The sequence below is a fragment of the Sphingomicrobium sp. genome (genome assembly GCA_036563485.1).
In the GTDB taxonomy this organism is placed as follows: domain Bacteria; phylum Pseudomonadota; class Alphaproteobacteria; order Sphingomonadales; family Sphingomonadaceae; genus Sphingomicrobium.
Genome location: DATCMI010000001.1, coordinates 443,921 through 500,258 on the forward strand (window position 1 = coordinate 443,921; position 56,338 = coordinate 500,258).

Genomic DNA, 56,338 nt, shown 5'->3' on the forward strand with positions numbered 1-56,338 from the left:
GGCGATCAAGGCCGCCTGCTCCGCCGCGTGCCGCTTCGCAAGGCCAGTCGCCGGCGAGGCGCTGGCGCCGCGGCCCGCATATTGCGGGCGCATTCCGGCAAATCCGGCGTCGGCGAGGCATTGTTCGAGATAGGACTGGATGAACATCCAGGCGCCCTTGTTCTTTGGTTCTTCCTGCGCCCAAACGAGACCTTCGAGATTGGGCATCGCCTTGAGGCGCTTGACCAGAGGCTCGGACGGGAACGGATAAAGCTGCTCGATGCGAATAACCTCGACCCCAAGATCGCCGCCCGCATCGCGCGCTTCCATCAGCTCATAGCCCAGCTTGCCCGAGCACAGCACGAGCCTGCGGGTGTCGCCCTGGGCCGGCGGGTTGAGGTCCGAGACGATCCGCCGGAAATGACTTTCGCCGGTGAAGTCGGCCGCGCTGGATACGGCAAGCTTGTGGCGAAGCAGCGATTTGGGCGTCATCAGCACCAAGGGCTTGCGGAAGTCGCGGCGCATCTGCCGGCGCAGGATGTGGAAATAGTTCGCCGGCGTGGTGCAGTTGGCGACCTGGATATTGTCCTCGGCGCAATGGGCCAGATAGCGCTCCAGCCAGGCGTGGCTGTGCTCGGGCCCCTGCCCTTCATAGCCGTGCGGCAACAGCATCACGAGGCCGCTTGCGCGCAGCCACTTCGACTCCCCGCTGACGACGAACTGGTCGATGATGGTCTGCGCGCCGTTGGCAAAGTCCCCGAACTGCGCTTCCCACAGAACCAAGGTCTTCGGGTCTGCGAGCGAATAGCCATATTCAAACCCGAGCACGCCGAACTCGGATAGCGGGCTATCGCGGACTTCGAAGCGGCCGCCCTCGACGTGGCACAAGGGAATATATTTGCCGCCGGTCTGCTGATCGACCCAGACGGCGTGGCGCTGGCTGAAGGTGCCGCGGCCACTATCCTGGCCGGACAGGCGAACCGACTGACCCTCCGCAATCAGGCTGCCGAAGGCGAGCGCTTCGGCCGTCGCCCAGTCGAAGCCCTCGCCCGTTTCAAACATCTGCTTTTTCGCGTCGAGCACGCGCTGCAGCGTCCGGTGGATGTTGAAGCCTTCCGGCACGGTCGTGAGCAGGCCGCCGAGCTTCTTGAGCTCATCATCGCCGATCGCAGTCTCGACGTTCCGCCGCCCAAGTTCCGGCTCGCCCGGTCGGCCGAGACCCGCCCAGCGGCCCTCGAACCAGTCTGCCTTGTTCGGCAGGTACGAGGTGCCCGCCGCGAACTCCTCTTCGAGGTGCGCGACATATTCCTTGGTGTGATTGTCGATCCATGCCTGGTCGACGATGCCTTCGTCGATCAGCCGCTGGCCGTAGAGCGTGCTGATCGGCGGGTGCTTCTTGATCGCCGCATACATTTGCGGCTGCGTGAAGCTCGGCTCGTCGCCCTCGTTGTGACCGAAGCGGCGGTAGCACCACATGTCGATGACGATGTCGCGGCCGAACTTCTGGCGGAACTCGGTCGCGACCTTGCAGCAGAAGGTGACCGCTTCCGGATCGTCGCCGTTGACGTGGAAGATCGGCGCCTGGACGCCCTTGGCGACATCGGACGGATAGGGCGACGAGCGCGCGAACTGCGGGCTGGTCGTGAAGCCGACCTGGTTGTTGATGATGAAGTGGATCGTGCCGCCGGTGCCGTAGCCCGGGAGGCCTGAGAAGCTGAGGCATTCCCATACCACGCCCTGCCCCGCGAAGGCGGCGTCGCCGTGAAGGATCATCGGCAGCACGGTCTTGCCCTCGGCATCACCGTTGATCGTCTGCACCGCGCGCGCCTTGCCGAGTACGACCGGATCGACCGCTTCGAGGTGCGACGGGTTGGGGAGCAGCGTCAGGTGGACCTTGGTGCCGTCGAATTCGCGATCGGACGAGGTGCCGAGGTGATATTTCACGTCGCCCGAACCGCCGACATCAGCCGGGTTCGTCGCGCCGCCTGCGAACTCGTGGAAGATCGCCCGGTACGGCTTGCCCATGACGTTGGACAGGATGTTCAGCCGGCCGCGGTGGGCCATGCCGATGTCGATCTCCTTGACGCCCATCAGGCCGCCATATTTGATCACCGCTTCGAGCGCCGGGACCGCGCCTTCGCCGCCGTCGAGACCGAAGCGCTTCGTCCCGACATATTTGCGGGCGAGGAACTTCTCCCACTGCTCCGCCTGAATGACCTTGGCGAGGATCGACTGCTTCCCTTCGGGCGTGAAGCTGACCTCGGCGTCCTTGCCCTCCATCCGCTCCTGGAGGAAGCGACGCTCATCCAGGTCGTTGATGTGCATATATTCGAGGCCGATGTGGCCGCAGTAGTTGGCCTGCAGCACGGCGACGATTTCGCGAACCGTCGCGGTCTCAAAGCCGAGCACGCCACAGATGAAGATCGGCCGATCCAGGTCGTTGGGACCGAAGCCATGATATTCCGGGGTCAGGTCGGCCGGGATGTCGCGCCGGGACATGCCGAGCGGATCCAGGCTCGCCGCGAGATGCCCGCGCACGCGGTAGGTGCGGATCAGCATCATCGCCCGGATGCTGTCCTCCGCGGCGCGGCGGATGTCGTCGCCGGAAGCTCCGGCTGCAGCGGCGCGCTCCGAGACGGCTTTCTTCACCTTCTCGATCGTCGCCTGCGTCGGGTCGAGGCCGACATTCAGGTCGTCGAGTTCCTCGAGCGGCCAGTTCGGCCGTTCCCAGCTGGGTCCCGGCTCCTGTTCGAACATCAGGGCTTGGTCGTCGGACATTTTACGCTGTTGCCAGCAACTCCTTGAGCGTGGTGCCGAGCTCAGATGGGCTCGGGGACACTGTGATTCCAGCCGCTTCCATCGCCGCGATCTTGCTTTCGGCGTCACCCTTGCCGCCCGAGACGATGGCGCCGGCATGGCCCATGCGGCGCCCAGGAGGCGCGGTTCGGCCGGCGATGAAGCCGACGGTCGGCTTCCTGCGGCCGCGCTTCGCCTCGTCGGCGAGGAACTGCGCGGCTTCCTCTTCGGCGCTGCCGCCGATCTCGCCGATCATGATGATCGACCTTGTCTCGTCGTCCGCCAGGAACATCTCGAGGATGTCGATGAACTCGGTGCCCTTCACCGGATCGCCGCCAATACCGACGGCGGTGGTCTGTCCAAGGCCCTCGTTCGACGTCTGGAAGACCGCTTCATAGGTCAGTGTACCGGAGCGGCTGACGACGCCGACGCTGCCCTTCTTGAAGATGTTGCCGGGCATGATGCCGATCTTGCACTCCTCAGGCGTCAGAACGCCGGGGCAGTTCGGCCCGATCAGCCGCGACTTGGAGCCCGAGAGAGCGCGCTTGACCTTCACCATGTCGAGCACCGGAATGCCTTCGGTGATGGCGACGATCAGCGGCACTTCGGCGTCGATTGCCTCAAGGATCGAATCCGCGGCGAACGGCGGCGGAACGTAGATGACCGAAGCGTCGGCCCCGGTCTTCTCCACCGCCTCGTGGACCGTGTTGAACACCGGCAGGCCCAGGTGCGTCGTTCCGCCCTTTCCGGGTGTCACGCCGCCGACCATCTGCGTGCCATAGGCGAGCGCCTGCTCGGTATGGAAGGTGCCTGTCTCGCCGGTCATCCCTTGCGTGATGACCTTGGTGTTGCGGTTGACGAGAATGCTCATGCGAGGCTGCCGTCGATCTGCTTGCAGGCTTCAAGCAGTTCCTTGACCGCGTCGACGCTGACCTGGAAGTTCTGCTTGGCTTCGTCGTCGAGCGCGATCTCGACTACTTCCTCGACACCGTTGGCGCCGATGACGGTCGGCACGCCGACGTAGAGGCCGTCGAGGCCATATTTGCCCTCGACATAGACGGCGCAGGGCAGGATGCGCTTCTGGTCACGAAGATAGGCTTCGGCCATCGCAATCGCGCTGGTCGCCGGTGCGTAAAAGGCCGAGCCGGTCTTGAGCAGGCCGACGATCTCGCCGCCGCCGCCGCGGGTACGCTTGACGATCTCGTCGATCTTTTCCTTCGACGACTTGCCCATCTTCACCAGGTCGTCGACCGGGATGCCGCTGACAGTGGTGTAGCTGGTAACCGGGACCATCGTGTCCCCGTGGCCGCCGAGCACGAACGCGTTGACGTCGCGAACGCTGACGTCGAACTCTTCGGCGAGGAAGGTCGCGAAGCGAGCGCTGTCGAGGACGCCGGCCATGCCCACGACCTTGTTGTGCGGAAGGCCGGAGAATTCGCGGAGCGCCCACACCATCGCGTCGAGCGGGTTGGTGATGCAGATGACGAAGGCGTCGGGGGCGTGCTGCTTGATGCCTTCGCCGACCGTCTTCATCACCTTCAGGTTGATGCCGAGCAGGTCGTCGCGGCTCATGCCCGGCTTGCGCGGCACACCGGCGGTGACGATGATCACGTCGGCACCGGCGATATCGGCATAGTCGTTAGTGCCAGTGAGCTTGGCGTCGAAGCCGTCGACCGGGCCGCACTGGCTGATATCGAGCGCCTTGCCCTGCGGAATGCCCTCGGCAATGTCGAACAGGACGATGTCGCCGAGCTCCCGCATCGCGGCGAGGTGAGCAAGGGTTCCGCCGATCATTCCGGCGCCAATCAACGCAATCTTCCGACGAGCCATTTGCGGTCAGCTTCCTTGTGCAAATTTCTGAGGCCGCGCCGAGGACCGGCGCTGGATTGGCGGCGCTCTAGACCCCTCAGCCGTGGGGTTCAACCGCCCGCCCCGCCGCGGCGTTCCGCAACTGCGGCGCGGCTGAACCGTTACAGCGCCGACGCGCCCCTGAGCGCACACACAGGAGAGACGACATGAAGAAGCTGGTGTTGATGGCCGGCGCCGCGCTGATGGTCTCGGCAGCTCCGGCACTCGCCAAGCCTCCGCACACGGGCGGCAACGGCAAGCATGCGCAGATGAAGCATGGCAGCTACAAGGCGATGAAAAGCGGCAAGAGCAGCCGCGGCCTTATCACGACCGATCGCTACGGCCGCCTCTACGCGCTCGACGCGCGCGGCAGCTGCCCGCCGGGCCTTGCGAAGAAGAACAACGGCTGCATGCCGCCGGGCCAGGCCAAGAAGATGTACAACGTCGGGCAGCGGTACAACCGCAACTTCGGGACAATGTGGAACTACGACCAGATCCCCGATTACCTGCGCAACCAGTACACCTTCGATCCGTATGACCGTTATTATTACGGCAACGGCTACCTATATCAGGTGGACCCGAAGACCCTGCTGGTCCAGCAGGTCATCAGCGCGCTGCTTCGCTAAGCCGCTCCTGGTGATCGAAAAAAGGCCGTTCGGCAGGTGCCGGGCGGCCTTTTCTTCTGCGCTTGCCGCGTGCTAGCGGCGCTGCAGTCCAAGGAGTTTCTCGTGGCGGAATTCACGCTTCCCAAGAACAGCAAGATCACCAAGGGCCGCGACTATAAGGCGGAAAGCGGCAAGCGCCTGAAGACGTTCAAGATCTACCGCTACGATCCCGACAGCGGCGCCAATCCGCGCTACGACAAATATACGATCGACCTCGACAAGACTGGGCCGATGGTCCTCGACGCGCTGATCCGCATCAAGAACGAGATCGACCCGACCCTGACCTTTCGCCGCTCCTGCCGCGAAGGGATTTGCGGGTCCTGTTCGATGAACATGGACGGCCGCAACGGCCTGGCCTGCACGACGGCGATCGAGGACCTGAAGGGCGAGGTGCGGATCACGCCGCTGCCGCACATGGAAGTCGTCAAGGACCTCGTGCCCGACCTGACCCACATGTACGCTCAATATGCGTCCATCCAGCCGTGGCTGAAGACGGCGTCGCCGGCGCCGTCGCGCGAGCGGCTTCAGTCGCCCGACGACCGCGCGCAGCTCGACGGGCTTTACGAGTGCATCCTGTGCTTCTGCTGCTCGACCAGCTGCCCAAGCTATTGGTGGAATGCCGACCGTTTCCTCGGTCCGGCGATCCTCCTCCAGGCCTATCGCTTCCTGGCCGACAGCCGCGACGAAGCCACAGGCGAGCGGCTCGACCAGCTCGAGGATCCGTATCGCCTGTACCGCTGCCACACGATCATGAACTGCGCGAACGTGTGCCCCAAGGGCTTGAACCCGGCAAAGGCGATCGCGGAGACTAAAAAGCTCATCGCCGAACGGGTCGGGTGAGCGACGCTCCAGCCGGCAACCCGGGCTCGGCCGATGCAGCGGGGGTTCCGGTCGGCGCGAAGCCGGACGCGGACAACCCCGGCTGGTTCAGTTGGGGCGACTTCCCGCGCGGAAGCTTTGCCGCGGCGACCGGGCGGCTGCTGTTCAAGCCCGACGGGCCGAGCCGCGCGATCTGCCGCATGTTCCCGACCGAGCAGCACATGAACATGGGCGGCTCGCTGCATGGCGGGTCGGTGATGAGCTTCATCGACATGTCGATGTTCGCCGGCGGGCTGTGCGCCGGCATGTCGCCCGGGCACTTCGTCACGCTCGACCTGACGACGCATTTCCTTGCCCGTGGGAAGCCCGGCACCCCGCTTGATGCTCATGTCGAGTTGGTGCGCGAAACGCGCGGCCACTCCTTCCTGCAAGGCGTCGTCAGGCAGGATGGCGAAGCCTGCTACAGCTTCAGCGGCACATTGAAGCGCGTCAGCCCGCGGCCGACCCGTACGGACGCATGACGGGCCCGGTCCGGGCTGCCTATGATCAGCTCGTCGCTGCGCGCGAACTGAAGCGCGATCCGGCCCAGGAGCGCGCGGTTGTGGCGCTCGACCAACTAGCCGCGAGCTTCGAGCAAAAGCGTGGGTTGCTCGCGCGGCTGCGCGGCAAGCCCAGCAAGGGTCCCGCTGGCGCGTACCTGTGGGGCGGCGTTGGGCGCGGCAAATCCATGCTGATGGACCTTGCGTTCGAGCATATCGCCGCCGAGCCGAAGCGCCGCGTCCACTTTCATGCATTCATGCTGGAAACGCATGCGCGGCTAAGGGTGGCGCGCGAACGGCACGAAGGCGACCCGATCGAACCGGTCGCCGAGGAGATAGCAGCCGGCGCGAGGCTGCTGTGCTTCGACGAGATGCAGGTCACCAATCCGGCCGATGCGATGATCCTGTCGCGGCTGTTCGGGAAGTTGCTCGACCATGGGGTGAAGGTCGTCACGACGTCGAACCGGCCGCCGCAGGACCTGTACAAGGGCGGCCTCAACCGCGAGCTGTTCCTGCCCTTCATCGGCCTCATCGAGCAACGCATGCTGCTCGTCGCGGTGGACGGGCCGACAGATTACCGGCTCGAGCGCCTCAGCGGGGTACACGTATGGCATGTGCCGAACGGGCCTCAGGCCACCGCGGCTTTGAGCCAGGCGTTCTTCCAGCTGACCGACTATCCGGTCGAGGACCGCGCCAAGGTGCCGGCTGAAGATATCGATCTCGGCGGCGGCCGCACGCTTCACGTGCCGAAGAGCCTGAAGGGCGTCGCCGTCTTCTCATTCAAGCGGCTGTGCGGCGAAGCCCGCGGCGCGGCTGATTATCTGGCGGTCGCCCGACGTTACCACACGGTCATTCTGGTAGGGATCCCGGTGATGGGAGCCGACATGCGCAACGAAGCCGCGCGCTTCGTGACACTGATCGACGCGCTGTACGAACATAAGGTCAAGCTGCTCGCGTCGGCGGATGCGGAGCCGTCCGGGCTCTACCCTTCAGGGGACGGCAGCTTCGAATTCCAGCGCACCGTCAGCCGCCTCGAGGAAATGCGAAGCGCCGATTACCTCGCGGAAGGGCACGGCGCCCCCGGCTAAGCGGACGCGCTTTCCCTTGCGACTTCGAGCACCTCTTGTGCGTGCTTCGGGACCTTCACCTTGCGCCATGCCTTGAGCACTCGGCCGTCGGCGCCGATCAGGAAGGTCGCGCGCTCCATGCCCATATATTTGCGGCCGTACATGGATTTTTGGACCCAGGTGCCGAACGCATCGGAGATGGTGCCGTCCTCGTCCGAGGCGAGCGGAACGGTAAGATCGTATTTGGCGATGAACTTATCATGCTTCGTCATGGCGTCGCGGGAGACCCCGACCACCTTGACGCCGGCCTTCGCATAATCGGCGGCAAGCGCAGTGAAGTCCTGCGCTTCGCGCGTGCAGCCGGAGGTGTCGTCCTTGGGATAGAAATAGAGCACGAGCGGCTGGCCCGGCGACGCGAGATCGATGCTGCTGCCGTCGCTTGTCGTCACCGTCAGTGCCGGCGCGCGGTCGCCTTCGTTCACCATCTCAGCCGTTCCTCCTGATGCCGTCCCAGAGTTCCCGGATGCTTTGCCGGGCCGCATCATGCTCGGCAAGCAGCTCATCCCAGCTTGCGACCCCGCAAGCGTCCGCAACGAGCTGCCAAGTGTCGGGAGTCGGCTTCACGTCGCGCGGTGCGACGAGCCGCATCATCACCAGCATTCGCGACAACAACTTTAGCGCATTGACAATATTTGCCTTGACCAAACCTTCAGCGGCAAGCGCCTCGAGCGCGACTTCGAGGCGGGGTGACAGACCGACGTGTTTGGTGAGCTGGAGCACGTGCGTCGCGAACTCGAGGTCGACAAGTCCGCCCGGCCCGAGCTTCACGTCCAGCGGTCCCTGCGCAGGCTTGTGACGCTCCATGTCGGCCCGCATCTTCGCCGCGTCGGCCGCCACCTTTGAATAGTCGCGGGGCATGCAAAGTATCTGTTGGATGACGTCGGATGCCTGCGAGCGCGCCTCAGCGGAGCCGAACACAGGCCGGGCGCGGCAGAGCGCCATATGCTCCCACGTCCAGGCTTCCTCACGCTGGTAGCGTTCGAACGCATCGAGCGACACGCTGAGCATCCCTTGCGAGCCTTGCGGGCGGAGGCGGGTGTCGACCTCGTACAGCGGGCCAGCCGACGTCGCGACGCTCATTGCTGCGGTCACGCGGGTCGCCAGGCGATTGAAGTAATCGTTCGGTCCGAGCGGCTTGCGTCCGTCCGACGACCCGCCCTCCGCCGTATGAAGGTAGATGAGGTCGAGGTCGGAAGCATGCGTCAGCGCGTGCCCGCCAAGCCGGCCGAGCCCGAGCACGACGAGCTCGGCATCCGGGAATGTGCCATGCGCCTGCCGGAATTCGTCGCATGCCAGCTCACCCAATGCGACGAGCGTTCCTTCCGCGACACGGGCATAGCCTTCCGTCACTTCGAGCGGATCGCGGCGGCGGTCGACCAATTGGACACCGAGCGCGAACCTACGTTCGTTGACCAGCCGCCGCGCGCGATCGAGCGCAGCGTCGTAGGGATGGCCGCGCATCGCTTCAGTGATGGCCCCTGCGAACGCCTCCGCGCTGTCTGGCATCGAGAAGCTCGACGCGTCGAACAGGCCCTCGAACAGCTCCGGACGCCGGCCGAGCTGCTCCGCCAGAGCGGGGGCGTGGGCAAGCAGCTTTGCGAGCAGCTGCGCGAGGTCCGGCCGCGCCTGCAGCAGGCGGAAGAGATTGACGCCGCTCGATAGCCTCTCGACGATGTCGCTCAACCGGTTGAGCGCATGATCGGGCTGGGAGCCCGAGGCGACTGCCGACAGCAGTGCCGGGAGCATTGCCTCGAAGGCATCGCGTGCGGCTGGGGAGCGTAGCGAGCGCGCCCTGCCCGATCGCCAGATGGCGACATGGCGGGCGGCGGCCTCCGCATCGGTGAAGCCGATGTCCGACAGCTCGGATTTCAGGATTTCCGGATCGTTGGACAGGAGACCGCGATCGTCCGGCGCGAGGCTGTCGAAGATGCGCCCTGCCCGGTCCACGTGCGGGCGGACGAGGTCGAGCAGCTGGTCGCCGCTATGAAGGCCGTGCAGTTGCGCGACATGATCGAGCGCTGCGTTGTCGGCAGGAAGAAGATGCGTCTGCGCGTCCTCGACCATCTGCACGCGGTGCTCGATGGTGCGCAGGAGCCGGTAGGCGCCGGCAAGCTGCGCTGCCATATCCTCGCCGATGTGTCCGTCGCGGTGCAGCGCCTGGATAGCGTCGAGGGTCGCCGGCTGGCGCAGGCCTGGGTCCCGTCCGCCGTGGATCATCTGCTGGATCTGGATGAAGAACTCGACTTCGCGGATGCCGCCGCGGCCGCGCTTCAAATCATAGCCCGGGCCGATTTGTGCCCCTTGAGCGAAATGGTCGCGAATACGGGCGGAGATCTGCCGGACCTCGTCGATGACTCCAAAGTCGAGCGAGCGGCGCCAGACGAACGGGCGGATCGACTCAAGAAAGCGGTTCCCAAGCGCGATGTCTCCCGCCGCGGCGCGGGCCCGGATGAAAGCGGCGCGCTCCCAGGGCAAAGCGCTCGATTCATAATGCGATATGGCGGCGTCGACGGGCAGCGCAATTGGCGTGACTTCTGGCGAGGGCCGGAGGCGCAAGTCGACCCGCTCGACATAGCCGTCCGCGGTACGTTTCTGCAGGAGCTCAATGATCCGGCGAGCAATGCGCACGGCTGATTCCGCCGGCTCCTCGCGGGGACGGTGCGGCAGGCGCTGGGGATCGAACAGCAGCAGCAGGTCGACGTCCGACGAATAGTTCAGCTCGTGACTGCCGAGCTTGCCCATTGCGATCACCGCGAAGCCCTGCGGCTCGGCGTCGGGCACCCGCTCCGCGATCGCGGCGGCCACGGCCTGGTCGATGGCGTCATCGGCAAAGCACGACAGCAATTCGGTTACTTGCTCCAGCGACAGCTCGCCGCCGAGGTCACCAAGCGCAACTGCCAGGGCGAGCGCCCGACGGCGCTGGCGGAGACGCCGGTCGATCGGCTCTTCTTCGAAACCGCCGAGCGCCAGCCGGGCCGCGGCCATCGCCCCTTCATTCGCGAAGGCCGCTTCGATGTCGGGTCGAGCCGCGAGCGCTTCCCTCAGGAACGGGGAATGATCACGTGCGCGGCGGACCGCATCGGCGCGATCCATGGCGGGAGTGTTGCTCACGTGCGACTCACTGTCGGAATTCGATGTGGGTTGATCGCATCGGCACGCAACTTCCCGCGCTTGTCGCTCGTTGCAACCGCAATGAACCCTCAGCACGCAAATACGAAACTGCCTGAGCTCGATGCGCTCGATCGCAAGATCATCCGCGTCGACGTTCCGCCGTCGCACGCGGGCATCACCGCGGCGCTGCGCCGCGCATTCGAAGCGGCCGCCGCGGAACCCTCAGATGTCGATTTCAACGAACTTCTGCGCAAGCTGAACTAGCCCGCAAGCCGCCGCGCCTATTCGTGCTCGCGGCTGAGGTCGTCCACTTCGCCCATGATCGTCTGAAGCGCCGACTTGTCAGGGTCGGTCTTGTGCTGCCGCCGTGACGGCAGTTTGCCGCTGGACAGCAATTGTTCGAGCGCGACTCGGCCGCGCGCGACGCGGCTCTTGATCGTGCCGACCGCGCAGCCGCAGATTTCCGCCGCTTCTTCATAGGCGAAGCCACCTGCGCCGACGAGGATCAGCGCTTCTCGCTGCGGTTGCGGCAAGTGCATCAGCGCGCGCTGCATGTCGCCGAGTTCGACGTGTCGGTCCTGGCTCGCCGGAGCTGCCAGGATCTTCGCGGCGGTGATGTCGTCCCACTCGCCCTTGAACCGCGCGCGGCGCATCTGGCTGAGGAACAGGTTGCGCAGGATGATGAAGGTCCATGCGCGCATGTTGGTCCCGGCCTGAAAGCGCTTGCGCGCGGCCCACGCCTTGAGCAGCGTTTCTTGCACCAGATCGTCCGCGAGGTCGCGGCTGCCCGACAGCGAGCGCCCGAACGCGCGCAAGTGCGGGATTACCGAAGCGAGCTGATCCTTGAATTCCGGATCTGACAGCGGAACGGGTTCAGCCGAAGCGTCCGGCAACCGTTCCTGATCCTCATCCTCTGCCAAACTGGACCCCACCCTCAACATGCCCCGCGGCTGTGGCCGCGAGCGCTTTGATCACACATGAACCCGATTTGTGACAGGATCAGCTAAGGCCGACGAGCACGATGATCGTGAAGGCGATCACCACCAACGCGACGCCGAAGCCAAGCACATAACGAGTCATGCCCGGAGTCGACCCGGCACGGGCCTCGGTCGTGGTCTCCACCACAGAAGGTTCTACATGCCTTGGGTCTACCATTATGCTCTCGTCACGAAATCACAGTTCCATCGGCCAACGCGCCGACATGAACCGTGTTCCCGAAGGGGACGTCAGGCCGCCGGAACCGTCGCCGCGTCGAAGAACAAGGCCTGGGCGATCGCCGCCTTGACCGTCGAACGCTGGAACGGCTTCGTGATCAGGAAGGTCGGCTCGGGCCGGGTTCCGGTGAGCAGCCGCTCCGGGAAAGCGGTGATGAAGATCACCGGCACCGAGAATTCGGCGAGGATGTCCTTGACGGCATCGATACCGCTTGAATCATCGGCGAGCTGAATGTCGGCGAGAACGAGGCCCGGCGGGTGGCTCCGCGCCTGCGCGACCGCTTCATCACGAGTAACGGCGACGCCGGTAACATTGTGGCCGAGGTCGCGAACGATGGTCTCAATATCCATCGCGATGATCGGCTCGTCCTCGATGATCAGCACGTCGGCGAGCGTCTGCCGCTCGATTTCCTCGAGTGCTTCAGCAACCAGCGAGTCCACGTTCGACGGGCTGACGTCGATCAGATAGCCGGTCTCTTCGGACGAGAAGCCCTCAAGCGAGGTCAGCAATAGCGCCTGGCGCGACAGCGGAGTGATCCGTGAAAGCCGCGCCTGCGCGATTCCTTCGGCGCCGACCGGGCCGCTGGACGGCTCCTCGCCCTCCTCGACATTGGCGGTGGACCAGATTGCGTGGAAAGTACGGTAGAGGCCGAGCCGCGGATCGACATCGCGCGGAAATTCATCCGGCTGTGCGACAATGGCTTCGAGCGTCGCACGGACGAAAGCGTCGCCGTGCGCCTGGCTGCCGGTAAGCGCGCGGGCATAACGGCGCAGGAAGGGCAGGTGCGGGGCGAGTTCCTGACCAAGGGACATAATGTTGAAGTCTCCCTCGAAATGAATTTGCGGCGTCTTTGGCGAGACGCCCGGATTGTTGCAACCCTGGAAGAACTGACTGTGGCGTCGCCGCACCAACCCCCAAGATGTTGCGCATGAAGATTGCGCGGGTGTGGAACCAAGCACGGGCGATTTGGTTTCCGATGCGGTGCCGGTACGTTTCCGTGCTGATTTCAGCGCGGCGACCGGCGCCTTGCGTATCGTAACGGTGCATGTCGGTGGGAAGTCGTTGCACCGCTGAACAAGCTGAGTATGAGCGCGCCGAGAGAACCCGCGCTAGGGGGGACGAGGAGTTGAGTGCCAAAAAGGGAAGCGACACGGAGGGGACCGGCGATTCGAAGCGTCCCAAGAGGTCGAATGCTTCCGGCAATGTTGGTGGACGTGGCGGCGGTAAGCGCGGCGGCGATCTCGGCCGCGCGCTGCGCAGCGTCTATGACGATACGCTGCGCGAGCCGGTTCCTGACGATTTTCTCAGCCTCATCGGAAAGCTCGACTAGCTTCATCCGGGTGCCGGCGTGACGCTGGCCGAACGCTTCAGCCGCTTGCCGACGGCGGGCAAGCTGCTGGTCATGCTGACCGCCGTGCTGCTGCCCATCGGCATTGCGCTCATGTGGATGGGCGAGTCCGGCATCCGCCAAGCGAATGCCGCGCTTAAAGGCCGCGCCGACGACCAGGCGCGGTCCGCCGCCGAAAGCATGCAGGGCCTCATCGCACGCAACGCGCTGTCGCTGCGAATCGCCGCCAATGGGGCACTTGCCGCCGGGACCGCCGGCGCCTGCGAGCGAGCGGCCAACGCGCTGAGCACCGCACCCGGCGTCGCCCATACCTTCGAAATCGAAGACCGGGCCGGCAAGCCGATCTGCTCGGCTGGAACCGTCGGCGAAACCGGCAGCCTGCCCATCGCCGCTTCGGGGTCGATAGGGGTCCGCATTGCTCCGACGTTGGAGGCAGTCGCAGTTCGCGTCGGTGTCCCCGGCGGCATGGCGACCGCGCTGGTCCCGGTGGCGGAGCTGCGCCGATCGGCCCTGGATGCGCCCGGAGCGATCGAGGCGATCGTCCTTCACGACGGCGGGCGCGAGCTGCGCGTCCTTGGTGCTCCAAGCGAGCCGACACCGGCATTGAGGATGTCGGAGTGGAAAATTGGAGGCGACGACTTGTTCGCGCGGATCGGCACTGCCGATACGCAGCTCAGCGCTTATGACCGGTTGATCCTTCTCCTCCCGCTGCTGATGTGGATCGCGGCGGCGGCGGTGACGTGGATGGTAGTCAGCCGCGCCCTCGTGCGGCCGTTAAAGCGGCTGCAACGAGCGGTCCTTAGCTACCAGCCGGGGGAGCCGCTCGACCTGCCGCGCAAGGTTGGGCCTTCGACGGAGATCCAGGAGCTGCGCGACGCGTTCGGCCGTGCCGTCGCGCGCGTCGAAGAATCCGATGCGGAGATGGCCGGTGCTTTGGAAGGCCAGCGGCGCCTGGTCCGCGAAGTCCACCACCGCGTGAAGAACAACCTTCAGGTCGTGGCTTCACTGCTCAACATCCACGGCCGAAGCGCGACCACGCCCGAGGCGCGTTCCGCTTATGCCGGGATCAGCCGCCGCGTGGGTGCGCTCTCGATCGTCCACCGCAACCATTTTGCGGAGATGGAGGAAAGCCGCGGGATCGCGCTTCGGCCGCTGATCACTGAGCTGGCAGCCGAACTGCGCGCTAGCGCGCCGGAGCAGGCGCGGAGCATCACCATCGACCTTGAAGTGGAAAGCGCCAACACGACGCAGGACGTGGCGGTGGCGGTCGCTTTCCTGGTCACGGAAATCGTCGAATATTCCATGCTCAACTGCCCGACCGATCCGATCGAGGTGGCGGTGCGACGCACCAGCGAGCTGACGGCGCGGCTGACGATTGCAAGCGCGGTGCTGGTACCGGACGAGGAAGGCAGCGCAGACAAGGTGCAGTTCGAACGAATCGTCGGTGGCCTTGCCCGCCAGCTGCGCTCCCCCCTTGAGCGAAAGCTTGGGCGCTACAGCGTCGATCTGCCGGTCTTCCCGCGCGAATAGGTGCGAGCGCCAGCATCGTTACGGCAGCACCGAAAAAAGATTCGAAAAAGCGCGTTTTTGGTCGGAACTGATTTCGAAGAGAGCGCGTTATGCTGTTCGGATAGTGACCTTTTGCCCCCCCGCTCTCGCTATCCGCTTAAATGGGCCCAGAACCGCCAACCCTCCCCCCCCCCGGTGGCGCTTCTGGGCCCTCTTCTTTTTCAGGCACATCGACGTTCACTGAGGCGCGGCCCGCTTTGCGCGATGCGCGCCAGTGGGTGAGGCGAATGGCGAGGATCGCAAACTCGTACAGGCCGTAGAGCGGCACCATCATCATCAGCATCGAGACGGCGTCTGGCGGCGTCAGCACCGCCGCCACCGCCGCTGAGCCGACGATCGCGTAGCGCCGAGACTTTGCGAGCTGCTGGCGAGTTACGACTCCTGCACGCTCCAAAATCATGAGCAGGACCGGAAGCAGGAAGGCGGCGCCGAAGCCGAACAGGAAGCGGGTGACGAAGGTCAGGTAGTTGCCGACGCCGGGCAGCGCCTCCTGCGTGACCCCGCCGACTTCCCCCTGATAACCGAGCAGGAAGTGCAAGGCCCAAGGCATGGCTACGAAATAAGCGAAGCTCGCACCCGCCCCGAAGAACAACGGGGTCATCAACAGGAACGGCAGGAAGGCCTTTTTCTCACGGGCGTAGAGGCCTGGAGCGATGAACCGCCACATCTGCGTAGCGATCACCGGGAAAGCGATCATCAGCGCGGCGAACAGCGCGACCTTCACCTCGACGAAGAAGGCTTCGAAGATGTCGGTGTAGATGAGGCGGCCCTGCCCTGCCGCCAGCAGCGGCTGCACCAGCACGGAAAAGATGTCGCGCGCGAAATAGAGACAGACGAAGAAAGCGAGCGCGACCGCCGAGACCGACCAAAGCAAGCGCCGCCGCAGCTCGATCAGATGCTCGAGCAGCGGCTGTTTGGTGTCGTCTATATCCCTCACGGCAGCGGCCGCTGCTCGGGGGGCAGCTCGTCGCCTGGCTGGCTCTCGTCGAGCGGTAGCATCGGCTCGTTCACTTGCGGCGGCATCTCGTCGGGCGTGCCGGGTTCCGGATAATGCGCGTTCTGCGGGTGAAGGCGCATGATGCGCTCATTCTCCTCGCGCCACTTCTTCTCCATTTCCTCGAGTTCCGCCTCGCGGATCATATTCTCGATCCCGGCCGTGAAATGGCGCGCGGTGCCGCGGATCCGGCCGACCCAATAGCCGATCGTGCGCATGACCTTCGGCAGGTCCTTGGGGCCGATGAAGATCAGCGCCAGGACGGCGACAATGACGAACTCGGTGGAATCAACGCCGAACATGGCGCTGCCTTAGACGGATCAGCGGCGCTCGTCGTCCCGTCGCGGCGCGACACCTTCCTCCCGCCGCGCGCTGACGTCGATCGGGTCCTGGTCGCGGGCGAGGCGCGGTGGATCGTTGCGGCGCTCGTCCTCGTAGCGGCGGCGCTTTTCTTCTTCCTCGTCGCCCATGCCTTCCTTGAAGCTTTTCAGCCCCTTGCCGAGCTCGCCCATGACGCCGGAGATGCGTCCGGCGCCGAAGAGCAGCAGGACGATGACAAGGATGATGATCCAGTGACTGATACCGCCGAGACCCATGTGAAGCTCCTTCGCCGGGCTATCTAGGGCTCAGGCTCCTGACCGGCAATGGTCGGGATCGGCCGGAGAAGCCCGCTGACGAGGAGCGTAGCGCAGCCGCGTAGCTGACGCTACGCGCAAGCAAGCGACGCTGTTCAGCGGGCTTCTCCGGCCGACCGCGAAGCGGCGGGCGGACTAAGCCGCAGGCGGGCGTTAGCGGTCAGGAGCCTGAGCCCTCACCCTCCTCGTCGTCGCTTTCCAGTTGGAGCTGAAGGACCGCGTCGTCGAATGGGTCGAGAAGCCCCGCAGCCTTCAAGTCGTCGATGCCGGGCAGGTCACGGCGCGAGCCGAGGCCGAAGTGGGTCAGGAATTCCTTGGTGGTGGCATAAAGCAGCGGCCGTCCCGGCCCCTCGCGCCGACCGGCCGGGCGAACCCAGCCGGCGTCCATCAGCACGTCGAGCGTGCCCTTCGAGATCTGGACGCCACGGATCGCCTCGATTTCGGCGCGGCTGACCGGCTCATGATAAGCAACGATCGCCAGCGTCTCCGTCGCTGCCCGGGATAGCCGCCGCGGCTCCTCCCGAGTCCGACGCAGCAGGTGCGCGAGATCAGGCGCAGTCTGGAAGTGCCAGCGCCCGCCGCGCTCGACGAGCTCGACGCCGCGGCCTTCGTACAGGCCCGCGAGCTGGCCAAGCGCGGTCTTCACATCCCCCTCGCCGACATGCTCGGCGATCTCGTCGACGGTCAGCGGCTCGGCTGAAGCGAAGAGCGTCGCTTCGATCGCACGCACCAGATCGTCCATCAGGCCGCCACCTTGAGCTTGATCGGCGCGAACGCCTCCTCCTGCGCGATCTCGAGCCGGCCGCGCTTGGCGAGCTCGAGCGCTGCGAGGAAGCTCGAGGCCAGCGCGGAGCGGCGGAACTGCGGGTCGGCGCTCGGCGGAAGGAAGCTTTCAAGGAACGTCCATTCGACTGCCATGCCGATCATGCGCCCGACCCGCTCAATGGCTTCGTCGAGCGTCATCACGGCGCGGGCATGGACGATGTGCATCGCCGGAGCGGTGCGGGCGCGCACGGCGCCGTACGCCGCAAAGAGGTCGAAGTCGCGGACCTGCCAGGCGGCCTTGCGAACGAGCCTCAACCCCTCCGGCGCGCCGCGGACGAACACGTCGCGGCCGACGCGGTCGCGGCCGAGCAGCCGCGCGCCGGCTTCCCGCATGGCGTCGAGCCGCTGCAGCCGCATCTGCAGGCGCGCGGCGATTTCCTCGGGGCTTGGGTCCTGTTCCGGATCCTTCGGCAGCAGCAGGCAGGATTTGAGATAAGCGAGCCACGCCGCCATCACGAGATAATCGGCGGCAATCTCCAGCTTCAGGGCGCGCGCTTGGGCGAGATATTCGAGATATTGCTCGACCAGCTGCAGGATCGAAATCTGCGCGAGATCGACCTTCTGCGCACGAGCGAGGTTGAGCAAAAGGTCGAGCGGCCCTTCCCAGCCGTCGAGGGCCAGCGTCAACTCGTCCGACTGGCGGATCGGGCGCTCGTCGAAGTCCTCTTCCACAACGAGGAGACTACCATGTTTAGTGGCGTTGCGAAGCGCGCCACACACTCTGTTGTGGATAATTAGGCTTGGGCGAGCAAAGTGTCGCGCGTCGCGACCGCCTCCGCGAACTCGGCACCGTCCACCAGCACGCCGCCGACGCTTTCCATGGCCCGCGCAAGCCGAGCCATTCCGGCTTCACTTAGCTCCGGCAGGACCTCGGCAATGGCCATATTGTCCTCCAGCACGCCATTGCACGGAAGCGCGGCGTCGCACCCAGCGGCGACGCAAGCGGCGGCGCGCTCTGCCGGCGTTCCGCTGAGCGCATTCATGTTGCTGTCGTCGCTCATGAGGAAGCCGTCGAAACCGATCCGGTCGCGGATGATACTCTCGATGACGGTCGGCGACTGGCTCGCCGGCAGCTCGGCGTCCCATTCGGTGTAAACGACGTGCGCGACCATCGCCATGGGCGCGGATGCGAGCCGCTCGAAAGGCTCGAGGTCGATGGCGAGCTCCTCGGCGCTGGCCGTGACGATCGGCAGTTCGTGGTGGCTGTCGACCAAAGCGCGGCCATGACCCGGAATATGCTTGATGATCCCGACGACGCCCGCCGAGGCGAGGCCGTCGAGCGTAGCCCGGCCAAGCGCCGCCACCTGCATGGGATCGGAGCCGAGGGCGCGGTCGCCGATGATGTCGCTTGCGCCAGGCTGCCGCACGTCGAGCAGCGGAAGCGCATCGACGTTGACGCCGGCCGAACGCAGCATCAGCCCGATTGCGCGCGCATTCGCCCGCACCGCCTCGATCGCCGACGACGGTGCCGCCTGGTAGAGGTCCGCGAAGCGCTCCCCAGGGGGAAATTCGGGCCAGGCGGGCGGGCGCATCCGGGCGACGCGGCCGCCTTCCTGGTCGATCAGGATCGGCACATCATCCCGCCCCGACAGCTCGCGCAGCGAATCGGTGAGGCGGAGCATCTGCTCCTGGCTTTCGCAATTGCGGCGAAACAGGATGAAGCCAGCGGGATCGCAGTCGCGGAAGAAGGCGCGTTCGTCGTCGGTCAGCGCCGTTCCGGCAAAGCCATAGATCGCCGCCTGCATTATTGGGCGACGAAGCAGTTTTCGCCGGCAGCCTTGAGCGTGGCGCAGACCTGCCTGGCGTCGCCCGGCGAACCCGCGCCCGCGCGCAAGCGGATGCCGCCGGGGAACGGCACGATCATCTTGTTGAGCGCAGCGACGGTCGGGAAGCGCGAGGACAATGCCGTCCAGGCGCGCTCCGCCTGCGCCCGATTTGCGAAGGCGCCGAGCTGGACCACGCTTCCGGTGCCGCCGGTGGCCGTTAGGGCTGGCTTTTCCTCGACGCCAGGCTTCTTCGTCTCGTTGGCGGGAAGCGTTTTCGGCTCTTCCTTCGGCTGAACCTGGGTGCCGGCCGGAAGCTTGCTGGTATCCAGCTGGGCGTCGGGATCATGGCCGGCGCTTGTTTCGAACGCCGTCTGGCTGTCGCCGCTGATGTCGAGCCCGCCGGGGTTCGGGGGTTTGACCTTGTAAGGTGTCGCCGGTGCCCGGATCAGTTCCGGGGCGCCGCTGACCGGTGCGTCGCGGCGCCCGATCCAGAAGAAAGCCGCGGCGATGATCGCGACGGCGAGCAGGACGACTGCCAGTGCGGCGAGCATCTTGCGCGCCGAGAGGCCGCGCTGCTCGTCCTCGTCGTCGACCGGCTGCAGCCATGGCAGCTGTTCGTCATAGGCACGGGCGTCGCTCATCCTCAGCGCATCTCCTCGGCGGCCGCCACCCCCATCAGCGCGAGCCCGCTCCTCACGATTTGCCCGACGCCTTCGGCCAATTCCAGCCGCGCCCGCGAAAGTTGTGGATTGTTCTCAAGGAGGAAGCGGCGTTCCGGATCGTCGTTGCCGCGGTTCCACAGCGCGTGGAATTCGGCCGCGAGGTCGTACAGGTAGAAGGCGATGCGGTGCGGCTCGTGAGCCATGGCCGCGCCTTCGAGAACGCGCGGATATTGGGCGGCGCGCTTGACCAGCGCCAGCTCTTCCTCGCCCAGCAGCGACAGGTCGGCGGCTTCGGCCAGGCTCACCCCAGCGTCCGCGGCCTTGCGCTTCAGCGAGCTGATCCGCGCATGGGCGTACTGGACATAGAATACGGGATTGTCCTTCGACGCCTCGACGACCTTGGCGAAGTCGAAGTCGAGCGGCGTGTCGGCGCGCTTGGTCAGCATCATGAAGCGAACAACGTCCTTGCCGACCTCGTTCACGACATCGGCGAGCGTGACGAAATCGCCCGCGCGCTTGCTCATCTTGAACGGTTCGCCGTTGCGGAACAGGCGGACCATGTTGACCAGCTTGACGTCGAGATCGACCTTGCCGTCCGTCAGCGCCTTCACGGCCGACTGGACGCGCTTGACCGTCCCGGCATGGTCGGCGCCCCAGATGTTGACGAGGTGGTCGGCGTTCTGGGCCTTCTGCAGGTGGTAGGCAGCGTCGGCACCGAAATAGGTCCAGCTTCCGTCCGACTTCTTCATCGGCCGGTCCTGGTCGTCGCCGAACTGGGTCGAGCGGAACAGGGTCAGCTCAACCGGCTCCCACTCCTCGTGCGGGTCGATGCTTTTCGGGCGCTCCAGCGTGCCCTGGTAGACGAGCCCTTTTTCGCGCAGCAGCTCCATCGCGCGGTCGACGGCGCCCGACCGCTGCACTTCGGCTTCCGACGCGAAGATGTCGTGGTGGATGCCGAGAAGCGCGAGATCGTGGCGGATGAGGTCGAGCATCGCCTTGATCGCGGCGTCGCGGAACACCGGCAGCCACGTCTCCTCGGACGCCCCTACATGTTCGCTGCCATGTTCCGCTGCGAGCAGCACCGCGACGGGCTTCAAATAATCGCCGGGGTAGAGCCCTTCCGGGATGTCGCCAATGTCTTCGCCAAGAGCTTCGCGATAGCGAAGGTGCAGCGAGCGGGCGAGGATATCGACCTGGCCGCCCGCGTCGTTGACATAATATTCCTTAGTGACGCGGAACCCCGCCGCCTCGAGGATCCGGGCAAGGCTGTCGCCCACGACGGCCCCGCGGCAGTGGCCCATGTGCAGCGGGCCGGTCGGATTGGCCGAGACATATTCGACGTTCACCCGCTCGTTCGCCCCGGCCTTGGAGAGACCATATGCCTCCCCTTGGCTCAGGATCGTGCGAAGTTCGTCGCGCCAGGCATCGGGGTTCAGGCGAATATTGATGAAGCCTGGACCGGCGACTTCGACCGACGTCACCGGCGGGAGCGCCTCGAGCTTCGGCTTGATCGCTTCGGCAAGCGCGCGCGGATTGGTCTTCGCCGCCTTGGCGAGCACCATCGCCGCATTGGTCGCGAGATCGCCATGAGCAGCGTCGCGCGGCGGCTCAACCGTTACGTTCTTGCGGTCGAGATCGGCCGGCAGCGTGCCATCCGTCACGAGGTCATTCAGCACGCCGTCAAGGAGCGCGGCATATTGGGCATAGAGGCTCATAGGAGGGCGCGGCTCTAGCGCAGCCGTTTCCGCTCGTCACGCCTGCTTGCCGCCCGAGCGGCGTTCAGCCTAAAGGCGCACCGATTCCAAGGAGATAGTGTACATGCTCAACGTCATCATCGCGATTGCCGCCGCTGCGACCATGCAGGCAGCACCTTCGGCGACACCGCGAACCCTCGAAACGATCGCTGGCGTAGAGATCCACCGCTTCGACGTGGCGGGCCAGACTGCCAAGGCCGTCGAGGCTGAACTCAAGAAGGTGAAAAAGGGGCAGCCGGAGACGCTCGGCCGCTTGTTCACGTGGAATGCGAAGATCGGCCTGCGCAATGCGACCGAGGGGACGGTATGCACCGTCGATACCGCTACGGCGACGCTCGACGCTGACGTCTATCTGCCGCGCCTGACCGAAGAAGCGAAACTGCCGAAGGCGGACCTCGACGAATGGAAGGCCTATGAAGCGAAGATCACTCGCGATGCCACCGACAACCTGACGTTCGTCGCCGATCGTCTGCCTGCGATCGAACGGTCGCTGGTCGGAAAGCCGTGCGACCAGGCGGCCACGATCTGGAACGCCGGGGTCAAGGCGCTGATCGCCGAGCAGCAGGCGTTCGCGAAGACCCGCCGCTAAGCGCCGCTTGCTGAGCCGCCGCTGGCAAGGCGGCGGAGATCGCGGTTGTGATGGATGAAGGTGCCGGCCGCCGGTGCGCCGACCAAGGCGCGCATGGCGGCTGCCACCACACTCGCATCGATCGCCGCGAAACGATCGTAGCGACCGCGCAGGAACAGGTTGGCCACCGGGCTGATCAGGATTCCCAGCCGCTCGCCAGGCCTCCGGTCGTTGCCTCGCGGCCCGCGAAGCAGGCCTGGGCGGACGATGTCCAGCCTTTCGAAGCCTAGCTGCGTTAGGTCCGCTTCGACCCGCCCCTTGAGCGCGAGATATTCATTTGAAGACCCGGCGTCGGCACCGACCGACGACACGACGATCATCTGCCGTGCACCCGCGCTTTTCGCGGCCTTTGCGAAGTCCAGGACGGCCACGCGGTCGACCTGTTCGAAGGCCGACCACGATCCCGCTTTCCGCCAGGTCGTCCCGAGCGCGGATATTGCGACATGTAGCCGTTCGTCCGCGAGCAAGCCGGGCCACTGCGGCGCCGGTGCAATCTTCTCCGCAACAGCAAAGCCGGAAGGGCGGCGCGAGAGCAACAGGAGCTGCTTAGGCTCCAGCAGCGGGACTAGCCGCGATCCGATCAGGCCGGTGGCGCCGATCATCGCGACCCGCACGGCCATCAGAAACGGTCCGCTGGCAAATTCACCGGGCCGACGATCTGCTCATGCCGGGCGATTGCGAACCTGTCGGTCATACCGGCGATGAAATCCCCGATCGTCCGCAGCCGCTGGACCTCGTCCCGGCCCCGCTGCCAATCGGGGGGGAGCAGCGAGGGGTCGTCGATGTACGCGCGCGCCAAGGCGGCAACGACGCGTTCGGCCTCCCGCCGCACCGGGGCAAGCTGCGCCAGCCCGTAAAGGCGCTCGTAGAGAAAGCGCTTCAGCTCGCGCTCCTCGGCTGCGAGCGGCTCGGAAAAGCCGACGAGCTGGCGCCCGGCGGCTCGAACCTCTTCGATGGTCTCGACGCCGGAATCCCGGACGCGCCGTTCCGTCTCGGCAAGCACGTCGCCGACCATGATCCCGATCATATCGCGCACCAGCGCTCGCTGATGCTTGTCGACCGGGATGCCGGGGTGCCGCTGCGCAATCGCATCCCACAACCGGCGGATGATCGGCAGCTCGATCAATTCGTCGAGCTGCAGCAGCCCGGCGCGCAAGCCGTCGTCGATGTCGTGATTGTCGTAGGCGATGTCGTCGGCGATGGCCGCGACCTGTGCCTCGAGCGACGGCCAGCTGCCGAGTTCCAAGTCCCAAGCGGCATCCGCTTCAGCCACGGCCCAGGTGGGGGCGAGGACGGGGCCATTATGCTTGGCGAGACCTTCGAGCGCTTCCCAGCTGAGGTTCAGCCCGTCGAAGTCCGGATATGGGTTCTCGAGGCGCGTCACGATGCGGATCGTATGGGCATTATGGTCGAACCCGCCCGCCAGGACGAGAGCCGCATCCAACGCATCCTCCCCGGCATGGCCGAACGGCGGATGGCCGAGGTCGTGCGCAAGGCACAGAGCCTCAGTCAGGTCTTCGTTGAGGCCGAGAGCGCGCGCAATTGTGCGACCAATCTGGGCGACTTCGATGCTGTGCGTCAGCCGGACGCGATAGTGATCGCCGTCCGGCGCGACGAAGACCTGCGTCTTATGTCGGAGGCGGCGGAACGCTACCGAATGGATGATCCGGTCCCGGTCTCGCTGGAACGCATCGCGCGGCCCACGCGGGCCGGAGCCGTCTTCTGGATGGAGGCGGCCGCGCGACCTTTGCGGGTCGGCCGCCAGCGCTGACGCAAGTTTCATTGCGTAGCGAGTGGCACAAACCTGTCGGAAGCGGAATTGGTCCAGTTGGATGCGCTGACGCCGAGCGAGCGAAGATCCTCGGCGAGGATCCGGGCGTCGGATGGGCCGCGGAAGGGCCCAATGACGAGCCTGGCGCCGTCAGCGCCTTGCGCCAGATAGCCCGGGATGCCCTCCAGCACTTCGCCGTTGCGCGACTTCAGCTGCGCAAAGCGGCGCGACAGCGCGGTCGGGTCGCCGCCGCTGGCGAGCTGGAGCCAGATCTTGGGCGACGGATAGGTCGTGCCGGCACTCGCCGACGTCGAAACAGGCCGGGCAGGCAGCGAGTAGGAAACCTGCATGGGTGCTGCGTGCGCCTGGTACTGCGGCTGGACCTGCGCTTGCTGCGGCTGAGGCTGATATTGCGGCTGCACTTCAGCGCGCTGCGGCGCCGGAGCGCGGAGCAGCGCGTCAATACCGGCGAGGCGGTCGCTGGTGACGCTCTCGCTTACTGCCATGGTCGACGGCAGCGACGGCGCCGACGCGAACGCCGCACTCCCGGCATCGGGAAAAATGCCGAGGTTAACGGCGGCGGCCTTCTGGCCTGCCGCGAGTGCCGGCAACCGCTGCAAAAATGGCGCGACTTGCGACCAGCTGCCGGGCATGGCGGAGTCGATGGCGCGCATCGCCGCCTGCGTATCGCCGCTCAGTGCGAGCACAAAGGCGCGGACGCGCGCGGAGCTTGCATCGCCCTTGGTCGCCAGCGGCGCGATCGCGTCTAGCGCGCCGGCCTTGTCCCCGCTGATCGCGAGGCTGAGCGCCAGACGGCGGCGGCATTCATCAGCGTCGGCGCCCTTGAGACCAGCGCGATAGTCGGCTTGCGCCTGCGCCTGCTGGCCCAACATGTCGAACGCCAGGCCGCGGGCGCAGCCGAACATGGCCTGCGTGGCGCCAAGCTGCTGGGCGCGACCGAAATAAGGCATGGCGCCGACAGCATTGCCATTGGCAACCGACACCGCGCCCATTCCCACGTGCGGGAGCGGGCTGCGCGGATTGACCTCGTCGGCACGCGCGAAAAAGCCGGCAGCCGCCTGTGTGTCGCCAAGCTCGAGCGCGGCGCGCCCCGCGCCAACGAGTGACTGGAAGTCCCTGGAATCGTGAGTCAGCGCCCGCACGTAGCGCGCAAGCGCCGCGGCCGCAGTTTCATCATAGGGTGAGTAGCTGGCCGCAGCCGCGGGCACGGCCACGACAGCCGCGAGCCCGCCGGCGCACAGCGCCAGCGCTCCAATAGAACGAATGTGCAGCAATCCCCGCATCTGCTCTCCCCTTGGCGCAGAGAATCTTGCGCGAACCTTTCTGGCTAGAGCACTTACGGTGAACCGTGCGGCGGAGGCGGTGAGACGCTCCCCGCCGGGAGAAAGCTGTCCCATCTCAATAGCTAAACGAAAAAGGGCAGCCCCAACGGGGCTGCCCTTTCGTCGTGCGCTTGGTGCGCTTGTTACTGGTTGTTCTGGCGGTTGAGGAACCGAGGAATGTCGAACGGATCCGAGCGGCTGTTCGCCTCCTCGTCCTCGATCTGCGCCTTGGGCGCGCCGCGAGCGATGTTGGACATGCGCTCGAACAACGTGCCGCCACCCGTCGCGGTCGGCTGCGGCGCTTCATCCTCGTCTTCCGGCGGAGCGATCGGCGGCGCGCCGACCGGGCTGGTCAGGATGTCGTCGGAGCCGAGCAGGAGTTCGTCGTCGCCATCGTCGGCGTCGCTCACCATCTCCGGGGCTTCCGGAGCCGCTTCGGCCGCCGGAGCGGCTGCGGGCGCCGGCTGCTGGCGGGTCGGGAAGGTGAACACCTTGGCCGGGGCGGGCTGAGCGCCGGCTTCGGCCTCGATCCCGGTCGCGACGACCGACACGCGGATCTTGCCGCCGAGGTCGTTGTTGAACGCCGAGCCCCAGATGATGTTGGCATCGGGGTCGACCAGTTCCTTGATGTGGCTGGCGGCCTCGTCGACTTCCATGAGGCGCATGTCCTCGCCGCCGGTGATCGAGATGATGACGCCCTTGGCGCCCTTCATGCTGACGCCGTCGAGCAGCGGGTTCGAAATAGCCTTTTCGGCGGCTTCGATGGCGCGATTGTCGCCGTCGGCTTCGCCAGTGCCCATCATCGCCTTGCCCATCTCGCTCATCACCGAGCGGACGTCGGCGAAGTCGAGGTTGATGAGGCCCGGCATGACCATCAGGTCGGTAATGCCGCGGACACCCTGCTGAAGCACCTCGTCCGCCATTTCGAACGCCTGCTTGAAGGTCGTTTCCGAATTGGCGAGCCGGAACAGGTTTTGGTTCGGGATGACGATCAACGTGTCGACATGCTGCTGAAGCTCGGAAATGCCGGCTTCGGCGGAACGGGTGCGGCGTGCGCCTTCGAAAGCGAACGGCTTGGTGACAACACCGACCGTCAGGATACCCTTGTCGCGGGCAGCCTTGGCGATGACGGCTGCAGCGCCAGTGCCGGTGCCGCCGCCCATGCCGGCGGCGATGAAGCACATGTGCGATCCATCCAGCGCGGCGACGATCTCGTCGATCGATTCTTCGGCCGCCGCACGCCCGATCTCGGGCCGAGAGCCGGCGCCGAGGCCCTGCGTAATCTTCAGCCCGAGCTGGATGCGTCGGTCGGCCATCGAGTTGTTGAGGGCCTGCGCATCGGTGTTCGCAACGACGAAGTCGACGCCCTGGACGTCAGCGTTCATCATGTTTGCGATGGCGTTGCCGCCGGCCCCGCCGACGCCAATGACGCTGATCCGCGGACGAAGCTCGTCAACTTCCGGACGAATGAAATCGATGCTCATGATCTAAAATCCCCCCAAAGCGCCAACGCGTTGAGCCTCCACGAGGAATCTTTGAATCATTGCGAGTCGCAAGCCAAGCGAAAAAGTTAACGCGGACCAAAAAAGTGGGGATGAGTGTCGCCCGAAAGACTCACTTCTCCGGTAGCGGCTGATCGTCGGCAACTCGCGTCAGTAGCCGCCCTTCATCGCTGCGACGAAGCGGCCGAAGAAGCCGGTCGGCGCCCTGGAGCGCGCGATCGGGCCGATGTCGCGGATGTCGCCGCGGCCGGAGGCAGCGAGGAGCGCGAGGCCGACCAGGGTCGAGAAGGCGGGGCCGCTATGCGCGTCCGGCAAGCCGGTGATCTGCTTCGGACGCCCGACCCGCACTGCGCGGCCGAGCACGCCCTGCATGTAGTCGGCGACATTCTTGAGCTCCGCGCCGCCGCCGGTCAGCACCACCTGGCGGCCGACCGGACCGGTGAAGCCGAGGTCCTTCAGCGACTTTTCGATCTCGTTGGTCAGTTCCTCGACCCGCTGTCGGATCACCATCATCAGCTGGGCGCGGGTGATCTTCGCCGGCTCGACGCCGGGTTCGGCGCCGATCTGCGTCGCTTCGATCATCTCGTGATTGTCGCGCGGGCTCGTCATCGCCGAGCCGTAGAAGCACTTCAGCCGCTCGGCGTCGCGGCGCTGGACGGCGAACGCGCCGGCGATGTCGTTGGTGATGTCGCGCGCGCCGAGCTGGATCGAGCGCAACCCCACAAGCATGCCGCCATAGTGGACGGAGACGTTGGTCACTTCCGCACCCATTTCGACGAGCGCGACGCCGAGCTCCCGCTCCTCATCGCTGAGGCAGGCAAGCGCCGCGGCGATGGGCGAGGCGACGATGGCTTTGACGCCGAGATGCGCCTGGCGAATCACCGTATCGATGTTGCGCAGCGGCGACGGGTCGGCGGCGATGACGTGGATGTCGACGCCGAGCCGGTTGGCATGAAGCCCGATCGGCTGCTGGACGCCCTGAGCGCGGTCGATCGTGTAAAGCGCCGGATGGGCATGAAGCACGACCTGCCCGTTGCGGTCGATCGCGCGCTTGCCGGCGTCAAGCAGTTCGTCGACATCGCCTTGTTCGACCGCATGGCCGCCAAGCTCCACCTCGACATTGGCGACGTCGCTGACGAGGCCCGGCGCGCCGTAGCTTGCCCAAACATCGTCGACGGTCAGGCCGGACATCCGCTCCGCAAGCTCGACCGCTTCGCGGACCGCGAACTCGCTCGCCGCCATGTCGGTGATGTAGCCGCGCTTGACGCCACGGCTCTCGCGTTGGCCGGTGCCGAGCACGGTCGGGCGGCCGTCGTCACCGATCCGCGCGATCATCGCGCTGACCTTCGACGAGCCGATGTCGAGCGCGGCGATCAGTTCCTGGTCGTTGGGCTGCGCCATCAGCCTTCCTGCGGCGGTTTGGCCGAGGGCGCCGGCACGGCGCGCGGCAAGCGGACGATCATCTTGCCGGGCACGCGCAAATCGAAGCGGACCACGCCGCGGCCGAGGAGACCGCTCTGCTTGTCGTTGCGGGCGAATTTCTGGAGAGCGGTGCGCGCGTCGCCATAGCCTTCCGGCAAAGCGACGGTCTCACCGGACTGGAAATTCAGGTCCCAGCGGCGTCCGCCAACCCAGGTGGCCGAGGCGAGCTGCGGCTTGAGGGTGGGAACATCGGCCATGAGCGTCGCCAGTTCCTGCTCCTGGCGGTTGGCGCCTGGGCCGATCAGCAGCGGCAGGTCCGGCATCTCATTGACCGGCACGCGGTCGAGCACGATCCCTTCGGCATCGATCAGCGCGAGCTGTCCCTGGTTCTGCCACAGCGCGGCGGGAGTGCGTTCGACGATGTCGATCACCAAAGTATCGGGAAGACGGCGGAGCACGCGCGCATCCTTGACCCAGCCGAACTGGAGCAGGCGCGCGCGGATCGCATCGGCATCGACAAGCGCCTGCGACGCCTTTGCATCGCCGGCCTCTTCGGACGCGCGGCGAAGCTCCTCACTGACGACCTGGTCGACCGCGGCGCGGTCCATGTGCCTGATCCCGACGATCTGATAGCCGCTGACGGTGAACCCGGCGCGGCCGACGGCGGTGCCCGCCGCGCGCTCCGCCTTGGCCGGGATGTCGAGCGCGACCAGCACCACGAGAGTGATCACGAGCATGAAGGCGCCGAACGCGAAGCCGGCGAGCTTGTTTGCGCGGGCCTGGTCGACCGGCAGTCGCTTGGCGATCTTCTTGGGCACCGCGACCTTGGTCGACTTGCCCGCCTTGGCGCGGCCACCACCGCCGCGGCGCACGTGCGCGGCGCTCACTGAATGGCCTCTTCGATCAGGCGCTCGACCAGCTCCCCGTAGCTGATGCCCGTCGCCTTCGCCTGTTCGGGCACCAGGCTGAGCGGGGTCATCCCGGGCTGGGTGTTGACCTCGAGCAGATAGACGCCAGCCTCGCCCTGTTCCTCGTCCCACCGGAAGTCCGAGCGCGATGCGCCTTTGCAGCCGAGCAACTGATGGGCCTTCAGCGCCATGTCCATCATTGATCGCGCGATGTCGTCCGGCACCTCAGCGGGGCAGACATGGACGGTGCGGCCGTCCGTATATTTGTGCTCGTAGTCGTAGAAGCCGCTGTCGATCTTGAGCTCGGTGACGGCCAGCGGCTCGTCACCGAGCACCGCCACGGTGAGTTCGCGGCCCTTGATGAACGGCTCCGCGAGCAGCTCGTCGAACTCGTCCCACGGGCCGGGCACGTCGCGGCCGATCGGACTGCCATAATTTCCGTCCTCGGTGACGATGGCGACGCCGACCGACGACCCTTCGTTCACCGGCTTGAGCACATAGGGCCTGGGCAGCGGATCGCGTTCATGGATGCTTTCGCTGCGCACCATGGTCCCGGCGGGCATGCGCACGCCATTCGGCACAAGGAGCATCTTGGTCAGCTCCTTGTCGATGGCGATCACCGAGGTCGTGAGGCCGCTATGGGTGTAAGTGATGCCCATCAGGTCCATTAGCCCTTGGACGGTCCCGTCCTCGCCCGGTGTCCCGTGAAGTGCATTGAAGACGACGTCCGGCTTCAGCTCCGCGAGCCGGCTTGCGACATCGCGGTCCATGTCGAGCTCGGTCACACGCGACCAGCCGCGTTCGCGCAGCGCAGCGGCAATCCCCGCGCCGCTGCTGAGCGAGACTTCGCGCTCTTTCGACCAGCCGCCCATCAGGACGACGACATGAAGATCCCTGTTCATTCGCGTCCGACCCGCTGAATTTCCCATTCGAGGCTGATGTGGGTTTTCGCCTCGACCCGGCGGCGGACTTCCTCGCCCAGCGCCTCGATCTCGGCGCTTGTCGCGCTACCGAGGTTGAGCAGGAAGTTGCAATGCTTTTCCGAGACTTGGGCATCGCCCATGGTCAGGCCGCGGCAACCGGCCGCGTCGATCAGCGCCCAGGCCTTGTGGCCGTCGGGGTTTTTGAAGGTCGAGCCGCCGGTGCGGCTGCGCAGCGGTTGGGATTCCTCGCGAGCACGAGCGATCGCGTCCATCTCGGCGCCGATGGCTTCGGGGTCGCCCGGCGTTCCGCGGAAGGTGGCTTCGACGACGATCGCGCCTTCGGGCACATCGCTGTGGCGGTAGGTGTAGCCGAACTGCTCGAGCGGCCATTCGACCAGCTCGCCCGATCGCAGCACGAGCTTGGCGGAAGCGAGGATGTCCTTGACCTCGCGGCCATAGGCCCCGCCATTCATGCGTACGAAGCCGCCGACGGTCCCGGGAATGCCGCGAAGGAATTCGAGACCTGCGATGCCCGCGTCGCGCGCGGTGGAGCTGACCAGGATCCCGCTGGCGCCGCCGCCGCAGCGGAGCCTGTGATCGTCGAGTTGCTCGATACGCGCGAACGGCTTGCCGAGGCGAACGACAACGCCTGGCACGCCGCCGTCGCGAACAATGAGGTTCGAGCCGAGACCGAGCCCCATCACCGGCACTTCAGGGTCAAGCTCGCGGATGAAGGCGACGAGATCATCGACGTCCTTGGGCGCGAACAGCCATTCGGCATTGCCGCCGCTCTTGAACCATACCAGGGGCGCGAGGGGAGCGTTCGGCGTAAGCTTCCCGCGCACCGCCGGAATCGTGGCAACGGCGCTCATTTTTTCGCCCGCGCGGCGCAGATGCCGTCGGCGATCGCGCTGGCCCATTTGGTGATGTCGCCCGCGCCCATGCAGATGATCATGTCCCCATCAGCCGCGAGGTCGCGGAGAGCGCCGCACAGGTCCTCGAGATCGTGCACCGCCCGAACCATCCGATGCCCGTGCGCGCGCAGCCCGTCGGCAAGCGCCTGGGCGTCGACTCCTTCGATCGGCTCTTCGCCGGCCGCGTAAACGGGCGTCACGAAGACGACGTCGGCGTCGTTGAAGGCACTCTGGAACTCATCGATCAGCGACTGCAGCCGGGTGTAGCGGTGCGGCTGGACGACGGCGATGACCCTGCCCTCCGCGCCCTCCCGCGCCGCGGAAAGCACGGCGCGGATCTCGGTCGGATGGTGCGCATAATCGTCGATCACGACCGCGCCGTCGACTTCGCCGACCCGCGTGAAGCGGCGCTTCACCCCGTCGAACCGCTCGAACCCGCTGCGGATCTGGTCGTCGGAAATGCCAAGTTCGAGTGCGACGGCGATTGCCGCCAGGGCATTCTGGACATTGTGCCTGCCGGGGATCGGGACGAACACGTCTTCGATCGCCCGCCGCTCGCCATTGCGGTCGAGGACCAAGGCATCGAAGCGGCTGCCGCCCGGCACCGGATGAACATTGTCGGCGCGGACGTCGGCCAACGCGGAGAAGCCGTAGGTAACGATCCGCCGGTCGCGCACGCGGCCAATGATGTTCTGCACTTCGGGATGATCGACGCACAGGACGGCGAGGCCGTAGAAGGGCACATTCTCGACGAACTCGACGAATGCGTCCTTCACCGCGTCGAAGCTGCCGTAATGTTCAAGATGTTCGGGATCGATGTTGGTGACGACAGCGATCGTCCCGTCGAGACGAAGGAAGCTGCCGTCGCTCTCGTCGGCTTCGATCACCCACCAATCGCTTTTGCCGAGCCGCGCGTTGGACCCGTAGCGGTTGATGATGCCGCCGTTGATGACAGTCGGATCGAGCCCGCCCCCGTCGAGCAGCGCGGCAACCATTGAGGTCGTGGTCGTCTTCCCGTGCGTGCCGGCGACGGCTACCGTCTTCTGCATCCGCATCAGCTCAGCGAGCATTTCGGCGCGCTTCACGCGGGGGATGCGGCGCTCGGCAGCCGCCTGCACCTCGGGATTGCTGTCCTTGATCGCCGTCGAGCAGACGAGCACCGCGGCATCGCCCAAATTCTCGGCCGATTGGCCGATGCTGACGGGTATGCCGCTCTTGCGGAGCTTCTCGACGACGTAGGATTCGGACGCGTCGGACCCCTGCACTGTGTAGCCCAGCTGGTGCATCACTTCGGCGATGCCGGACATGCCAATGCCGCCGATGCCGACGAAATGGATCGTTCCGATGTCGGTGCCCAAAGCCTTCATCATGCCGGCACGCCTCCGGCCGGCGCGAGGGCGGGCTGTCGCGGCTCGAGAACGGCGCCGACCGGCAGGGGCGACAAGCCGTTGCCGACCCGCTCGACGAGATCGGCGAGGTCGCGCGCAGCGTGCGGACGGCCGACCGACAAGGCGCGCGCCGCGGCATTGTTCATCGCTACGGCCTCGGTCGCCAGCGCCTGGATCTGGCGGGCAAGCACGAAGGGCGTGAAATCCGCTTCCTTGATCGCGCGCGCGCCGCCGGATTTCACCAGCTCGCGCGCGTTGGCGGTCTGGTGATCGTCGGTGGCTGCGGCGAACGGTATGAGAATCGCGGGCCGCCCCGCCGCGCTCAACTCCGCGACCGTCGATGCGCCGGCGCGGCCGATCACGAGATGGGCGTCGCCGATCTTTTCGGCCATGTCTTCGATATAGGTCAGCAGCTCGGCCGGGATCGCAAGCTCCGCATAAGCGGCACGAACCGTCTCGATGTCTTCAGGACGGCACTGCTGCACGACTTGCAAGCGACGGCGGAGCGCGGGTTCGAGCAGCCCGAGCCCGGCAGGCACGACGCGGCCGAGGATCGTCGCGCCCTGGCTTCCGCCGGTGACCAGGATCTTCAGCGGCCCGATGTCGTCGAACTGCGGATAAGGCATTTCGCCGAGCCGGATGATTTCCTCGCGCACCGGATTGCCGACCAGCACGACCTTCTCCTCGTGGCGGCGCTTCAGGCGGTCGATCTCGTCATAGGCGGTGGCGATTGCCACTGCTTCGCCGGCGAGCAGCCGGTTCACGCGGCCGAGCACGGCATTCTGCTCGTGAAGGACGGTTGGAATGCCCATCGAGCTGGCGGCAAGCAGCGCCGGAAAGGCCGGATAGCCGCCGAAGCCCACGACCACGTCCGGGCGATGCTCGCGGTACAGCCGCTTGGCCTGGCCGCGGCCCTTCACGACCGAGCGCACGGCTTTCAGCAGCCCGATCGGGCCGCCGCCGAGCCGCCCGGCCGGCAAGATGTGCACCGGCACGTCCTTGAACAGGCCGGGGAAGCGCGCACCGCGCTCGTCCGTGATCAGCAGCACGCCGTGGCCGCGGCTCTTGAGCTCCGCGGCGAGCGCGTGCGCCGGGATCATGTGGCCGCCGGTTCCTCCAGCCGCCAAAACGAAGTTCATGCTGCCAGGCTCTCCCCGCTCCACTTCACGACATACGGTGAGCGCGTCAGATAGGGGTTTCGGCGCGTGAAGGCGAGCAGCAAGCCCATGCCGATCGACAGCGCCAGCATCGAGCTGCCGCCGTAGCTGATGAACGGCAGGGTCATGCCCTTGGACGGCGCCAGCTGCACATTGACCATCATGTTGATCATCGCCTGCAGACCGAACTGGATCGCCAGACCGGCCGCGGCGAGGATCGCGAACGAGGATTCCTCGTCCAGCAGCTTGATAAGCACGCGAGCGACGATGCCGAGGTAGAGGCAGGCGATCGCGAGGCAGGCGATCAGCCCGAACTCCTCGCCGATCACCGAGAAGATGTAGTCGGTGTGCGGTTCCGGAAGGCCGAACTTGCGGGTGCCGCCACCGGGGCCCATGCCAAGGAGGCCGCCGGCTGTCAGCGTCCGCATCGCATTGGCGGTCTGGAAATTGTCGCCTTCACCGAACAGGAACTCGTCGATGCGGGCGGTCGCGACGTCGTAGAAGAAATAGGCAAGGACCACGCCGACGATGCCGCCGAGGGCCATGAAGATGAGGATGCGCATCGACACGCCGGCCAGCGCCAGCATCGCCACCCACACAGCGCAGAAGATGATCGTGCTGCCGAAGTCCGGCTGCTTCATGAGCAGGAAGGCGACGCTCCCGACGATCGCCGCCGAGATCGGGTAGACGGGAAGCGTCTTGTCGCTTCCCTTCAGGCTGAGCAGCCACGCCATCGCGACGACGAAGAAAGGTTTCAGGAACTCCGACGGTTGAATCTGGCCGACGCCGAACTCGATCCATCTCCGCGCGCCATTATGCTCCGGCCCGACGATCGGCACGAAGATCAGCAGGACGAAGAAGAAAGCGGCGCCGAACAGGGACATGCGCCGTGCCCGCTCGCGCGGCATCATCGAGATGCCGATCATCACCGGAATGCCGATCGCGATCCAGGCGAGCTGCCGCCAGAAATAGTAGAGTTCGGAGAAGCGGACATTGCCCCCCGAATAGCGGTGAGCGGCGGCGGGCGAGCCGGCGGCGACGGCGATCAGGCCGATGCCGATCAGCACGCTGACGAGCAGCAGCAGGACCTTGTCGATTTCCCAGAACCAGCGCGCGATCGCACTGGTATCGGAGCGGCCGTAATGGCTCGGGTCCATCAGCGCGGCGCGCGCCTTGATCTTGCCTGAGATGGTGCCGATCATAATTCCCCCACCAGCTGCCTGAACTGGCCCCCCCGGTCTTCAAAGTCGCGGAACTGGTCGAAGCTGGCACAGGCCGGCGACAGCAGCACCGTATCACCGGGCACGGAATCCGCAGCAGCCGCAAGCACCGCGTCGGCCAGTTTTCCACAATTTTTCACGGGCATATGCGGGGCGAGCAGCCGCTCGAACAGCTCGGCCGCCTCGCCGATTGTATAGGCCGAGCGGACATTGCCGAAGTGCGGTGCGCATTGGTCGAGATTGTCCGTCTTCGCCTGCCCGCCGAGGATCCAGCGAATGCTCGGAAATGCCGCGAGCGCGGGCGCGGTGGCGGTCGGGTTGGTCGCCTTGCTGTCGTTCACGAACAGCACGCCGTCCTTGTCGCGGACACGCTCCATCCGGTGCGGGAGCCCGCCGTAGGTGCGCAGGCCCTCTTCGATCTCACCCGCTCCCACGCCCAGCGCCTGACAGACCTCGATTGCCGCCGCAGCATTCTGCGCGTTGTGAGGACCCTGCAATGCGGGCCAGTTCCATTGATCGAGGCCGGCGTCGCGTCCGCGCACATGCGTTCCGTTGGACATGGCGAACAGCCGCTCCTTCGAGGCCGCATAGGCATCGAAGCTTTCGTACCGGTCGAGATGGTCCGGCGTGATGTTGAGCAGCACCGCCACGTCGCAATCGAGGCTCTGCGTCAGGTCGATCTGGAAACTCGACAGCTCGAGCACATAAACGCCGCTTTCGGGCAGCGGGTCCTGCGACAGGATCGGCAGGCCGATGTTGCCGCCCATCGTCGTCGGCACGGCCGCGGTCTTGAGGATGTGGTGGACGAGCGCGGTCGTCGTCGACTTGCCGTTGGTGCCGGTAATCCCGACCACCTTGTGCGAAGGCAGCTCGGGACGGGCGCGGGCGAAGAGTTCGATGTCACCGATGATTTCGACACCTGTCTCGCGGGCACGCGCCGCGATCGGGTGGCGGTTAAGAGGCAGGCCGGGAGTGACGACAAGGCTGTCGAACTGCGTCAGGTCGGCTTCGTCGAGGTTGGCCAGTTTCGTGCCGGTTGGCGCCTTCGCCCGCGCCTCCTCCTTGCCGTCCCAGGCGGTGACTTCCGCCCCGCTGGCAAGTAGTGCCGTGGCCGTCGCCAGGCCGGAGCGGGCAAGGCCGTAGACGGCGTACCGTTTGCCTTCGAATGCCTTGGCCGTGATCACCTGAGCTTCAGCGTCGCGAGGCCCGCGAGTGCGAGCACGAAGCTGATGATCCAGAAACGGATGACGACGGTCGGCTCCGACCAGCCGATCTGTTCGAAATGGTGGTGGATCGGCGCCATCAGGAAAACGCGCTTGCCGGTGCGTTTGTAAACCGCGACCTGGATAATCACGCTCAAGGCTTCGACCACGAACAGGCCGCCGATGATCACCAGCACGAATTCATGGTGCGTGGCGACAGCGACGGCCCCGAGTGCGCCGCCGAGCGCGAGACTACCCGTATCGCCCATGAAGACCGCGGCGGGCGGCGCGTTGAACCACAGAAAGGCAAGGCCTGCGCCGATGATCGCCATCAGCAGCACCGTCAGGTCGCCGGTACCCGGCACATGCGGAATGCCGAGGTAGGATGCGAACTTCGCATTGCCGACCAGATAAGTGATGATGAGGAAGGCAAGGCTGGCGATGATCACCGGCATGGTGGCGAGCCCATCAAGCCCATCCGTCAGGTTCACGGCATTGCCGAAGGCGACGATCACGAACGCGCCGAAGAGAATGTAGAACCAGCCGAGGTCCGCGACGCTATCCTTGACGAACGGCAGGTGCAGGCTGGTGCCGCTGCTGCGCACCATCAGCCAGGTCGCGAAGCCCGCGATCGCAAATTCGAGGATCAGCCGCGTCCGTCCGGCAAGCCCGGCATGATGGGCCTTGCGCACCTTATCGTAGTCATCGAGCCAGCCGATCAGCCCGAACCCGGCAGTAACCAGCAGGCATGCCCAGACGTAGGGGTTCGCGAGGTTCATCCACAGCAGGACCGAGATCGAGACCGAGATCAGGATCAGCAGGCCGCCCATCGTCGGGGTCCCCCGCTTCGCAAGGTGGCTCTGCGGGCCGTCGGCGCGGATCGGCTGTCCCTTGCCCTGTCGCTCGCGAAGCCAGCTGATGAACTTCGGCCCGATCAGCAGTCCGATGATCAGCGCCGTCGCGCTCGCAGCCCCGGCGCGGAAGCTGATGTAGCGGATGAGGTTGAGAACGCCCGGAAAGCCGAGCTGCTCGGCGATCACATAGAGCATGCGGTCCCCTTCACCACATGGTCGACGAGCTTTGCCAGCCCGATCGAGTTGGACGCCTTTACGAGCACCGCGTCGCCGGGACGCAGCAAATTGGTCAGCAGCTCGGTCGCTTCGTCGACCGAGACCGAAGTGGTGGTTTCTATGTCGGAGCCGACAGCGTTCGCGAGCGGCGCCATTTCGTCGCCGATGAGAATAAGCCGGTCCACGTGCGCGTCGCGCACCGCGGACGCGAGGCCGGCATGAAGCTCGTCGCTATGCTCGCCCAGCTCGCGCATCGGACCGAGCACGGCGATGCGGCGCGAAACGTCCCGTTCGGCACCAAGGCTCTTCAGTGTGGCCGCCATTGACGCCGGGTTAGCATTGTAGCTTTCGTCGATCAGCAGAAGCTCGCCGCCGTCGCACGCGACCACATGCCGTTCGCCGCGCCCCTTGAGCCCACCCATGTCGGCGAGCGCGAGGCCGCCGACCGCGACATCCTCGCCCACTGCTTCGACGGCGGCAAGCACGGCAAGCGCATTCGACACCCAATGGTCCCCGCGTTGCGAGATGGTGAAAGTCAGTTCGCGTTCGAGAAGCGCGGCGCTGATCAAGCTGCCGCCCGGGTCCGCAGTGACGGCATGCACCGCATGAACGTCGGCATCGCCGCGGCCGAAGGTGACGATCCGGTCGGCATGGCGGCGGGCGGCGCGGACCAGCTGGTCGCGGTGGGGCGTGTCGTTGGGGATGATGGCGACGCCATCGGGTTCGAGGCCTTCGAAAATTTCCGCCTTGGCGTCGGCGATCGCTTCCATCGAGCCGAGATTCTCGATGTGGGCGGGGGCAATGGCGGTGATCAGCGCGACGTGCGGGCGCACCTGCGCGGTCAGCGCGCGGATTTCGCCGGCATGGTTCATGCCCATTTCGAGCACCGCATAGTCCGCGTCGCGCGGCATCCGGGCGAGGCTGAGCGGGACGCCGGTATGGTTGTTATAGCTCTTGACCGACCGGTGCACCTTGCCGGGCCGGTTGCGATCGAGCGCGGCGTAAAGCGCTTCCTTCGTGCTGGTCTTGCCGACCGACCCGGTGACCCCGAGGATAGTGGCGCTGCTTCGCGCGCGGGACGCCCGCGCGAGCGCCTGGAGCGCGGCGAAGGTGTCGGCGACGAGGACGTGCGGACCCGCCACCGGCTTGCTGACGATTGCGCCCGCGGCGCCAGCTGCAAACGCACCATCGACGAATTCATGGCCGTCGCGGGCCGTGCCGGGCATGGCGACGAACAGGTCGCCGGAACCCACTTCACGGCTGTCGAACGTGACGCCCGTGACTTCGAACTGGGCACTTGCAGTGCCGCCTGTTGCGGCGGCAATTTCTTCTGAGGTCCAGAGGGGGGTCACGCGGCACACTCCCGCGCCACCAGTGCATCGTCGAACGGGAGCACGCGATCGCCGATGATTTGGCCGGTTTCGTGCCCCTTGCCCGCAACGAGCACGATATCGCCGCTGCTTGCGATGCTGATCGCTTCGGCAATGGCTTCGCGGCGGCCGGCGACTTCGATGGCGCCCGGCGCGCCCGCCATGACCTCGGCCCGGATTCGCGCCGGGTCCTCGCTGCGCGGATTGTCGTCGGTGACGATCACGACGTCGGATTTCTCGACCGCTACCCGGCCCATCTCCGGTCTCTTGCCTTGGTCGCGGTCGCCGCCGGCGCCGAAGACGGTGATCAGCCGGCCTTCGACATGCGGCCGGAGCGCTGCGATCGCAGCCTCGAGCGCGTCGGCTGTATGAGCATAATCGATGTAGACCGGCACGCCGGCGCGGCTGATCACCGCGCGCTCGAGCCGGCCGCGAACCGGCGCGACCCGCTGCATCGCCGCAAAGGTCTGGTCCCAGGTACCGCCCGTCGCGAGCACCAGCCCGGCAGCGGTTAGCACGTTAGCGGCCTGGTAGGCGCCGATCAGCGGCAGCGGGAGGCGGTGAGACTTGCCTCCATGCTCGAGCATCAGCGTCTGGCCAAGAGCGGTCGGCGCCTGCTCCATCAGGCGGATCAGGTCGCCTTTGCGGCCGACGGTCAGCACCTGGTGGCCACACTTGTTGGCGCGGGCGATCACCTCGTCAGACTTCGGATCGTCGGTCCAGATCACCGCCGGCTTGCCGGGCGCGAGAAGCCTGTCGAACAGCGCCATCTTGGCCTCGAAATAGGCCTCCATCGTGCCGTGGTAATCGAGGTGGTCGCGGCTGAAGTTGGTGAAGGCGGCGGCGGCCAGCGGAACGCCCTCTGCGCGATGCTGGTCGAGGCCGTGGCTCGACGCCTCATAAGCGACATGGCCGATCCCCATGCGCTTCAACCCGGCCATATTGTGGAGGAAGGTGACGATGTCGGGCGTGGTCAGCCCCGTCTTCACCTGGTCGTCCGAAGTCGTAACGCCGAGCGTGCCGATGGACGCCGAGCGGTGCCCGCTCATGCGCCAGATCTGGCGCGTCATTTCGACTGTCGACGTCTTGCCGTTGGTGCCCGTCACCGCAACGACCGTTTCCGGATATGGCGCATAGAATTTCGCGGCGAGTTCAGCGAACAGCCGCCGCGGTTCGGCATCGGCGAGGTGCGGGACCGCCGCGACCGGCGCATCTGGGCAGGCGACAACGGCGACCGCGCCGCGCTCGACCGCCTCGCCGATGAAATCTTCGCCGTTGAACAGCGCACCCTGGAACGCCCCGAAGACGCTGCCGCGCGCAACCTTGCGATGGTCCAGCGCAAAGCCGGTCACCTCAGAATCGCTATCGACGTCCACGAGGTCGGACAGGCGCACCGGGCGGCTATTCTTTCTTTTCGTGAATGTAGGGCAGGACCTCGGCCATGTTCGGCTCCCGCTTCATGTCGGGCACGACGCCGAGCATCGGGGCGATGCGGCTGACCGTCTTGCTGACCACCGGCGCGACGTTCCAGCCCGCGGTCGTGAAGCCGTAGGTTTCCTTCGTCGCCTTGGGTTCGTCGAGCATGACGACGATCACATAGCGAGGGTCGTCCATCGGGAACACACCCGCAAAGCTCGTCATGTTGATGTTGTTCGAATAGCGCCCGCCGATCAGCTTCTGCGCGGTGCCGGTCTTGCCGCCAACGCGATAACCCGGCGCGTCGGCCTTCTTGCCGGTGCCCTTCATCACCACCAGCCGAAGCAGGGCCCGCATGCGGTAGCTGGTGTCTTCGCTGAAGACGCGCCGGCCCTTGGGCAGCGGATGGTCGCGGTTGACCTTCAGGATCGTCGGGGGATGGTAGACGCCGCCGTTGAACAGGGTCGCATAGCCCATCGCCAGCTGCAGCGGTGCAACCGCAATGCCGTGGCCATAGCCGATGGTCATGGTTTCGAACGAGCCCCAACGCGAGCCGGGGTTCAGCGACCGGCCGCGCTCCTTGAGCTCGATTTCGACCCGATCAAGGAAGCCCATCTTCTTCAGCCACGCCTTCTGGCGCTGAATCCCGAGCTGGTCGGCGATCTGGGCGGTGCCGATGTTCGAGCTTTCCATCATGATCTCGGACACCGAACACATCCGTCCGAACGGATGGGTGTCGTGGACCTGGTGGCCATAAGCGTTGAGCACGTTCGGGCAGCCATATTGCTGGCCCATTGACGTGACGACACCCGAGTCCATCGCCATGGCGACGGTGAACGGCTTGAAGGTCGAGCCGAGCTCGAAGACGCCGAGCGCCGCGCGGTTGAAGTGCGACTGCTGGTCGCCCTGCCCCGCGGCATTGGGGTTGAAGGTCGGAAGCGAGGTCATCGCCAGCACTTCGCCGGTGCGCACGTCCATGATGACGCCGGCGGCGCCGATCGCCGAAAAATGCTGCATCGCGGCGCTGAGCTCGGCTTCGAGCGCCTGCTGGACTCGGCTGGAGATCGACAGCACCAGCGGTTTGCCGCGCGTCTTCGGATCCGACAGATGCTCTTCGAAGGCGCGCTCGACGCCCGCCGCGCCGCGCCCGTCAACGTCGGTGAAGCCGATCACGTGGGCGGCAAGCGAAGTCTGCGGGTAGAGCCGATCGGGCTCACGCTCGATTGCGAGGCCCGGCTCGCCAAGGGCATTGACCGCTTCGACCAGGCCGGGCGCCGCGCGCCGGCGGAGGTAGAAGAATGGCTTACCCGAGCGCAGCATCGCGAAATATTGCTCCACCGAGCGCTCCGGCATGAGCTGCGCGAGCTTGCGGGCAAGGTCGAGCTTGTCGCCGATGACCTTGGTCGGGTGGATCGCGATCGTCCACGCATCGATGGTGCTGGCGAGCGGTGCGCCGTCGCGGTCGAGGATGTCGCCGCGGGTCGGCACGAAGGACCGCAAGTCTTCCTTGCGGCCGGCATGGTCGCCGAACACCGCGAGATAAAGGATGCGCAGCGCGATGAGCGCCACAAGCCCGGCATAGACCAGCATGCCGAACATCAGGCGCTGGTGCATGACGGCAAGCATCTGCCGCCGCTGCCCGACCAGACGGAGCCGCTCGGGCCGGGACGCGACGAGAGCGGGCGTCGGTGCGTTCATCGGCCGGGTGAGCTGTCCTTAAGTTTGCCAGATTGCTTCGCCGGAAGCGGCGCCAGCGGGTCGACTTTCGCAAGCCGCGCCGGCTTTGTCACCGGCTTGGCAGCCGCCGTGGCGGGCTTATCCACCGATTTCTTCGCCGGCAGTTTTACCGCCGCGCTCTGGGCCTTCGTCGGCTGTTTGGTAAGCACCGGTTTGGCGGCCGCGAGGCCCGGCTTGGCGATGGACTTCGGGGATGCCGGCTTCGCCGCCGTAACCGGCTTGTCCATAGCCTTCGTGACGTTTGCCTGGGGCACTGTGGGAACCGTCCTCGCCGGGACCTCGCGCGTCTGGATCTTCATGCTTGCTACGTGAATCAGCTGCCCGGGCGCTGAAGCCTGACGCCTTCCAGCGTCGTCCTCCACAGGCTGACCGATCGGCGCTTTCTCCGGCTCAGGCGCAGGCGCCGAGGCCATGACGACTGGCGCCTGGAAATCGACCTGATGTTCCGGCTGCGTCAAGCGGGCGAGCTCGAAGCTGCTCTGCACGAACTGGGTCGCCGACGGGGCGGACAGAGCGAAAGCGCCGGCGTTCCAGCGCTCCAGCTGCGACAGCCGGCCCCGCGTGCCGATCTCGGTCTGCAGAACCCGCATGTCGCGCTGGGCGAGCACGATGCGCGTTTCGACCTCTTCAAGCGCGGCGCGTTCCGAAGCGACGCGGAGCGAGACCATGTAGCAGCCGAGCGCCGCGCCGGCGCAGCTGGCGACCATGAGAAGCGAGCCGAAGCTACGAACGCTCATTGCAGGTGTTCCTTGCGGGCGGGGGCGGAGGTGCGGATGGCGCTGCGCAGCCGGGCGGAGCGCGCGCGGGGGTTCGCGGCCAGCTCGCGCTCCGTCGGGGATACCGGCTTGGCGACCCGCTCGAACGTCGGTTCGGTCGGATCGGCAAGGACGGGACGGTGGCGCGAACCGGCCGGCGTTCCTCCGCTGCGTTCGCGGAAGAAGCGCTTCACGATCCGGTCTTCGAGGCTGTGAAAGGTGACGATCGCAAGGCGGCCGCCGGGCTTGAGCGCCCGTTCCGCCGCTTCGAGGCCTTCTTCGAGTTCCTCGAGCTCGGCGTTGAGATGGATGCGGATTGCCTGGAAGGTGCGGGTCGCGGGATCGCTCTTCTGCCCCGGGCGGAAGCCGGCGGCGCGGCGGACGATCGCGGCAAGCTCGGCGGTCCGCTCGAGCGGCCGGGCGGCAACGATTGCGCGAGCAATTGCCCGGGCGCGCGGCTCCTCCCCATAGTCGCGCAGGACCCGGGCAATCTCGGCCTCCTCGGCCGAATTCAGGAAATCGGCGGCGCTCAGCCCGGACTTGGACATGCGCATGTCGAGCGGGCCGTCGGCCTGGAACGAAAAGCCCCGGTCGGCGCGGTCGAGCTGCATCGAGCTGACTCCGATGTCGAGGGCGATGCCGTCAACCTGGCCGATGCCGCGCTCGTCGAGCGCCCGGTCCATCTGGCTGAAGCGCTCCTCGACAAGGTCAAGGCGCGGGTCCGGGACGAGTGACCGTGCCGCTTCGATCGCGTCGGGATCGCGGTCGAAGCCGATCACTCGTCCCGCCCCCGCCTGGAGCATGGCGCGCGTGTAGCCGCCCGCTCCGAATGTTCCGTCGACCAGGGTGTCGCCGTCGCCGATGGCGAGCGCGGCGATCACCGCATCGATCAGCACCGGCACATGTGGGGCTTTGACATTGCCGGTGGGGGTCATGACGCGCCTCGCTCTTCGAGGCGGAAGCGCGCGATGTCCTTGAGGTCCTCGGGGATTCGCGGATCGTCGAGGAGAAGCTGCGGGTTCCAGATCTGGAAAGTCTCGCCAGTGCCCAGGAACATGGCGAGATCGCCGATCTGGCCCTTGCGGCGCATCATCGGCGGAAACAGGATACGGCCTGAGCTGTCGTACGGCACTTCTTCGGTCGCCGCGAAAGCCATCAGGTTGCGCTGCTGATAATCGAGCTGCGCGTCGGGGTTGGTTTCTTCCTTTTCGAGCAGCCGTTCGAGCTTGGCGTGCTTCAGCGCGGCATAAGCGGGATCGTAGGCGCTGAGGCAGGGGAACGCCTCATGCTTGGCCAGCACGATGGTCCGCGCATCGCCGCGGCGCTCGATCACGGAACGAAGGAATGCGGGAATGGAAACGCGGCCCTTCCCGTCGACCGCGTTCAGCGCGCTGCCCTGAAACAGATGCTCTAGCGCCACGTCCACTTCCCCTTCGCAGCGCGCGAGGCAGGGTTCGTGGAAACGCACCGTCGCGCCTCTCCACGTTCAGCTTCGAATCTACGGGTCAGCCCCCCGCGCTACAGCGTCTGTAGGTAACTCATGCGAGAATGGGAAACAATGGGAAATCGTGGGATTTCATGGGACCAGATGGAATTTCTCGGATTTCCGCGGCTTTTAGTGCGTGCAAATGGGCCATGTTCGAGGATTGTTCTTCCGCTCCTCCACTGTGGATAAGTCTGTTCAAATCGAATCATCGCTCGACCGCGGCCAGTTCGGCGATGAGCCCATCGAGATTGTGCTGCGTCGGCCCGTCGAGGTCCTCGACGTTGAGGAAATCGGCATCGGCGACGATGGTCGCCTTGCCTTTACCGACAGCGCATCGTGCAACCAGCCGATCGGTGCTGACCTGGCATTTGCCCGATAGCCTCCCCGGCGATCCCGTCAGCACCTCGACACCGCCTAGCTGCAGCGCTCTCGGGCCGCGCTCCGTCGGGGCGTCGAGGCGCAGTCCCCAGTGGCCGAGCAGGCCTGTGTCGACAAACATGGCCGGTGGCCGCAGCGCGTCGCCGAGCGGCCGTTCGCTCGGCCATTCAAGCATCGGGTCGGCGAGCAACAGCAAGCGACCGCCGGCGCGTACCCATTCATCGAGCGCGACGAGGTCTTCCGGCGCTTGGCCGAGCGGGTGGGCCATCAGCAATAGCTTGCCCTTGGCGAGCTCCGGAGCACTGGCAGTGCTGATCGGGACGATGCGGTAGCGTGCTTCAAGTGCTTTCAGCGCCGGCGACCCGCTCTCCTCGAGCGAAAAGCCTTCCCCGAACAGCAGCGGCAAGCTGGTCAACAGCAGCAGCTTTGGGCGTTCCTTAGCGGTCAGGCGTTGCGCACGCTCATCGGTGCCGCGATTGGCAAGCGCCGCGGCAACGGCGATCCCTCCCAGGACCAGGAGCAGCAGGATGACGAGCGCGCGAGCGCGCCCGCCCTTCATTTCCGCTCGGCTGCGCTGTTGTTCGCGGTCTCCTCCGAGCCGCCCGGCGCCACCCCGAGCTGCGCCAGCGGTTCGCTCGGTTCGTTGCTCGCGGCGTCCTGGACGTTCGTCGTCGGCGCATCCTGGCTCGACCGGGTGACCACGGAGCCGAGGAGGACGAGCAGGAAGGCGAACGCAAGGCCGGTCAGCCCGATGCGGATGCGCTGCGCGCTGGTTCCCGCTTGGTACGGCATGCCAGGCGCAGGCTATGTGCCGCTTCGGCAATATGCAAGCTGCCGCCTTGACGAGGACGAGCGTGCTCGCGAAGGGGCGCGCATGACTCGCACCCCTCTGCTCATCGCACTTGTGGCAGCCGCTGCGTTAGCCGGCTGCAACAATGAAGATCACACCATTGTCGCCGGCGGCAGCCCGTCGGACGAAAACCAGGCCGCGGCGCCTAAGAAGGTCGAACTGCCGCCGGCGATCGTCGCCACCAAGACCTACCGCTGCGCGGACAATAGCGTCGTGACGATCGACTATTTCCAGGACGGCAAGTCGGCGAACGTGCATGGCGAGAAGGGCACGCCTCCGACCCGCGTTGCCGCTGACGAAGCCGGCAAGCCGATGACCGCCGAGGGCGGCTATTCGGTTGAAGGATCGCCGACCGCATCCACGGTCAAGGTCTCCGTCCCGGGCCACTCCAACCAGAGCTGCAAGGCCTAGTTGCTTGACAGTCCCTCTGCGGCCCTCACACAGCGGCCGCAGAGGGTTTTTTCCATGCTGATCAGCAGACGCGGCTTCGCCTCCGCAGCGCTCGGCGCCGCCGTCGCCGCCCAGCTCCCGGCACGCGCATTAGCCCAGGACGCCCGCTACGCCGCCGCACTTGCTGCGATCCGCGCCTATGCAGAAGCGAACCTGCGCCACTTCGGGCTTCCCGGACTGACGCTGGCGCTCAGTGCGCCGGACGGCTTCAACACCGTGATGAATCTCGGCTTCGCCAATGCCGACGCGCGAACGCCGATCATTTCGGAAACGCTGTTCCAGATCGGCTCCATCAGCAAACTGATCGCCGCGGCCGTTGTCCATCAGCTTGCAGGCGAAGGACGGCTCAAGCTGACCGATCGCATTAGCGAGCTGCTTCCTGAGGTTCGGCTTCCCAACGGCAATTCGGTCCAGGTCCAGCACCTGCTGGACCATGTTGCTGGGCTGCCCGCCGACGCGCCGGTCTTCGCGGACGGAGGCCTTTGGACGGCCTACCAGCCTGGCGAACATTGGAATTATTCGAACACCGGATACGACATTCTCGGGCTGCTGATCGAGCGCGTCTCAGGGGCGCCTCTGGCGAAGGTCGAGCGGGACCGGATCTTCGAACCGCTGGGCATGCGCCGAACGCGTGGGGCGATCGTCGCAAGCGACCGGACCCTTTATGCCCAAGGCTACGAAGTTGCCGATCATGAGGCGTTCGTGCCCGGTGCCCGCCTGGCACCTGCGCCATGGCTCGACGTGAGCTTCGCGGGGGGCAACGTCGCGTCGACCGGGGAGGACATGATCCTGCTGATGCGCTCCATCGCCGATGCGGCCCAGGGCCGCGGCGGGCTCGGCCTGCCCCCCGAAACGGCAAAGGCCTTTGCGAGCCACGCTGTTGCAAGCGACGGGCCAGATATGCGCTACGGCAACGGCTTGATGCATGTCGCCAACGCCGGGCGCTCCTATCTCCACCACACGGGCGGGATGCTCAGCTTCTCATCCGCGTTCCACATCGACAAGTCGAGCGGTGCCGCCGCCTTCGCAAGTACGTCGCTCGGCGGCTATGCCGAGTTCCGGCCGAAGCTGCTGAGCCGCTTCGCCGCCGATGCGCTTACCAGCGCCGCCGCGGGCGCGCCGCTGCCGCCGCCGCCTTCCCTCTTCGTGCCATCGGCCCATACGCCCGCCTACGTCGGCCGCTACAAAGGTCCGGCCGGCGAGTTCGAGGTGAGCCGCGGTACCCCGCTGACGATCGTCTCGAACGGCAAGTCGGCAACGCTGCACCCGATCGGCGGCGACCTCTTCCGGACCCTCCATCCCGACTTCCGCACCTTCACCCTGCTGTTCCAGCGCCGAACCGGCACCGTTGTGGGCGCGGCGTGGGGCCCCGCCCTTTACCTGCGCGCCGGTGCGACCGTGCAGGTTCCGCAGTCGGATGCGCAGCTCGCCAAGCTGGCCGGCCGCTTCGGAAGCGACAATCCATGGTTCGGTCCCGTCCGGGTCGTGGAGCGCGGCGGGCGCCTATGGATCGGCACCGAACAGCCGATGACCCGCATCGGCGATAATCTGTGGCGCGTCGGGCAGGACAGCTGGTCGCCGGAGCGCGCGTCCTTCCATGACTTCATCGATGGACGGCCGCAGACGCTGATCTTGTCCGGCCAGAAGTATCTTCGCCAGGACATCGAGGCCGCGGCCTAGCCCGCGCTCCGCTGCCCGGCTAAGGGGCCGCGCATGGACGTTCTCGACCGCTCTCCCATCACGCCCGAAATCGTCGCCGAGCACGGTCTCAGCGAGGAAGAATATCAGCGGATCCTTAAGGCGCTCGGGCGCGAGCCTAACCTCGTCGAGCTCGGCATCTTCTCGGTGATGTGGTCGGAGCATTGCAGCTACAAAAGCTCGCGCGTCCACCTCAAGAAGCTGCCGACCGAAGCGCCGTGGGTGATCCAGGGTCCGGGCGAGAATGCCGGCGTCATCGACATCGGCGATGGCGACGCGGCCATCTTCAAGATGGAGAGCCACAACCACCCGTCCTACATCGAGCCTTACCAAGGTGCGGCGACTGGGGTCGGCGGCATCTTGCGCGACGTCTTCACCATGGGCGCGCGGCCGGTCGCGAACCTCAACGCGCTGCGCTTCGGCCGTCCCGATCATCCGAAAATGCGCCACCTGATCGCCGGCGTCGTTGCCGGGATCGGCGGCTACGGCAATTGCGTGGGCGTGCCCACGGTCGGCGGCGAAGTGAACTTCGACCCGGCTTACGACGGCAATATCCTCGTCAATGCGATGACGGTCGGCGTCGCGAAGACCGACAAGATTTTCTATTCGGCCGCCAGCGGCATCGGCAATCCGATCGTCTATGTCGGTTCGAAGACCGGCCGCGACGGCATCCACGGCGCCACCATGGCGAGCGCCGATTTCTCCGAGGACAGCGAGGAGAAGCGGCCGACTGTGCAGGTCGGCGACCCGTTCACCGAAAAGCTGCTGATCGAAGCCTGCCTCGAGCTGATGGCGACCGACGCCATCGTCGCCATCCAGGACATGGGCGCGGCGGGCCTCACCTCGTCCTCCGTAGAAATGGCTTCGAAGGGCGGCGCGGGCATCCGGCTGAACATGAACAAGGTGCCTTGCCGCGAAGAAGGCATGACGCCCTATGAAATGATGCTCTCGGAGAGTCAGGAGCGGATGCTCATGGTTCTGAAGCCCGGCCGCGAAGGCGAGGCCGAAGCCATCTTCCGCAAATGGGAGCTCGATTTCGCGGTCATCGGCGAAGTGACCGACACCGGGCACATGGTCCTGGAATTCGACGGCGAGGTCGTGTGCGATATCCCGCTCGACCCGCTGGCCGACGAAGCGCCGCTCTACGACCGGCCGCACATGAGCCTCGCGGACTACAAAGCGTGGGCGCAGGTGAAGCCGCTCGATAATGTGCCGGAGAGCACGGATGTCGCCGCCGACCTCCTGAAGCTGATGGGCTCGCCCAACCTCGCGAGCCGGCGCTGGATCTACCAGCAGTACGACCAGCAAGTCGGCGGCGACACGGTGCAGCGCCCCGGCGGCGACGCCGCGGTGGTGCGCGTTCACGGCAGCCGCAAGGCGCTGGCGATGACCACCGACTGCACGCCGCGCTATTGCTACGCGGACCCCTATGAAGGCGGGAAGCAGGCCGTGGCCGAGGCCTATCGCAACCTCTCGGCCGTCGGTGCAAAGCCGCTGGCCGTCACCAACTGCCTCAACTTCGGCAACCCGCAGCGCCCCGAGATCATGGCGCAGTTTGTCGAGTGCCTGCGCGGCATGGGCGATGCCTGCCGCGCCCTCGACTTCCCGATCGTGAGCGGGAACGTCAGCCTTTACAACGAGAGCAAGGCGACCGGCGGCGGCAGCGCGATCCTGCCGACGCCGGCCATCGGCGGGGTCGGCTTGATCGCCGACTGGGAGAAGAGCGCGACCATCGCGTTCAAGGGCATCGGCGACGTGCTGGTGGTGATCGGGCTTCGCGGCGGCCATCTCGGCCAGTCGCTTTGGCTGCGCGAGATCCACGGCCGCGAGGACGGCCCGCCGCCTCCGGTCGACCTGGAGACGGAGCGGCGCACTGCGGACTTCGTGCGGGAGCAGATCGCCGCCGGGGCGCTGACCGCCGTCCACGACGTAGCCGACGGCGGCCTTGCCCTCGCGATCGCGGAAATGGCTCTGGCCGGCAATATCGGTGCCCTCATCCAGCCTGCAGGCCCCGGCCATTCGGCGCGGCAGTTCTTTGCCGAGGACCAGGGCCTTTATGTCGCGACCATCGACGACGCGCATCTGCTGCGCGTCCTCACCGGCGCCGACGCAGCCGGCGTACAGATCGAACCGATCGGCCGGACGGCCGGCCAGCGGCTGATCTTCGAACTCGCCGACGCCGACTTTTGCGTTCCGCTGGCGCAGCTCCGCGCCGCGCACGAAGGCTTCTTCCCGAAGCTGATGGGAAGCGAGCTTACCCCGGAGATCTGAACGCCACTTGCGACTAAGTCGCAATAGCGCTATTTAGCTGCGCATGATCGTGTGCAGCTGCAACCGAATCACCGAATGCGAGCTCCGGAAGGCCGCGCGCGCGGGTGCCCCGTCGCCCGATGCTGCCTACGGCCACCTCGGCTGCGAGCCGCAGTGCGGCTGCTGCCTCGATTTCGCGCAGGAGATCATCGACGAGGAGCGCAGCGCCCTCCTGCATGTCGAGGCGGCCGCCGCCTGACTTGACCCGCCCGGTCGCCCGGCGCATCCCCAAATCGAAGCTAGGGGGTGCAGATGAAAGGCGATCCGCGAGTAGTTGAGCTCCTCAACCAGGCGCTCAAGAACGAGCTCACCGCGATCAACCAATATTGGCTGCACTACCGCATGCTCGACAATTGGGGCGTGAAGAAGCTCGCCGATTACGAGCGGCACGAATCGATCGACGAGATGAAGCATGCGGACCGGATCGCCGACCGCATCCTGTTCCTCGACGGACTTCCCAATTTCCAGGCACTCGGCCGGCTTCGGGTCGGCGAGAATGTCGAGGAGATCCTGCGCGCCGACCTTGAAGCGGAGAACGAAGGCGCGGTCATCTACCGCGACCTCATCGCTCATGCCGAGACGGTGCGCGATTATGTGACTCGCGACCTTGCCCGCGAGATCCTCGCCGACGAAGAAAAGCATATCGATTTCATCGAGACGCAGTTTGAGATGATCGGCCGCATGGGCCTTCAGAACTACATTCAGCTCCAGAGCGAAGCTGCCGAAGAGGACTAAATTCGGCCGAACCCCTGGTTCGTGACCTTGCGGCCGAAACCGCCAGTCGCGGGAGCGCGGCTCACCAGTGGGTTGGTCGCTTTTTCGAACTGCTCGACCGTCTGCTGGAACAGCTTTCGAAGCTCCACCACCTGAGGCACGAGTTCGTCTGGGAAGCGGTGCGTTTCGATGCAGAAGCGCGACGTGGTCTCGATCAGCTCCGCGACCTTGGCCAGCGGCTCGGCGCCGAGCTGGCGCGATTCACCCTTGAGCGTATGCGCCGGAAGCACGAGGGCGGCGGTGTTCTGCTCCCGCATCGCCTCCTCGATCTGGGCGATCGACTTGACGCCGTCCTCCTTGAAATAGCTGAGGATGCGAATGAAGCCTGGCCCGAGCTCGGTCCGGCTGCGCTCGAAATGCGCCCAATCGATGATGTCCCGAGCCTCGTCGGCCACCTAAAGCTCCTCGCCTCGCCGGCACGCGCCAGCGCTGTTCCACCACGAGCGAGCTAGCCCCAAAGGGGTAAATTTCTCCTTAGCGGCCGCGGTCGAACGGATTCGAGCGGCCGCGGAACTCCAGCCGCAGCGGCACCGGGCCGAGCCCGAGATCGCGGCGCATCGCGTTCAGCAGGTAACGGCGATAGCTGTCCGGTAGCTCGTCAAGCCGGTTGCCGAAGACGACGAAGCTCGGAGGCCGGCTCTTCACCTGAGTGATGTAGCGCAGCTTGATTCGCTGCCCCTTAGGCGCCGGCGGCGGATTGGCGTCGATGGCTTGCTCGAACCAGCGGTTAAGCTCGCCCGTGGGCACGCGCCGGCTCCACGCCTCGCGAAGATCGAACGCGACCTTCAGGATCGTATCGATGCCCTTGCCGGTGATCGCGGATACGGTGAGCAGCGGCACGTCGCGCAACTGCGACAGCCCCTCGGCAAGCGCCGCCTTGATGCCGTTGAACAGCGACGACGCGTTCTCGGCCACGTCCCACTTGTTGACGGCGATGATCAGCGCTCTCCCTTCTTCGAGCACCTGGGACGCGATCTTGAGGTCCTGGACCTCAAGTCCGCGGGTCGCATCGAGCAGCAGGACGACGACCTCGGCGTAATCCAGGGCGCGCTTGGTGTCGGCCACGGAGAGCTTCTCGAGCTTGTCCTCGACCTTGGCGCGCTTGCGCAGGCCCGCGGTGTCGACGAGGCGGACCTTGCGGCCTTCCCATTCCCAATCGAGGCTGATGGAGTCGCGAGTGATGCCCGCCTCCGGACCGGTGATCATCCGGTCCTCGCCGATCATCTTGTTGACTAGGGTCGACTTGCCGGCGTTCGGGCGCCCGACGATCGCAAGCTTGAGCGGCGCGTCGGGCGAACTCTCGTCGAGTTCTTCCTCGTCCTCTCCCTCTTTCTCGACGAGCGGCTGAAGCGCTTCGAAAAGGTCAGCAACGCCTTCGCCATGCTCAGCGCTGAGCGCCACCGCTTCGCCGAAGCCGAGGCGGAACGCGTCGAATATGCCCGCTTCGCCTGCCCGTCCCTCAGCCTTGTTGGCGACCAGGATCACGGGCGTGGTCTCGACGCGCAGCCAGCGCGCGATTTCCTCGTCCAGCGGGGTCACCCCCTCACGGCTGTCGATCACGAACAAAGCCGCGTCGGCCTCCCGCACCGCGGCCTCGGTCTGCTTGCGCATGCGGCCGGGCAGCGTCTGCGGATCCTCGTCCTCGAACCCCGCCGTATCGATGACGCGGAATTCGAGGTCGAGCAGCTTCGCCTCGCCTTCCCGTCGGTCGCGAGTCACGCCCGGACGGTCGTCGACGAGCGCCAGCCGCTTGCCGACCAAGCGGTTGAACAACGTGGATTTGCCCACATTGGGGCGGCCGACGATTGCGACGGCGGGAAGAGCCATGGCGCGGGCGATAGCAGCGCCTCAGCGGCGCCGCGACCCCTTAGCGATAGGCGTGCAGCTTGCCCTGATCGTCGAGCACGTAAAGCGTCGACATGGCGACTACTGGCCGAAGGCTGACCGGCGCGCCGACCCGTGTCTGGGAAAGGAAGCTACCGGTTGCCGGATCCACCTGGATCACGGCCCCGCTGGTCGACGTCACGATGAGCCGGTTCCCGGCAAGCACCGGGCCCGCATAAGCGATGTCGCCCTTCTTGCGCTTCGCGTTGGCGAATTGCGGAAGCTGGGCGATCCAGCGGATATGCCCGTTCTGCCGATAGATGGAGATCAACTTCGCGTCCTGGGTGACGGCGAAGATCCAGTCACCGGCGAGCCACGGCGTTGAAATGCCGGCGATGTTCAGCTCCCACAGGCGCTGGCCGGAGACGAGGTCCAGGGCAACCATTCGCCCACCGGCGCCGATGGCGAACACCTGGCCATTGTCGATCACGGGGTCGGCGTCGATGTCGGACAGCGACGCAACGCTGGTCGAGATGCTGGTGCGCTGAAGCGTGTCCTGCCACACCTGCCGTCCGTTTTCGTAGCGGTAGGCGTTGAGCTCGCCCGACGAGAAGCCGGCAACGACAGTCCCTTGCGCAGCGGCGGGGGATCCGGCGCCGAAAATGCCGGCGATTTCGAGCGCGGCCGCTTGCGACCAGTTAGTCGCGCCATTGGCCGCGTTGAGCGAATAGATCTGGTTGTCCTGGCTCATCACGTAAACGGCGTCATTCGCCACTGTTGGAGAGCCGCGAAGCGGACCGCCCGGACGCACCCTCCAGACGATCTTGCCCGTCTGCGCGTTCATCGCCGCCACGTGGCCTAAGCCATTGGTCGCAAAGATGCGGCCGCCGTCATAGGCGAGACCGCCGCCGTAGAGCGACGCCTCGTTCCCGCGCTCGTTCGGCGTCTGGCTGGTCCAGACGCTGCCCCCGGTACGCGCATCGAATGCGCGGACGGTGCCAAGCGTGTCGATCGTGAACACACGGCCGTCGGCGACGATCGGCGGAGCGGCAAGGCGCGCTGCGACGCTATTGCCGCGCCCTGCCTGGACAGTGAACGCCGGCTGGAGCGTGCTGCGGAGCGCGAGTTGGCCCATGGAATTGCTGGCGCTGCCGCCGGACTCGGTCCAGGCGGCGTTCTCCGTCGCAGCAGGAAGGCTGAACGGCAGGGCCTTGGCATCGGGGTCGGCCTCGACGTCGGTTTCGCTGGTCAGCACCGGAATGCGCTCGCCCAGCACCGGCGTCTTGGGCCGGCCCTTGCCGCCGATGATGCCGCAGCCGCTTGCCGCAAGTGCAGCAGCGACCAGGAGAGTGGTGCGAAGATATGCGGCTTTGCTCATTGTTGTCCTACTGGCCCTGAGTTCCAAGCGCGGAGCTCGCGTCGGTGCCGAGGCTGCCGGCGATCTGCATGGCGCGGTTGCGCACGCCTTCCGGCGCGCTCTTGTCGTTGGCGATTTTGGCGAACAGCTGTCCCGCCTGTTGGGTCTTGCCCTGCTTGACGAGCGCTAGCGCGGTCATCTCACCGGCCGAACCGAACCACGGCTCGCCCGGCTGAGTCAGCGGCTCGAGCCGCGCGATGACCTGCTGCGGCTGAAGCGCGTCGAATTCCAGCGCGGTCTGACGGATCAGGCCGGCATGGCGGTATGGATCCGGGAGCGAGCTGTCCTCCGCGATTTTCTTGTAGGTGGCGAGCGCGAGCTTCTGGTCGTTCTGCTGCAGGGCCAGCGCGGCTCGGGTGAACATGGCGGTCGCGCGGACCGCATCCGCACTGGAGTTCGACAGCTCGTCGAGCTGCTGCGGCGCGCGAGCAACATTGCCGCTGCCGATGTCCTTGTAGACCTGGGCGAGCTGCTCGACCTGCTGCTCCGCGCGCTGGCGCTTGTGCTGCTGGTACCAGATCAGCCCGCCGCAGATTGCAAGGAACAGGACGACCGCCGCGATGAGCAGCGTGCCGTTTTCCTTGAAGAAGTCGCGAATGCGGTCACGCCGCATATTCTCGTCGACTTCACGGACGAATGTTTCGGTTGTGTCCGGGGGCTGCGCCAAAGACGTTCCTCAGTCCGCTCGCAAAGGGTTGATCGTGCCGGCTGCTTCCCTTCCCCACCCTTGATGAACGGAAGCTGGCAGCGGATCGTCTAGCCGCTGGCGCGCGAAACGCAAAGGCCCTCCGCAAACGGGGCGGCCACGGCGGACCAAACCGAACCAGGGGCGTCTATTGGTGGAGATGGATACGGACGCAGTTTCCCGCGCCATCGCCCTGATCTCCGCCGCCGGGTTCAAGAACGGCTATTACCTGCCGCTCGAACGTATTCAGGAGGCGATGGCGGACGGCGGGCCCGCGCTCGACAAGCTCGCTACGGAGGTGAAGCAGATCGTCGTCAGGGGCAGGTTCGACGCGGTCACTTACGACGCCTCGCTCCACCCGTTCGTGCAGTCGCGGTTGGCCAGGTTCCTGGATGAACGGGGGATCGAGCGGTTCAGCTGGGACCTCGAGGTCGATGCCGGCGATCCGCAGACCGATGCCGCTGCACTGCGGCGCAAAGTCTCTGCCTGGAAACTCAGCGGGTTGCTCGTCCGCTTTCCGTCGGACTTCGGCATCTGAGATGGGCAGCGCCGGCTATTTAGGCCGGTATGTCTGCTCACTGGTCGGAAAGCTTCGGTCCCGAACTTCGCCGGCATAAGTGCTCGCGGCCTCCGAAATCCGGGCAGCCAGATCGTCGTAGCGCTTCACGAACCGCGGGGTGCGTTCGAACAGGCCGAGCATGTCTTCGGTCACCAGCACCTGGCCATCGCACTCGGACGACGCGCCGATGCCAATCACGGGAATGTCTACCGTTTGCGCGATCTTTGTCGCGACCTCTTCCATTACGCCTTCCGCAACCAGGCAGAAGGCGCCCGCGCGGGCGACGGCGCTCGCGTCCGAGACGATGCTCGATGCTTCGAGCTGGTTGCGGCCGCGCGGGCCATAGCCGCCGAGCGAATTGACCGCCTGCGGCGTGAGGCCGACGTGGCCGATCACCGGGATGCCGCGCTGAGTGAGGAAGGCGATGGTCGGCGCCATGGCTTCGCCGCCCTCGAGCTTGACCGCCGCGCAGCCCGTTTCCTTCATGATCCGCGATGCGGCGTCGAACGCCTGTTCAGGCGATCCTTCATAGCTACCGAACGGCATGTCGACGGCGACCAGCGCGTGCCAGCTTCCGCGGACCACGGCGGCGCCGTGCGCGCACATCATGTCCATCGTGACGGGGATCGTCGAAGGCAGACCGTAGATGACCTGGCCGAGGCTGTCGCCGACCAGCAGCATGTCGCAATGCGGGTCGAGTAGCTGCGCCATGCGCATCGTGTAGGCGGTCAGCATCACGATCGGCTGCTCGGTCCGGCCGTCGACCTTCCGCGCGCGGATCGAAGGCGCGGTGGTGCGCTTGCCGGGCACAGGCGATGGCGTCGCCCGGCTGGTGCTCGTGTCGATGGTGAAGGTGGACATGGCGCGGGCTTCTAGCTGCCGGCTGCGTCCGTCGCCAGAGCGGTCCGATCGGGGTCAGGCCCACCCGCGACGCCGAGCCGCTCTTCCCAATTCGCCCCTTCGGCGAGCGAGATTGAATCGAGCACCTTCGTGCTCTGGTCGCGCAAGATGGCGAAGGCGCGGCGGATGGCGCAGGTCGCCTCGTCGTGACAATCGCCGCACGGCGCATAGAAGTTGACGCTGGCGCAGGACACGAGCGCGATCGGCCCTTCCATGGTGCGGACGATCTCGCCGAAGGAAATCTGGTCGGCGGGCCGCGCCAGCTGGTAGCCTCCTTTCGGCCCGCGCGCGCTTTTGACCAGCCCGGCTTTCTTGAGGTCGAGCATGATGAGCTCAAGATATTTCGGCGGGACCCGCTGGGTTTCCGCAATGCGGCCGAGTTGGACCGGGGCGCCCTGCTGCTCCTCGGCAAGGAAAAGCAGCGAACGCAAAGCGTAGCGGGTCTTTTGAGCAATCATTCGAGCGCCAGCCTAACGCCAGCGCAGGCGGGAGGCAAAGCGCGGCCTGTCCGCCAGCGACGACCGTCCCAGCCTGACGGTGGCTCAGGTGCGACCAACAGCATTGGACCGGCGAAGTGCGACGCAGCCGAACCCCCCGGTCGTTCGTTTCCAAAGCGGGACGACAATCCC

General features: G+C 66.0%; 57 protein-coding genes (1 of these 57 only partly in view). 14 read left to right on the forward strand and 43 right to left on the reverse strand.

Annotated elements, in window-relative coordinates; all coding sequences use genetic code 11:
• The 3 genes in view from VIL42_02360 to mdh are tightly spaced (at most 1 nt apart) and all read right to left on the reverse strand, a layout consistent with a single transcriptional unit that may run on beyond the window.
• On the reverse strand, positions 1-2,757 hold the 5' portion of the coding sequence (locus VIL42_02360; protein HEY8591689.1) for a 2-oxoglutarate dehydrogenase E1 component. Its footprint begins 48 nt before the window's first position; the window shows 2,757 of its 2,805 coding nt (coding positions 1-2,757); it begins with the start codon at positions 2,755-2,757; its stop codon lies off the left edge, out of view.
• A 1-nt stretch (position 2,758) separates the two neighbouring features.
• Positions 2,759-3,646 (reverse strand): succinate--CoA ligase subunit alpha, encoded by an 888-nt coding sequence (sucD, locus tag VIL42_02365; protein ID HEY8591690.1) that lies wholly within the window; start codon positions 3,644-3,646, stop codon positions 2,759-2,761.
• On the reverse strand, positions 3,643-4,605 hold the full coding sequence (mdh, locus tag VIL42_02370; protein HEY8591691.1) for a malate dehydrogenase: 963 nt from the start codon (positions 4,603-4,605) through the stop codon (positions 3,643-3,645). Before mdh ends, sucD begins: the two co-directional genes overlap by 4 nt.
• 185 nt (positions 4,606-4,790) lie before the next feature.
• On the opposite strand from mdh, the gene VIL42_02375 reads away from it, so the two are divergent.
• The 4 genes from VIL42_02375 to zapE all read left to right on the forward strand — a co-directional run bounded on the left by VIL42_02375 (position 4,791) and on the right by zapE (position 7,734).
• Positions 4,791-5,249: a hypothetical protein gene (locus VIL42_02375; GenBank protein ID HEY8591692.1), complete on the forward strand. Its 459-nt coding sequence runs from the start codon at positions 4,791-4,793 to the stop codon at positions 5,247-5,249.
• Positions 5,250-5,351: 102 nt separating this feature from the next.
• Positions 5,352-6,128: a succinate dehydrogenase iron-sulfur subunit gene (locus tag VIL42_02380; protein ID HEY8591693.1), complete on the forward strand. Its 777-nt coding sequence runs from the start codon at positions 5,352-5,354 to the stop codon at positions 6,126-6,128.
• Positions 6,125-6,628 (forward strand): PaaI family thioesterase, encoded by a 504-nt coding sequence (locus VIL42_02385; protein HEY8591694.1) that lies wholly within the window; start codon positions 6,125-6,127, stop codon positions 6,626-6,628. Before VIL42_02380 ends, VIL42_02385 begins: the two co-directional genes overlap by 4 nt.
• Positions 6,625-7,734: a cell division protein ZapE gene (zapE, locus tag VIL42_02390; protein ID HEY8591695.1), complete on the forward strand. Its 1,110-nt coding sequence runs from the start codon at positions 6,625-6,627 to the stop codon at positions 7,732-7,734. The genes VIL42_02385 and zapE overlap by 4 nt, the downstream gene beginning before the upstream one ends.
• Here the strand turns inward: zapE and VIL42_02395 are convergent.
• A complete protein-coding gene (locus VIL42_02395) occupies positions 7,731-8,198 on the reverse strand; it encodes a peroxiredoxin (protein ID HEY8591696.1) in 468 nt (155 codons plus the stop codon). The genes zapE and VIL42_02395 overlap by 4 nt on opposite strands.
• Before the next feature lies 1 nt (position 8,199).
• Positions 8,200-10,884 carry a bifunctional [glutamine synthetase] adenylyltransferase/[glutamine synthetase]-adenylyl-L-tyrosine phosphorylase gene (locus tag VIL42_02400; GenBank protein ID HEY8591697.1) on the reverse strand — a complete coding sequence of 895 codons (2,685 nt, stop codon included), beginning with the start codon at positions 10,882-10,884 and terminating at the stop codon, positions 8,200-8,202.
• 81 nt (positions 10,885-10,965) lie between these two features.
• Between VIL42_02400 and VIL42_02405 the strand changes: the two genes are divergently transcribed.
• The gene (locus VIL42_02405; protein HEY8591698.1) at positions 10,966-11,148 is read left to right on the forward strand and encodes a hypothetical protein; all 183 of its coding nucleotides are present in this window, start codon (positions 10,966-10,968) and stop codon (positions 11,146-11,148) included.
• Positions 11,149-11,165: 17 nt separating this feature from the next.
• Here VIL42_02405 and VIL42_02410 read toward each other — a convergent pair whose 3' ends face one another.
• From VIL42_02410 to VIL42_02420, 3 genes are all read right to left on the reverse strand, one after another.
• Positions 11,166-11,816, reverse strand: coding sequence for a sigma-70 family RNA polymerase sigma factor (locus VIL42_02410; GenBank protein ID HEY8591699.1), 651 nt, complete (start codon positions 11,814-11,816; stop codon positions 11,166-11,168).
• A gap of 67 nt (positions 11,817-11,883) precedes the next feature.
• Complete coding sequence (locus tag VIL42_02415) at positions 11,884-12,006, reverse strand: hypothetical protein (protein ID HEY8591700.1); 123 nt, start codon at positions 12,004-12,006, stop codon at positions 11,884-11,886.
• 104 nt (positions 12,007-12,110) lie between these two features.
• On the reverse strand, positions 12,111-12,911 hold the full coding sequence (locus VIL42_02420; protein HEY8591701.1) for a response regulator: 801 nt from the start codon (positions 12,909-12,911) through the stop codon (positions 12,111-12,113).
• 314 nt (positions 12,912-13,225) lie between these two features.
• On the opposite strand from VIL42_02420, the gene VIL42_02425 reads away from it, so the two are divergent.
• On the forward strand, positions 13,226-13,429 hold the full coding sequence (locus VIL42_02425) for a NepR family anti-sigma factor (protein HEY8591702.1): 204 nt from the start codon (positions 13,226-13,228) through the stop codon (positions 13,427-13,429).
• Between the two features lie 18 nt (positions 13,430-13,447).
• Entirely contained in the window at positions 13,448-14,977 is a 1,530-nt protein-coding gene (locus VIL42_02430) for a histidine kinase dimerization/phosphoacceptor domain -containing protein (GenBank protein HEY8591703.1), read from the forward strand.
• Positions 14,978-15,113: 136 nt separating this feature from the next.
• Here the strand turns inward: VIL42_02430 and tatC are convergent, their stop codons facing one another.
• The 8 genes from tatC to argS form a co-directional block, all read right to left on the reverse strand.
• Positions 15,114-15,953 carry a twin-arginine translocase subunit TatC gene (gene tatC / locus VIL42_02435; GenBank protein ID HEY8591704.1) on the reverse strand — a complete coding sequence of 280 codons (840 nt, stop codon included), beginning with the start codon at positions 15,951-15,953 and terminating at the stop codon, positions 15,114-15,116.
• Positions 15,950-16,312 (reverse strand): Sec-independent protein translocase protein TatB, encoded by a 363-nt coding sequence (gene tatB, locus VIL42_02440; protein ID HEY8591705.1) that lies wholly within the window; start codon positions 16,310-16,312, stop codon positions 15,950-15,952. The genes tatC and tatB overlap by 4 nt, the downstream gene beginning before the upstream one ends.
• Before the next feature lie 18 nt (positions 16,313-16,330).
• Complete coding sequence (tatA, locus tag VIL42_02445; protein HEY8591706.1) at positions 16,331-16,606, reverse strand: twin-arginine translocase TatA/TatE family subunit; 276 nt, start codon at positions 16,604-16,606, stop codon at positions 16,331-16,333.
• Between the two features lie 199 nt (positions 16,607-16,805).
• Positions 16,806-17,387: an SMC-Scp complex subunit ScpB gene (gene scpB / locus VIL42_02450; protein HEY8591707.1), complete on the reverse strand. Its 582-nt coding sequence runs from the start codon at positions 17,385-17,387 to the stop codon at positions 16,806-16,808.
• Entirely contained in the window at positions 17,387-18,142 is a 756-nt protein-coding gene (locus VIL42_02455; GenBank protein ID HEY8591708.1) for a ScpA family protein, read from the reverse strand. The genes scpB and VIL42_02455 overlap by 1 nt, the downstream gene beginning before the upstream one ends.
• A gap of 62 nt (positions 18,143-18,204) precedes the next feature.
• Positions 18,205-19,215 (reverse strand): beta-N-acetylhexosaminidase, encoded by a 1,011-nt coding sequence (gene nagZ, locus VIL42_02460; GenBank protein ID HEY8591709.1) that lies wholly within the window; start codon positions 19,213-19,215, stop codon positions 18,205-18,207.
• A complete protein-coding gene (locus VIL42_02465; GenBank protein HEY8591710.1) occupies positions 19,215-19,877 on the reverse strand; it encodes an SPOR domain-containing protein in 663 nt (220 codons plus the stop codon). Before VIL42_02465 ends, nagZ begins: the two co-directional genes overlap by 1 nt.
• Before the next feature lie 2 nt (positions 19,878-19,879).
• On the reverse strand, positions 19,880-21,613 hold the full coding sequence (gene argS, locus VIL42_02470; GenBank protein HEY8591711.1) for an arginine--tRNA ligase: 1,734 nt from the start codon (positions 21,611-21,613) through the stop codon (positions 19,880-19,882).
• A gap of 103 nt (positions 21,614-21,716) precedes the next feature.
• Here argS and VIL42_02475 point away from each other — a divergent pair, with 103 nt between their 5' ends.
• Positions 21,717-22,241, forward strand: coding sequence for a DUF922 domain-containing protein (locus VIL42_02475; GenBank protein ID HEY8591712.1), 525 nt, complete (start codon positions 21,717-21,719; stop codon positions 22,239-22,241).
• Here VIL42_02475 and VIL42_02480 read toward each other — a convergent pair.
• The 21 genes from VIL42_02480 to VIL42_02580 form a co-directional block, all read right to left on the reverse strand.
• A complete protein-coding gene (locus VIL42_02480; GenBank protein HEY8591713.1) occupies positions 22,238-22,900 on the reverse strand; it encodes an NAD-dependent dehydratase in 663 nt (220 codons plus the stop codon). The two genes, VIL42_02475 and VIL42_02480, sit on opposite strands and share 4 nt — an antisense overlap.
• Positions 22,900-24,063: a deoxyguanosinetriphosphate triphosphohydrolase gene (locus VIL42_02485; GenBank protein HEY8591714.1), complete on the reverse strand. Its 1,164-nt coding sequence runs from the start codon at positions 24,061-24,063 to the stop codon at positions 22,900-22,902. Before VIL42_02485 ends, VIL42_02480 begins: the two co-directional genes overlap by 1 nt.
• Positions 24,060-25,355 (reverse strand): SPOR domain-containing protein, encoded by a 1,296-nt coding sequence (locus VIL42_02490; protein HEY8591715.1) that lies wholly within the window; start codon positions 25,353-25,355, stop codon positions 24,060-24,062. The genes VIL42_02485 and VIL42_02490 overlap by 4 nt, the downstream gene beginning before the upstream one ends.
• Positions 25,356-25,537: 182 nt before the next feature.
• On the reverse strand, positions 25,538-26,878 hold the full coding sequence (ftsZ, locus tag VIL42_02495; protein HEY8591716.1) for a cell division protein FtsZ: 1,341 nt from the start codon (positions 26,876-26,878) through the stop codon (positions 25,538-25,540).
• Positions 26,879-27,046: 168 nt separating this feature from the next.
• A complete protein-coding gene (gene ftsA, locus VIL42_02500) occupies positions 27,047-28,297 on the reverse strand; it encodes a cell division protein FtsA (protein ID HEY8591717.1) in 1,251 nt (416 codons plus the stop codon).
• Positions 28,297-29,205 carry a cell division protein FtsQ/DivIB gene (locus VIL42_02505; protein HEY8591718.1) on the reverse strand — a complete coding sequence of 303 codons (909 nt, stop codon included), beginning with the start codon at positions 29,203-29,205 and terminating at the stop codon, positions 28,297-28,299. Before VIL42_02505 ends, ftsA begins: the two co-directional genes overlap by 1 nt.
• A complete protein-coding gene (locus tag VIL42_02510; protein ID HEY8591719.1) occupies positions 29,202-30,128 on the reverse strand; it encodes a D-alanine--D-alanine ligase in 927 nt (308 codons plus the stop codon). Before VIL42_02510 ends, VIL42_02505 begins: the two co-directional genes overlap by 4 nt.
• The gene (gene murB / locus VIL42_02515) at positions 30,125-31,021 is read right to left on the reverse strand and encodes a UDP-N-acetylmuramate dehydrogenase (GenBank protein ID HEY8591720.1); all 897 of its coding nucleotides are present in this window, start codon (positions 31,019-31,021) and stop codon (positions 30,125-30,127) included. Before murB ends, VIL42_02510 begins: the two co-directional genes overlap by 4 nt.
• The gene (gene murC / locus VIL42_02520; GenBank protein ID HEY8591721.1) at positions 31,018-32,430 is read right to left on the reverse strand and encodes a UDP-N-acetylmuramate--L-alanine ligase; all 1,413 of its coding nucleotides are present in this window, start codon (positions 32,428-32,430) and stop codon (positions 31,018-31,020) included. The genes murB and murC overlap by 4 nt, the downstream gene beginning before the upstream one ends.
• Entirely contained in the window at positions 32,430-33,590 is a 1,161-nt protein-coding gene (gene murG / locus VIL42_02525) for an undecaprenyldiphospho-muramoylpentapeptide beta-N-acetylglucosaminyltransferase (GenBank protein ID HEY8591722.1), read from the reverse strand. The genes murC and murG overlap by 1 nt, the downstream gene beginning before the upstream one ends.
• A complete protein-coding gene (locus VIL42_02530; GenBank protein ID HEY8591723.1) occupies positions 33,587-34,765 on the reverse strand; it encodes an FtsW/RodA/SpoVE family cell cycle protein in 1,179 nt (392 codons plus the stop codon). The genes murG and VIL42_02530 overlap by 4 nt, the downstream gene beginning before the upstream one ends.
• Positions 34,766-34,806: 41 nt before the next feature.
• Entirely contained in the window at positions 34,807-36,012 is a 1,206-nt protein-coding gene (gene murD / locus VIL42_02535; GenBank protein ID HEY8591724.1) for a UDP-N-acetylmuramoyl-L-alanine--D-glutamate ligase, read from the reverse strand.
• The gene (gene mraY / locus VIL42_02540; protein ID HEY8591725.1) at positions 36,009-37,079 is read right to left on the reverse strand and encodes a phospho-N-acetylmuramoyl-pentapeptide-transferase; all 1,071 of its coding nucleotides are present in this window, start codon (positions 37,077-37,079) and stop codon (positions 36,009-36,011) included. Before mraY ends, murD begins: the two co-directional genes overlap by 4 nt.
• Positions 37,067-38,452 carry a UDP-N-acetylmuramoyl-tripeptide--D-alanyl-D-alanine ligase gene (gene murF, locus VIL42_02545; GenBank protein HEY8591726.1) on the reverse strand — a complete coding sequence of 462 codons (1,386 nt, stop codon included), beginning with the start codon at positions 38,450-38,452 and terminating at the stop codon, positions 37,067-37,069. The genes mraY and murF overlap by 13 nt, the downstream gene beginning before the upstream one ends.
• Positions 38,449-39,864, reverse strand: coding sequence for a UDP-N-acetylmuramoyl-L-alanyl-D-glutamate--2,6-diaminopimelate ligase (locus tag VIL42_02550; GenBank protein ID HEY8591727.1), 1,416 nt, complete (start codon positions 39,862-39,864; stop codon positions 38,449-38,451). Before VIL42_02550 ends, murF begins: the two co-directional genes overlap by 4 nt.
• A gap of 7 nt (positions 39,865-39,871) precedes the next feature.
• Positions 39,872-41,584, reverse strand: a complete 1,713-nt coding sequence (locus VIL42_02555) for a penicillin-binding protein 2 (GenBank protein HEY8591728.1) — start codon at positions 41,582-41,584, stop codon at positions 39,872-39,874.
• Positions 41,581-42,360, reverse strand: coding sequence for a hypothetical protein (locus VIL42_02560; protein HEY8591729.1), 780 nt, complete (start codon positions 42,358-42,360; stop codon positions 41,581-41,583). Before VIL42_02560 ends, VIL42_02555 begins: the two co-directional genes overlap by 4 nt.
• Complete coding sequence (gene rsmH, locus VIL42_02565) at positions 42,357-43,313, reverse strand: 16S rRNA (cytosine(1402)-N(4))-methyltransferase RsmH (GenBank protein HEY8591730.1); 957 nt, start codon at positions 43,311-43,313, stop codon at positions 42,357-42,359. Before rsmH ends, VIL42_02560 begins: the two co-directional genes overlap by 4 nt.
• On the reverse strand, positions 43,310-43,846 hold the full coding sequence (locus VIL42_02570) for a division/cell wall cluster transcriptional repressor MraZ (protein HEY8591731.1): 537 nt from the start codon (positions 43,844-43,846) through the stop codon (positions 43,310-43,312). Before VIL42_02570 ends, rsmH begins: the two co-directional genes overlap by 4 nt.
• 223 nt (positions 43,847-44,069) lie before the next feature.
• The gene (locus VIL42_02575; protein HEY8591732.1) at positions 44,070-44,801 is read right to left on the reverse strand and encodes a hypothetical protein; all 732 of its coding nucleotides are present in this window, start codon (positions 44,799-44,801) and stop codon (positions 44,070-44,072) included.
• On the reverse strand, positions 44,798-45,034 hold the full coding sequence (locus VIL42_02580; GenBank protein ID HEY8591733.1) for a hypothetical protein: 237 nt from the start codon (positions 45,032-45,034) through the stop codon (positions 44,798-44,800). Before VIL42_02580 ends, VIL42_02575 begins: the two co-directional genes overlap by 4 nt.
• 82 nt (positions 45,035-45,116) lie before the next feature.
• On the opposite strand from VIL42_02580, the gene VIL42_02585 reads away from it, so the two are divergent.
• From VIL42_02585 to bfr, 5 genes are read left to right on the forward strand one after another with little or no spacing between them, the layout of a single operon-like run.
• Positions 45,117-45,503 carry a hypothetical protein gene (locus VIL42_02585; GenBank protein ID HEY8591734.1) on the forward strand — a complete coding sequence of 129 codons (387 nt, stop codon included), beginning with the start codon at positions 45,117-45,119 and terminating at the stop codon, positions 45,501-45,503.
• Positions 45,504-45,557: 54 nt separating this feature from the next.
• Positions 45,558-47,222, forward strand: a complete 1,665-nt coding sequence (locus tag VIL42_02590) for a serine hydrolase domain-containing protein (GenBank protein ID HEY8591735.1) — start codon at positions 45,558-45,560, stop codon at positions 47,220-47,222.
• A gap of 33 nt (positions 47,223-47,255) precedes the next feature.
• The gene (purL, locus tag VIL42_02595) at positions 47,256-49,511 is read left to right on the forward strand and encodes a phosphoribosylformylglycinamidine synthase subunit PurL (protein HEY8591736.1); all 2,256 of its coding nucleotides are present in this window, start codon (positions 47,256-47,258) and stop codon (positions 49,509-49,511) included.
• A 43-nt stretch (positions 49,512-49,554) separates the two neighbouring features.
• Positions 49,555-49,749, forward strand: coding sequence for a (2Fe-2S)-binding protein (locus VIL42_02600; GenBank protein HEY8591737.1), 195 nt, complete (start codon positions 49,555-49,557; stop codon positions 49,747-49,749).
• 53 nt (positions 49,750-49,802) lie between these two features.
• The gene (gene bfr / locus VIL42_02605) at positions 49,803-50,285 is read left to right on the forward strand and encodes a bacterioferritin (protein ID HEY8591738.1); all 483 of its coding nucleotides are present in this window, start codon (positions 49,803-49,805) and stop codon (positions 50,283-50,285) included.
• On the opposite strand, the gene VIL42_02610 is transcribed toward bfr, so the two are convergent.
• The 4 genes from VIL42_02610 to VIL42_02625 form a co-directional block, all read right to left on the reverse strand.
• Complete coding sequence (locus tag VIL42_02610) at positions 50,282-50,719, reverse strand: Hpt domain-containing protein (protein HEY8591739.1); 438 nt, start codon at positions 50,717-50,719, stop codon at positions 50,282-50,284. The genes bfr and VIL42_02610 overlap by 4 nt on opposite strands.
• 79 nt (positions 50,720-50,798) lie before the next feature.
• The gene (gene der, locus VIL42_02615; protein HEY8591740.1) at positions 50,799-52,151 is read right to left on the reverse strand and encodes a ribosome biogenesis GTPase Der; all 1,353 of its coding nucleotides are present in this window, start codon (positions 52,149-52,151) and stop codon (positions 50,799-50,801) included.
• Positions 52,152-52,191: 40 nt separating this feature from the next.
• Positions 52,192-53,526: a PQQ-binding-like beta-propeller repeat protein gene (locus VIL42_02620; protein ID HEY8591741.1), complete on the reverse strand. Its 1,335-nt coding sequence runs from the start codon at positions 53,524-53,526 to the stop codon at positions 52,192-52,194.
• 7 nt (positions 53,527-53,533) lie between these two features.
• On the reverse strand, positions 53,534-54,232 hold the full coding sequence (locus VIL42_02625; GenBank protein HEY8591742.1) for a tetratricopeptide repeat protein: 699 nt from the start codon (positions 54,230-54,232) through the stop codon (positions 53,534-53,536).
• A gap of 178 nt (positions 54,233-54,410) precedes the next feature.
• On the opposite strand from VIL42_02625, the gene VIL42_02630 reads away from it, so the two are divergent.
• Positions 54,411-54,788, forward strand: a complete 378-nt coding sequence (locus VIL42_02630; GenBank protein ID HEY8591743.1) for a hypothetical protein — start codon at positions 54,411-54,413, stop codon at positions 54,786-54,788.
• A 15-nt stretch (positions 54,789-54,803) separates the two neighbouring features.
• Here the strand turns inward: VIL42_02630 and panB are convergent, their stop codons facing one another.
• The gene (gene panB / locus VIL42_02635; protein ID HEY8591744.1) at positions 54,804-55,670 is read right to left on the reverse strand and encodes a 3-methyl-2-oxobutanoate hydroxymethyltransferase; all 867 of its coding nucleotides are present in this window, start codon (positions 55,668-55,670) and stop codon (positions 54,804-54,806) included.
• An 11-nt stretch (positions 55,671-55,681) separates the two neighbouring features.
• Complete coding sequence (locus VIL42_02640; protein HEY8591745.1) at positions 55,682-56,167, reverse strand: Rrf2 family transcriptional regulator; 486 nt, start codon at positions 56,165-56,167, stop codon at positions 55,682-55,684.
• Between the last annotated feature and the right edge of the window lie 171 nt (positions 56,168-56,338).

Bases quoted from the DNA above. Each gene is read 5' to 3' on its own strand.
- sucD (HEY8591690.1), bottom strand. From the start codon at position 3,646: ATGAGCATTCTCGTCAACCGCAACACCAAGGTCATCACGCAAGGGATG.
- mdh (HEY8591691.1), bottom strand. From the start codon at position 4,605: ATGGCTCGTCGGAAGATTGCGTTGATTGGCGCCGGAATGATCGGCGGA.
- VIL42_02375 (HEY8591692.1), top strand. From the start codon at position 4,791: ATGAAGAAGCTGGTGTTGATGGCCGGCGCCGCGCTGATGGTCTCGGCA.
- zapE (HEY8591695.1), top strand. From the start codon at position 6,625: ATGACGGGCCCGGTCCGGGCTGCCTATGATCAGCTCGTCGCTGCGCGC.
- VIL42_02395 (HEY8591696.1), bottom strand. From the start codon at position 8,198: ATGGTGAACGAAGGCGACCGCGCGCCGGCACTGACGGTGACGACAAGC.
- VIL42_02405 (HEY8591698.1), top strand. From the start codon at position 10,966: ATGAACCCTCAGCACGCAAATACGAAACTGCCTGAGCTCGATGCGCTC.
- VIL42_02420 (HEY8591701.1), bottom strand. From the start codon at position 12,911: ATGTCCCTTGGTCAGGAACTCGCCCCGCACCTGCCCTTCCTGCGCCGT.
- tatB (HEY8591705.1), bottom strand. From the start codon at position 16,312: ATGTTCGGCGTTGATTCCACCGAGTTCGTCATTGTCGCCGTCCTGGCG.
- tatA (HEY8591706.1), bottom strand. From the start codon at position 16,606: ATGGGTCTCGGCGGTATCAGTCACTGGATCATCATCCTTGTCATCGTC.
- scpB (HEY8591707.1), bottom strand. From the start codon at position 17,387: ATGGACGATCTGGTGCGTGCGATCGAAGCGACGCTCTTCGCTTCAGCC.
- nagZ (HEY8591709.1), bottom strand. From the start codon at position 19,215: ATGCAGGCGGCGATCTATGGCTTTGCCGGAACGGCGCTGACCGACGAC.
- VIL42_02465 (HEY8591710.1), bottom strand. From the start codon at position 19,877: ATGAGCGACGCCCGTGCCTATGACGAACAGCTGCCATGGCTGCAGCCG.
- argS (HEY8591711.1), bottom strand. From the start codon at position 21,613: ATGAGCCTCTATGCCCAATATGCCGCGCTCCTTGACGGCGTGCTGAAT.
- VIL42_02475 (HEY8591712.1), top strand. From the start codon at position 21,717: ATGCTCAACGTCATCATCGCGATTGCCGCCGCTGCGACCATGCAGGCA.
- VIL42_02480 (HEY8591713.1), bottom strand. From the start codon at position 22,900: ATGGCCGTGCGGGTCGCGATGATCGGCGCCACCGGCCTGATCGGATCG.
- VIL42_02485 (HEY8591714.1), bottom strand. From the start codon at position 24,063: ATGAAACTTGCGTCAGCGCTGGCGGCCGACCCGCAAAGGTCGCGCGGC.
- VIL42_02490 (HEY8591715.1), bottom strand. From the start codon at position 25,355: ATGCGGGGATTGCTGCACATTCGTTCTATTGGAGCGCTGGCGCTGTGC.
- ftsZ (HEY8591716.1), bottom strand. From the start codon at position 26,878: ATGAGCATCGATTTCATTCGTCCGGAAGTTGACGAGCTTCGTCCGCGG.
- ftsA (HEY8591717.1), bottom strand. From the start codon at position 28,297: ATGGCGCAGCCCAACGACCAGGAACTGATCGCCGCGCTCGACATCGGC.
- VIL42_02510 (HEY8591719.1), bottom strand. From the start codon at position 30,128: ATGAACAGGGATCTTCATGTCGTCGTCCTGATGGGCGGCTGGTCGAAA.
- murB (HEY8591720.1), bottom strand. From the start codon at position 31,021: ATGAGCGCCGTTGCCACGATTCCGGCGGTGCGCGGGAAGCTTACGCCG.
- murC (HEY8591721.1), bottom strand. From the start codon at position 32,430: ATGAAGGCTTTGGGCACCGACATCGGAACGATCCATTTCGTCGGCATC.
- murG (HEY8591722.1), bottom strand. From the start codon at position 33,590: ATGAACTTCGTTTTGGCGGCTGGAGGAACCGGCGGCCACATGATCCCG.
- VIL42_02530 (HEY8591723.1), bottom strand. From the start codon at position 34,765: ATGGACCCGAGCCATTACGGCCGCTCCGATACCAGTGCGATCGCGCGC.
- mraY (HEY8591725.1), bottom strand. From the start codon at position 37,079: ATGCTCTATGTGATCGCCGAGCAGCTCGGCTTTCCGGGCGTTCTCAAC.
- VIL42_02555 (HEY8591728.1), bottom strand. From the start codon at position 41,584: ATGAACGCACCGACGCCCGCTCTCGTCGCGTCCCGGCCCGAGCGGCTC.
- VIL42_02560 (HEY8591729.1), bottom strand. From the start codon at position 42,360: ATGAGCGTTCGTAGCTTCGGCTCGCTTCTCATGGTCGCCAGCTGCGCC.
- rsmH (HEY8591730.1), bottom strand. From the start codon at position 43,313: ATGACCCCCACCGGCAATGTCAAAGCCCCACATGTGCCGGTGCTGATC.
- VIL42_02575 (HEY8591732.1), bottom strand. From the start codon at position 44,801: ATGAAGGGCGGGCGCGCTCGCGCGCTCGTCATCCTGCTGCTCCTGGTC.
- VIL42_02580 (HEY8591733.1), bottom strand. From the start codon at position 45,034: ATGCCGTACCAAGCGGGAACCAGCGCGCAGCGCATCCGCATCGGGCTG.
- VIL42_02585 (HEY8591734.1), top strand. From the start codon at position 45,117: ATGACTCGCACCCCTCTGCTCATCGCACTTGTGGCAGCCGCTGCGTTA.
- VIL42_02590 (HEY8591735.1), top strand. From the start codon at position 45,558: ATGCTGATCAGCAGACGCGGCTTCGCCTCCGCAGCGCTCGGCGCCGCC.
- purL (HEY8591736.1), top strand. From the start codon at position 47,256: ATGGACGTTCTCGACCGCTCTCCCATCACGCCCGAAATCGTCGCCGAG.
- VIL42_02600 (HEY8591737.1), top strand. From the start codon at position 49,555: ATGATCGTGTGCAGCTGCAACCGAATCACCGAATGCGAGCTCCGGAAG.
- bfr (HEY8591738.1), top strand. From the start codon at position 49,803: ATGAAAGGCGATCCGCGAGTAGTTGAGCTCCTCAACCAGGCGCTCAAG.
- der (HEY8591740.1), bottom strand. From the start codon at position 52,151: ATGGCTCTTCCCGCCGTCGCAATCGTCGGCCGCCCCAATGTGGGCAAA.
- VIL42_02620 (HEY8591741.1), bottom strand. From the start codon at position 53,526: ATGAGCAAAGCCGCATATCTTCGCACCACTCTCCTGGTCGCTGCTGCA.
- VIL42_02630 (HEY8591743.1), top strand. From the start codon at position 54,411: ATGGATACGGACGCAGTTTCCCGCGCCATCGCCCTGATCTCCGCCGCC.
- panB (HEY8591744.1), bottom strand. From the start codon at position 55,670: ATGTCCACCTTCACCATCGACACGAGCACCAGCCGGGCGACGCCATCG.
- VIL42_02640 (HEY8591745.1), bottom strand. From the start codon at position 56,167: ATGATTGCTCAAAAGACCCGCTACGCTTTGCGTTCGCTGCTTTTCCTT.